The organism is Kosakonia sp. MH5 (assembly GCF_009935945.1).
In the GTDB taxonomy this organism is placed as follows: domain Bacteria; phylum Pseudomonadota; class Gammaproteobacteria; order Enterobacterales; family Enterobacteriaceae; genus Kosakonia; species Kosakonia radicincitans.
The window spans coordinates 115,344-171,209 of sequence record NZ_QODH01000004.1 but is presented as its reverse complement, the minus strand read 5'-3'; the positions used below and the strand labels follow the sequence as shown (position 1 = coordinate 171,209).

Annotated in this window: 58 protein-coding genes and 1 pseudogene (1 of these 59 cut by a window edge); 20 read left to right on the top strand and 39 right to left on the bottom strand. The window is 56.5% G+C overall.

Translation table 11 applies throughout. The annotated features are described in order from the left end of the window. Nucleotides 1-1,419, top strand: a pseudogene (locus DK872_RS13095) (molybdopterin-dependent oxidoreductase); it begins 858 nt to the left of the window's first position. On the opposite strand, the gene DK872_RS13090 reads toward DK872_RS13095, so the two are convergent. The 4 genes from DK872_RS13090 to purB are packed head-to-tail and all read right to left on the bottom strand — an operon-like array spanning nt 1,416 to nt 5,783. Next, nucleotides 1,416-2,738 carry an MmgE/PrpD family protein gene (locus tag DK872_RS13090; RefSeq protein WP_161518426.1) on the bottom strand — a complete coding sequence of 441 codons (1,323 nt, stop codon included), beginning with the start codon at nt 2,736-2,738 and terminating at the stop codon, nt 1,416-1,418. The pseudogene DK872_RS13095 and the gene DK872_RS13090 overlap by 4 nt on opposite strands. Next, nucleotides 2,735-3,880: an amidohydrolase gene (locus DK872_RS13085; RefSeq protein ID WP_161518425.1), complete on the bottom strand. Its 1,146-nt coding sequence runs from the start codon at nt 3,878-3,880 to the stop codon at nt 2,735-2,737. Before DK872_RS13085 ends, DK872_RS13090 begins: the two co-directional genes overlap by 4 nt. Before the next feature lie 11 nt (nt 3,881-3,891). Beyond that, entirely contained in the window at nt 3,892-4,419 is a 528-nt protein-coding gene (locus DK872_RS13080; protein WP_161518424.1) for a GNAT family N-acetyltransferase, read from the bottom strand. Continuing rightward, the gene (purB, locus tag DK872_RS13075) at nt 4,416-5,783 is read right to left on the bottom strand and encodes an adenylosuccinate lyase (RefSeq protein WP_090398014.1); all 1,368 of its coding nucleotides are present in this window, start codon (nt 5,781-5,783) and stop codon (nt 4,416-4,418) included. The genes DK872_RS13080 and purB overlap by 4 nt, the downstream gene beginning before the upstream one ends. Before the next feature lie 225 nt (nt 5,784-6,008). Between purB and DK872_RS13070 the strand changes: the two genes are divergently transcribed. Beyond that, complete coding sequence (locus tag DK872_RS13070; protein WP_071921906.1) at nt 6,009-7,100, top strand: iron-containing alcohol dehydrogenase family protein; 1,092 nt, start codon at nt 6,009-6,011, stop codon at nt 7,098-7,100. Here the strand turns inward: DK872_RS13070 and nikR are convergent, their stop codons facing one another. From nikR to nikA, 6 genes are read right to left on the bottom strand one after another with little or no spacing between them, the layout of a single operon-like run. After that, nucleotides 7,101-7,499, bottom strand: a complete 399-nt coding sequence (nikR, locus tag DK872_RS13065) for a nickel-responsive transcriptional regulator NikR (RefSeq protein WP_161518423.1) — start codon at nt 7,497-7,499, stop codon at nt 7,101-7,103. Beyond that, complete coding sequence (gene nikE / locus DK872_RS13060) at nt 7,487-8,272, bottom strand: nickel import ATP-binding protein NikE (protein WP_007369645.1); 786 nt, start codon at nt 8,270-8,272, stop codon at nt 7,487-7,489. The genes nikR and nikE overlap by 13 nt, the downstream gene beginning before the upstream one ends. Beyond that, nucleotides 8,269-9,033, bottom strand: a complete 765-nt coding sequence (gene nikD / locus DK872_RS13055; protein ID WP_035886694.1) for a nickel import ATP-binding protein NikD — start codon at nt 9,031-9,033, stop codon at nt 8,269-8,271. The genes nikE and nikD overlap by 4 nt, the downstream gene beginning before the upstream one ends. Beyond that, the gene (nikC, locus tag DK872_RS13050) at nt 9,033-9,866 is read right to left on the bottom strand and encodes a nickel ABC transporter permease subunit NikC (protein ID WP_007369647.1); all 834 of its coding nucleotides are present in this window, start codon (nt 9,864-9,866) and stop codon (nt 9,033-9,035) included. The genes nikD and nikC overlap by 1 nt, the downstream gene beginning before the upstream one ends. Then, nucleotides 9,866-10,807, bottom strand: coding sequence for a nickel ABC transporter permease subunit NikB (gene nikB / locus DK872_RS13045; RefSeq protein ID WP_007369648.1), 942 nt, complete (start codon nt 10,805-10,807; stop codon nt 9,866-9,868). Before nikB ends, nikC begins: the two co-directional genes overlap by 1 nt. Beyond that, a complete protein-coding gene (nikA, locus tag DK872_RS13040) occupies nt 10,804-12,372 on the bottom strand; it encodes a nickel ABC transporter substrate-binding protein (RefSeq protein ID WP_071921652.1) in 1,569 nt (522 codons plus the stop codon). Before nikA ends, nikB begins: the two co-directional genes overlap by 4 nt. Nucleotides 12,373-12,408: 36 nt before the next feature. On the opposite strand from nikA, the gene DK872_RS13035 reads away from it, so the two are divergent. Further along, a complete protein-coding gene (locus DK872_RS13035; protein ID WP_007369650.1) occupies nt 12,409-12,594 on the top strand; it encodes a hypothetical protein in 186 nt (61 codons plus the stop codon). Here DK872_RS13035 and DK872_RS13030 read toward each other — a convergent pair. Further along, complete coding sequence (locus DK872_RS13030) at nt 12,584-13,441, bottom strand: LysR family transcriptional regulator (RefSeq protein WP_007369651.1); 858 nt, start codon at nt 13,439-13,441, stop codon at nt 12,584-12,586. The two genes, DK872_RS13035 and DK872_RS13030, sit on opposite strands and share 11 nt — an antisense overlap. Nucleotides 13,442-13,539: 98 nt before the next feature. On the opposite strand from DK872_RS13030, the gene DK872_RS13025 reads away from it, so the two are divergent. From DK872_RS13025 to arnF, 8 genes are all read left to right on the top strand, one after another. After that, the gene (locus DK872_RS13025) at nt 13,540-14,046 is read left to right on the top strand and encodes a phenolic acid decarboxylase (RefSeq protein ID WP_007369652.1); all 507 of its coding nucleotides are present in this window, start codon (nt 13,540-13,542) and stop codon (nt 14,044-14,046) included. A 427-nt stretch (nt 14,047-14,473) separates the two neighbouring features. After that, on the top strand, nt 14,474-15,610 hold the full coding sequence (gene arnB / locus DK872_RS13020; RefSeq protein WP_007369654.1) for a UDP-4-amino-4-deoxy-L-arabinose aminotransferase: 1,137 nt from the start codon (nt 14,474-14,476) through the stop codon (nt 15,608-15,610). 1 nt (nt 15,611) lies between these two features. Beyond that, nucleotides 15,612-16,595: an undecaprenyl-phosphate 4-deoxy-4-formamido-L-arabinose transferase gene (arnC, locus tag DK872_RS13015; RefSeq protein ID WP_035886690.1), complete on the top strand. Its 984-nt coding sequence runs from the start codon at nt 15,612-15,614 to the stop codon at nt 16,593-16,595. Further along, complete coding sequence (gene arnA, locus DK872_RS13010) at nt 16,592-18,571, top strand: bifunctional UDP-4-amino-4-deoxy-L-arabinose formyltransferase/UDP-glucuronic acid oxidase ArnA (RefSeq protein WP_161518422.1); 1,980 nt, start codon at nt 16,592-16,594, stop codon at nt 18,569-18,571. The genes arnC and arnA overlap by 4 nt, the downstream gene beginning before the upstream one ends. A 2-nt stretch (nt 18,572-18,573) precedes the next feature. Continuing rightward, complete coding sequence (gene arnD / locus DK872_RS13005; RefSeq protein ID WP_007369657.1) at nt 18,574-19,476, top strand: 4-deoxy-4-formamido-L-arabinose-phosphoundecaprenol deformylase; 903 nt, start codon at nt 18,574-18,576, stop codon at nt 19,474-19,476. Beyond that, complete coding sequence (gene arnT, locus DK872_RS13000) at nt 19,473-21,131, top strand: lipid IV(A) 4-amino-4-deoxy-L-arabinosyltransferase (RefSeq protein ID WP_161518421.1); 1,659 nt, start codon at nt 19,473-19,475, stop codon at nt 21,129-21,131. The genes arnD and arnT overlap by 4 nt, the downstream gene beginning before the upstream one ends. Continuing rightward, nucleotides 21,128-21,466: a 4-amino-4-deoxy-L-arabinose-phosphoundecaprenol flippase subunit ArnE gene (arnE, locus tag DK872_RS12995; protein ID WP_035886685.1), complete on the top strand. Its 339-nt coding sequence runs from the start codon at nt 21,128-21,130 to the stop codon at nt 21,464-21,466. Before arnT ends, arnE begins: the two co-directional genes overlap by 4 nt. Next, a complete protein-coding gene (gene arnF, locus DK872_RS12990) occupies nt 21,463-21,864 on the top strand; it encodes a 4-amino-4-deoxy-L-arabinose-phosphoundecaprenol flippase subunit ArnF (protein ID WP_071921648.1) in 402 nt (133 codons plus the stop codon). The genes arnE and arnF overlap by 4 nt, the downstream gene beginning before the upstream one ends. Here the strand turns inward: arnF and acpT are convergent. From acpT to DK872_RS12890, 20 genes are all read right to left on the bottom strand, one after another. Beyond that, the gene (acpT, locus tag DK872_RS12985; RefSeq protein WP_071921647.1) at nt 21,818-22,405 is read right to left on the bottom strand and encodes a 4'-phosphopantetheinyl transferase AcpT; all 588 of its coding nucleotides are present in this window, start codon (nt 22,403-22,405) and stop codon (nt 21,818-21,820) included. The two genes, arnF and acpT, sit on opposite strands and share 47 nt — an antisense overlap. 2 nt (nt 22,406-22,407) lie before the next feature. Next, a complete protein-coding gene (locus DK872_RS12980; RefSeq protein WP_007369662.1) occupies nt 22,408-23,637 on the bottom strand; it encodes a beta-ketoacyl-ACP synthase in 1,230 nt (409 codons plus the stop codon). Then, nucleotides 23,634-24,365 carry a 3-ketoacyl-ACP reductase FabG2 gene (locus DK872_RS12975; RefSeq protein ID WP_161518420.1) on the bottom strand — a complete coding sequence of 244 codons (732 nt, stop codon included), beginning with the start codon at nt 24,363-24,365 and terminating at the stop codon, nt 23,634-23,636. The genes DK872_RS12980 and DK872_RS12975 overlap by 4 nt, the downstream gene beginning before the upstream one ends. Then, entirely contained in the window at nt 24,362-24,838 is a 477-nt protein-coding gene (locus DK872_RS12970) for a 3-hydroxy-fatty acyl-ACP dehydratase (protein WP_161518419.1), read from the bottom strand. The genes DK872_RS12975 and DK872_RS12970 overlap by 4 nt, the downstream gene beginning before the upstream one ends. Then, the gene (locus DK872_RS12965; protein WP_071921644.1) at nt 24,835-26,004 is read right to left on the bottom strand and encodes a beta-ketoacyl-[acyl-carrier-protein] synthase family protein; all 1,170 of its coding nucleotides are present in this window, start codon (nt 26,002-26,004) and stop codon (nt 24,835-24,837) included. Before DK872_RS12965 ends, DK872_RS12970 begins: the two co-directional genes overlap by 4 nt. Before the next feature lies 1 nt (nt 26,005). Continuing rightward, on the bottom strand, nt 26,006-26,590 hold the full coding sequence (locus DK872_RS12960) for a DUF3261 domain-containing protein (protein WP_007369666.1): 585 nt from the start codon (nt 26,588-26,590) through the stop codon (nt 26,006-26,008). Continuing rightward, nucleotides 26,587-28,908 (bottom strand): MMPL family transporter, encoded by a 2,322-nt coding sequence (locus DK872_RS12955; RefSeq protein ID WP_161518418.1) that lies wholly within the window; start codon nt 28,906-28,908, stop codon nt 26,587-26,589. The genes DK872_RS12960 and DK872_RS12955 overlap by 4 nt, the downstream gene beginning before the upstream one ends. Further along, the gene (locus DK872_RS12950; protein ID WP_007369668.1) at nt 28,877-29,482 is read right to left on the bottom strand and encodes an outer membrane lipoprotein carrier protein LolA; all 606 of its coding nucleotides are present in this window, start codon (nt 29,480-29,482) and stop codon (nt 28,877-28,879) included. The genes DK872_RS12955 and DK872_RS12950 overlap by 32 nt, the downstream gene beginning before the upstream one ends. Beyond that, a complete protein-coding gene (locus DK872_RS12945) occupies nt 29,479-29,901 on the bottom strand; it encodes a thioesterase family protein (RefSeq protein ID WP_043956231.1) in 423 nt (140 codons plus the stop codon). Before DK872_RS12945 ends, DK872_RS12950 begins: the two co-directional genes overlap by 4 nt. A 2-nt stretch (nt 29,902-29,903) precedes the next feature. Next, complete coding sequence (locus tag DK872_RS12940; RefSeq protein WP_072439560.1) at nt 29,904-31,607, bottom strand: glycosyltransferase; 1,704 nt, start codon at nt 31,605-31,607, stop codon at nt 29,904-29,906. After that, a complete protein-coding gene (locus DK872_RS12935) occupies nt 31,598-31,951 on the bottom strand; it encodes a hydroxymyristoyl-ACP dehydratase (RefSeq protein ID WP_007369671.1) in 354 nt (117 codons plus the stop codon). The genes DK872_RS12940 and DK872_RS12935 overlap by 10 nt, the downstream gene beginning before the upstream one ends. Beyond that, nucleotides 31,938-33,296, bottom strand: coding sequence for an AMP-binding protein (locus tag DK872_RS12930; protein ID WP_007369672.1), 1,359 nt, complete (start codon nt 33,294-33,296; stop codon nt 31,938-31,940). Before DK872_RS12930 ends, DK872_RS12935 begins: the two co-directional genes overlap by 14 nt. Next, the gene (locus DK872_RS12925) at nt 33,293-33,874 is read right to left on the bottom strand and encodes a hypothetical protein (RefSeq protein WP_370520905.1); all 582 of its coding nucleotides are present in this window, start codon (nt 33,872-33,874) and stop codon (nt 33,293-33,295) included. Before DK872_RS12925 ends, DK872_RS12930 begins: the two co-directional genes overlap by 4 nt. A gap of 6 nt (nt 33,875-33,880) precedes the next feature. Next, nucleotides 33,881-34,132 (bottom strand): acyl carrier protein, encoded by a 252-nt coding sequence (locus tag DK872_RS12920; protein WP_161518417.1) that lies wholly within the window; start codon nt 34,130-34,132, stop codon nt 33,881-33,883. A 12-nt stretch (nt 34,133-34,144) separates the two neighbouring features. Continuing rightward, entirely contained in the window at nt 34,145-34,402 is a 258-nt protein-coding gene (locus DK872_RS12915) for a phosphopantetheine-binding protein (RefSeq protein WP_007369675.1), read from the bottom strand. Nucleotides 34,403-34,411: 9 nt separating this feature from the next. Then, a complete protein-coding gene (locus tag DK872_RS12910; protein ID WP_139201283.1) occupies nt 34,412-35,185 on the bottom strand; it encodes a 1-acyl-sn-glycerol-3-phosphate acyltransferase in 774 nt (257 codons plus the stop codon). Beyond that, the gene (locus DK872_RS12905) at nt 35,182-35,904 is read right to left on the bottom strand and encodes a beta-ketoacyl synthase chain length factor (RefSeq protein ID WP_149288194.1); all 723 of its coding nucleotides are present in this window, start codon (nt 35,902-35,904) and stop codon (nt 35,182-35,184) included. Before DK872_RS12905 ends, DK872_RS12910 begins: the two co-directional genes overlap by 4 nt. A gap of 75 nt (nt 35,905-35,979) precedes the next feature. Continuing rightward, nucleotides 35,980-37,038 (bottom strand): methyltransferase, encoded by a 1,059-nt coding sequence (locus DK872_RS12900; protein ID WP_007369678.1) that lies wholly within the window; start codon nt 37,036-37,038, stop codon nt 35,980-35,982. 73 nt (nt 37,039-37,111) lie between these two features. Further along, complete coding sequence (locus DK872_RS12895) at nt 37,112-37,501, bottom strand: hypothetical protein (RefSeq protein WP_007369679.1); 390 nt, start codon at nt 37,499-37,501, stop codon at nt 37,112-37,114. 419 nt (nt 37,502-37,920) lie between these two features. Beyond that, complete coding sequence (locus DK872_RS12890; RefSeq protein WP_007369680.1) at nt 37,921-38,970, bottom strand: AI-2E family transporter; 1,050 nt, start codon at nt 38,968-38,970, stop codon at nt 37,921-37,923. 146 nt (nt 38,971-39,116) lie between these two features. On the opposite strand from DK872_RS12890, the gene DK872_RS12885 reads away from it, so the two are divergent. Next, nucleotides 39,117-40,313 carry an MFS transporter gene (locus DK872_RS12885; RefSeq protein WP_007369681.1) on the top strand — a complete coding sequence of 399 codons (1,197 nt, stop codon included), beginning with the start codon at nt 39,117-39,119 and terminating at the stop codon, nt 40,311-40,313. A gap of 93 nt (nt 40,314-40,406) precedes the next feature. Here the strand turns inward: DK872_RS12885 and DK872_RS12880 are convergent, their stop codons facing one another. Beyond that, nucleotides 40,407-40,964: a DcrB family lipoprotein gene (locus DK872_RS12880; RefSeq protein WP_007369682.1), complete on the bottom strand. Its 558-nt coding sequence runs from the start codon at nt 40,962-40,964 to the stop codon at nt 40,407-40,409. 72 nt (nt 40,965-41,036) lie between these two features. Further along, the gene (locus DK872_RS12875; RefSeq protein WP_007369683.1) at nt 41,037-41,702 is read right to left on the bottom strand and encodes a 7-cyano-7-deazaguanine/7-aminomethyl-7-deazaguanine transporter; all 666 of its coding nucleotides are present in this window, start codon (nt 41,700-41,702) and stop codon (nt 41,037-41,039) included. Nucleotides 41,703-41,890: 188 nt separating this feature from the next. On the opposite strand from DK872_RS12875, the gene tusA reads away from it, so the two are divergent. Next, complete coding sequence (gene tusA / locus DK872_RS12870; RefSeq protein ID WP_007369684.1) at nt 41,891-42,136, top strand: sulfurtransferase TusA; 246 nt, start codon at nt 41,891-41,893, stop codon at nt 42,134-42,136. On the opposite strand, the gene zntA is transcribed toward tusA, so the two are convergent. Beyond that, the gene (gene zntA / locus DK872_RS12865) at nt 42,133-44,349 is read right to left on the bottom strand and encodes a Zn(II)/Cd(II)/Pb(II) translocating P-type ATPase ZntA (RefSeq protein ID WP_149288196.1); all 2,217 of its coding nucleotides are present in this window, start codon (nt 44,347-44,349) and stop codon (nt 42,133-42,135) included. The genes tusA and zntA overlap by 4 nt on opposite strands. A 75-nt stretch (nt 44,350-44,424) precedes the next feature. Next, complete coding sequence (locus DK872_RS12860) at nt 44,425-45,051, bottom strand: lysoplasmalogenase (RefSeq protein ID WP_161518416.1); 627 nt, start codon at nt 45,049-45,051, stop codon at nt 44,425-44,427. 129 nt (nt 45,052-45,180) lie between these two features. Between DK872_RS12860 and DK872_RS12855 the strand changes: the two genes are divergently transcribed. Then, nucleotides 45,181-45,540, top strand: coding sequence for a DUF2500 domain-containing protein (locus DK872_RS12855; protein ID WP_007369687.1), 360 nt, complete (start codon nt 45,181-45,183; stop codon nt 45,538-45,540). A 24-nt stretch (nt 45,541-45,564) separates the two neighbouring features. Here DK872_RS12855 and DK872_RS12850 read toward each other — a convergent pair whose 3' ends face one another. Together DK872_RS12850 and rsmD are read right to left on the bottom strand one after the other, a co-directional pair. Beyond that, complete coding sequence (locus DK872_RS12850; protein ID WP_172825198.1) at nt 45,565-45,834, bottom strand: DUF1145 family protein; 270 nt, start codon at nt 45,832-45,834, stop codon at nt 45,565-45,567. Beyond that, nucleotides 45,824-46,429, bottom strand: a complete 606-nt coding sequence (gene rsmD, locus DK872_RS12845) for a 16S rRNA (guanine(966)-N(2))-methyltransferase (RefSeq protein WP_007369689.1) — start codon at nt 46,427-46,429, stop codon at nt 45,824-45,826. The genes DK872_RS12850 and rsmD overlap by 11 nt, the downstream gene beginning before the upstream one ends. Before the next feature lie 189 nt (nt 46,430-46,618). Between rsmD and ftsY the strand changes: the two genes are divergently transcribed. The 4 genes from ftsY to rpoH all read left to right on the top strand — a co-directional run bounded on the left by ftsY (nt 46,619) and on the right by rpoH (nt 50,839). Next, nucleotides 46,619-47,989 (top strand): signal recognition particle-docking protein FtsY, encoded by a 1,371-nt coding sequence (gene ftsY, locus DK872_RS12840; RefSeq protein ID WP_007369690.1) that lies wholly within the window; start codon nt 46,619-46,621, stop codon nt 47,987-47,989. Between the two features lie 2 nt (nt 47,990-47,991). Beyond that, nucleotides 47,992-48,660 (top strand): cell division ATP-binding protein FtsE, encoded by a 669-nt coding sequence (gene ftsE / locus DK872_RS12835; RefSeq protein ID WP_007369691.1) that lies wholly within the window; start codon nt 47,992-47,994, stop codon nt 48,658-48,660. Further along, a complete protein-coding gene (ftsX, locus tag DK872_RS12830; RefSeq protein WP_071921639.1) occupies nt 48,653-49,711 on the top strand; it encodes a permease-like cell division protein FtsX in 1,059 nt (352 codons plus the stop codon). The genes ftsE and ftsX overlap by 8 nt, the downstream gene beginning before the upstream one ends. Nucleotides 49,712-49,981: 270 nt before the next feature. Next, the gene (gene rpoH / locus DK872_RS12825) at nt 49,982-50,839 is read left to right on the top strand and encodes an RNA polymerase sigma factor RpoH (RefSeq protein ID WP_007369694.1); all 858 of its coding nucleotides are present in this window, start codon (nt 49,982-49,984) and stop codon (nt 50,837-50,839) included. Nucleotides 50,840-50,893: 54 nt separating this feature from the next. On the opposite strand, the gene DK872_RS12820 is transcribed toward rpoH, so the two are convergent. After that, nucleotides 50,894-52,387 carry a PLP-dependent aminotransferase family protein gene (locus tag DK872_RS12820; RefSeq protein ID WP_072439568.1) on the bottom strand — a complete coding sequence of 498 codons (1,494 nt, stop codon included), beginning with the start codon at nt 52,385-52,387 and terminating at the stop codon, nt 50,894-50,896. 103 nt (nt 52,388-52,490) lie between these two features. Between DK872_RS12820 and DK872_RS12815 the strand changes: the two genes are divergently transcribed. Both DK872_RS12815 and DK872_RS12810 read left to right on the top strand, forming a co-directional pair. Beyond that, the gene (locus DK872_RS12815; RefSeq protein ID WP_144134494.1) at nt 52,491-53,756 is read left to right on the top strand and encodes a 4-aminobutyrate--2-oxoglutarate transaminase; all 1,266 of its coding nucleotides are present in this window, start codon (nt 52,491-52,493) and stop codon (nt 53,754-53,756) included. A 241-nt stretch (nt 53,757-53,997) separates the two neighbouring features. Further along, entirely contained in the window at nt 53,998-55,101 is a 1,104-nt protein-coding gene (locus tag DK872_RS12810) for a branched-chain amino acid ABC transporter substrate-binding protein (protein ID WP_007369697.1), read from the top strand. 181 nt (nt 55,102-55,282) lie between these two features. On the opposite strand, the gene panM is transcribed toward DK872_RS12810, so the two are convergent. Continuing rightward, nucleotides 55,283-55,666, bottom strand: coding sequence for an aspartate 1-decarboxylase autocleavage activator PanM (panM, locus tag DK872_RS12805; RefSeq protein ID WP_007369698.1), 384 nt, complete (start codon nt 55,664-55,666; stop codon nt 55,283-55,285). Nucleotides 55,667-55,866 lie beyond the last annotated feature (200 nt).

Below are 55,866 nucleotides of genomic sequence, written 5' to 3'. Positions count from 1 at the left end.
GCTGCATGGGCAGAAGCCATTTGCGGCGTACCGGCGGAAAAGATTGTCGCGCTGGCACGGCGTCTGCACGGAAAACGGGTGCTGGTGACGGTCGCCCACTCCCTGCAACGGGCGCAATACGGCGAGCAGCCGGTATGGCTGGGCCTGGTGCTGGCCGCCGCCCTGGGGCAACCCGGTCTGCCCGGCGGCGGATACGCCTATGCGCTGGGGGCGCTGGGGCATTACGGTAAAGCGTTTAACCGCGTCTCGTTTCCTGCACTACCGCAGGGCGCCAACGGCGTGGAGGATCTTATTCCGGTGGCGCGCATTGCCGATATGCTGCTCAATCCCGGCGAGCCGTTCGACTTCAACGGCGTGCGTCGCCGTTATCCACACATTAAATTAGCGTGGTGGGCGGGCGGTAATCCGTTCCATCACCATCAGGATCTGGCGCGGCTGCGCCATGCGTTTTGCCAGTTGGATACCTTAATCGTTCATGAGCACAGCCTGACGGCCACGGCCCGCCATGCGGATCTGATTTTGCCCGCCACCATGACGCTGGAGCGTGAAGATATCGGCGGCGCACCGACCGATCGCTATCTGTTCGCCATGCACCCGGTGGCGCAGCCGTGGGGACATGCGCGGGATGACTTTGCTATTTTCCGCGATATTGCCGCCCGTCTGGGGCGTGAAGAGGCGTTTACCGAAGGCCGGACGGTGCGCGAGTGGTTACAACATCTGTACGGTCAGATGCAGGAGAAACTGACGCAGGAAGGGGTCTCCACGCCCGCGTTTGACGATTTCTGGCGGGAAGGCATATTGCAACTGCCGCAGGTGGACGACGGCGGGCGGCTGATGCGCCGCTTCCGCGCCGATCCTGATGCGCATCCGCTACCGACGCCGGACGGGAAAATCCAGATCTACTCGGCGACCATTGCCAGTTTTAATTATCCGGATTGCCCCGGTCTGCCGGTGTGGCTGACGCCGGACGAGCAGCCCGACGCGCAGCATCCGCTTTGGTTGATCGCCAATCAACCCGCCACCCGCCTGCACAGCCAGCTTGATTACGGGCGACACAGCGCACAGCACAAAAAGCAGGGTAAAGAGGTGTGTACGATGCACCCGATAGACGCCGCCGCGCGTGGTATTGATGAGGGCGCGATTGTGATGCTGCATAACACGCGCGGTGCGGTACTGGCCGCGGTGCGGATTGCCGACGATATTATGCCCGGCGTCGTCCAGCTTCCGACAGGCGCCTGGTACGATCCCGTCGACCCGCTGGCGCAGCGTCCACTGTGCCGCCACGGCAACCCCAACGTGTTAACGCGCGATATCGGCACTTCATCATTAGGTCAGGGGTGCAGCGGACAGATCACCGTGGTGCAGGTTTCCCTCTTTACCGGCGATGTCGGCGAAGTGCAGGCCTTTGCGCCGCTCTAAACCAGCAGCAGCGCCTGTAATGCCGGTAACGCCTGCGCGTTTTCCAGACGCGTTAGCACGAGCCAGTGTTCGCGGGTGGTATCATCCACCTGCGGCAGGCAGCGCCGCAGCTTCTCCGTTAAATCCACTCCCTGCGCCAGTAACTGCTGGCGCGTGGCGTGCGCGGTAAACTGCGCGCCGGAGCGGGTGGTTAAAGTCAGGCGATGAAAACGCGCTGACGGGTTAAGGGCATCGGGCGGAGCGCTGTTATCCGGTGTACGGATGATGCGGGCCGCCAGCCCGGCGGTGCGGGTTTTCACTGTACCGGGCCCGAAGCTGCCGAGCGGTAAATCCTTTTCCAGCAAGCATTCTGCAATCACATGTTCCAGGCTGAAACGGGCTTCAACACCGTTCGTGGGTGCGCGAATAAACGCCGCCACATCGCCGCCGGGCGGAAAGGCCACCGCAATCTGTTCCACCTCAGCAAATAACTGTTCGACGGAAAATCCCGCCGCCAGCCACTGCGCTCGCAGATCCAGCGCGGCCAGCGCCGCGCCGTGGGTGCCGCTGCAGGTCGGCCAGGGTTTGAATTCCAGCCCCGGCGTGATAATGCGCCAGGGCGCGCCCCAGCCTGCGGTCAGTTTTGCCGGATCGGCCGTCGCCGGGCTATAGGCGGCGAGAAAACCTGCCAGCGCGCCGTTGGTTTTCGCTTCCACGCCATGCTGTGTCAACTGCACGGCGGTCACCGCCGCTCTTGCTGCCAGCCCGGCGTGCAGCGGTTTGATATCAGCGCCGAACTGCACACGCAGCCCGGCGGCCTGGCTTGCGGCAATCGCGAGGATATTTGCCGTCTGCGCTGCGCTGGCGTTAATCAGCCGTGCGCAGGCGGCGGCTGCAGCCAGCGCGCCCAGCGTGCCGGTATTGTGAAACCCCTGCACATAATGGCCGCTGCCCACTGCCAGCCCGAGGCGACCCGCCATCTCGACCCCCAGCACAAATGCATCGAGAAAACGTGACCCCTCCGTTATATCGTCTGCCGCCGACAACGCCAGCAGCGCCGGGAGGATAACCGTTCCGACGTGGCCGCGAAAATCCGGATGAAAATCATCAAAATCCAGCGCATGCCCGCTGTAGCCCAGACGCAATGCGCGTGACTGGGCATCCTGCCCCGGCCAAATCTTGCGTAACGCCAGCAGCGTGGTGTCGGGCAGCGTGCCGTTCACCAGCGGCAGCGCGACGGCAAAGAAATCGAGTACGCCGCGTCGCGCCTGCTCCCGCGCGTTATCGTCGGGTTGCGCGTCAACAATCAGCCGCGCAACGGCCTGGGTCAGTTCGCTCATTCGGCCGCCTTTTTTAGCGCCTGCACGGCCAGGTTTGCCAACCATTGCGACGTCGGGAACAGCGCCGCGTCATCAACGCGGAATTGCGGGTGGTGCAGGGCATAAGGGCCGCCGGAACCGATCATGATGAACGCGCCGGGCAGATGCTGTTGGTAAAACGCGAAGTCTTCGCCGATCGGGTTGGCGGCAATACGCCGGGCGTCAAAACCGCTCTGGCGTCCGGTTTCCAGCGCCAGATCAACCCACGTTTCGCTGTTGACCACCGACGGCGGTCCGGGCTGCCAGTCGAGAGCGATTTGCGCGTTAAACGCCGTGCCCAACCCGGAGAGTACATCGCGCAGGCGCTGCTCGATTTGCTCGCGCACCTTCTGACTAAAGGTACGCACAGTACCTTCCAGCCAGGCGCTGTCGGGGATTACGTTCCAGGTGCTGCCGCTGTGAACCTGGGTAATCGACAGCACGGCATTTTCCTCTGAGGGAACATTGCGGCTGATTAAGGTTTGCAGCGTGGTGATAAGCTGCCCGGCAATCACCACCGGATCATTGCCTTCGTGCGGCCGCGCGGCGTGGCTGCCGGTGCCGGTAATATCAATGCGGAAACGGTCAACCCCGGCGGTCAGCGCCCCGGCTTTGCTGCCCATTACCCCGACCGGCAGCGCCGGATCGTTGTGAATACCAAAAATGGCCGTTGCGCCATCCAGCGCGCCGGCGGCAATTACTGCTGGCGCACCCTGGCCCGTCTCTTCCGCCGGTTGAAACAGAATGCGCACCCGGCCCGGGAGTTCGGCTTCCTGCGCTTTTAACAAAATGGCTGCGCCGAGCGCGCTGGCGCTGTGGAAGTCGTGGCCGCAGGCATGCATCACGCCGGGATGTTCAGAGCTGAATGGCACACCGGATTTTTCGTCAATCGGCAGCGCATCGATGTCGGCACGTAGCACCACCAGCGGGCCAGGCTGCTGGCCGCCCAGTTCAACGACCAGCCCGGTGGCTAAATCCAGCGGCAGAATATGAATCCGGTGTTTTTCCAGCGCGGCGCGCAGGCGGGCGGTGGTGGCGAACTCCTGGTTAGAGAGTTCAGGGAATCGGTGTAATTCATGGCGAAAGTCGGTCAGCCAGCCGGATAATGCAGCGATATCAGTCATAGGGTTACTCATCAGGGAGATTGACGCGCCAGCCACGCGCTGTGGGCGGCGCTATCAAGGATTTTCTTCATAAACAATGTGATATGGCCTTTGCCCAGATCCGCTTCATGGGAAGGCTCAAAACCATACTGCTGATAAAACGGGATCAGCCACGGATGGCTGATGGCGGTGCCCAGTGATACCGCCGGGGCGCGAAGCTGCTCGCGCAGAATATGCGTTTCCACCCAGTCGTAGATTTGCCGCCCGCGCTGCTCGCCGCGATAGCGTGGATGCGCGCCAAACCAGCCGATATGCGGCAGACCAAATGGCCCCGGCAGCGGCCCCCACGGGTAGCGCAGGGTGATCGAGGCGGCCAGATCGTCATCGACAAACAGCCCCCAGACGCCGTGCTGTTGCAGGTGTTGCGTCACCTGCGCCTTGCTGGTGGTGGCAGCATCAAAATGGATCCCCAGCTCTTTCACCTGCGCGTAGGCTTCCAGCATCAACGCCAGGTAGATCTCGCTGTCGGCAGCGGTAAGCTGGCGGTAGTGTTCGCTCATTGCGGCTCCAGTAATGCGGAGCGATCGGCGGCGCGCAGGACGTCATTCACTTTTTCCACCGCGCTGCCAAGGTAACGCGCCGGATCAAGCCACGCATCAAGATCGGCTCCGCTGATCGCCGCTGCGATTTCCGGCTGCTCCGCCAGCATGCTTTTAAAATCACGACCAGTCTCAAAAGCGGCCATCGCGCAGGTGTAAACCAGGTGATGTGCTGTCTGTTTGCCGAGGGTTTTGCCCGCTTCAAACATCACGCGTTCAGAGAGCAGCAGCCCGGCCTGAATATCCAGGTTAGTACGCATTTTCGCTTCGTTGACCGTCAGGCCGCTGAGAATGCCCTGCGCATTTTGCAGTTGCGCCGAAAGGTAGAGGCAGATTTCCGGCAGCGCCAGCCACTCGGCCCGCCAGCTCATGGCGTCGCGTTCGTGCTCAACGTGCATCGATTCAAAAATCAACCCGGCGCTGTGGCGCACCGGCGCGGTCAGGCTTGCCAGCCCTTCAATCGCGGCCGGGTTGCGTTTATGCGGCATGGTGGTGGAGCCGATTTTCCCGGCGCTGAACGGCTCTTCAACTTCGCCGATTTCGGTGCGCATCAGGTTATAGAGTTCATTGCCAATTTTGCCGAGCGAGCCGCTGATCAGTACCGCCAGCGAGGCGAATTCACTCAGGCGATCGCGCGCCGATTGCCAGCCGATATTCGGGCTTGCCAGCCCCAGTAGCGCCAGTGCGCGGCGTTCCACTTCCGGCCCTTTATCGCCCAGCGCTGCATTGGTGCCGATCGCGCCGTTGATATTGCCGGTCAGCACGCGCGGGCTGATTTCATCAATGCGCGTCAGGTGACGCAGAAATTCATCCAGCCAGACGGCGACCTTAAAACCGAACGTGGTGGGCAATGCCTGCATGCCGTGGGTGCGGCCGACCATCAGCGTGCGCTGATGCCGTTCAGCAAGCTGACGCAGCGCGCGTGCCACCCCCACCGTATCGCGGCGGATAATGGTCAGCGCATCGCGCAGTTGCAGGATCGTGCCGGTATCGACAATATCCTGCGTCGTCGCGCCGTAGTGCAGATACTCGCCCGCCGGACCAATCTGCTGTTGCAGCGCCGTCAGGGTCGGCATAAACGAGTGTTTCATTTGCGCGGCCAGCGTGGCGATATCGCTCAGTTGCAGCGCCTGCGGTTGCGCACGCTCGGCGATCTCCTGCGCCGCCTGCGCGGGAATAACGCCCAGTTCGCCCTGAGCGCGGGCCAGCGCCACTTCCACGGCGGCCTGCTGGCGAAGACGGTTTTCCTCCGACCAGATGGAGCGCATTTCCGGCGTGGCGAAGTTATTGCCGATAATCAGAAAATCGATGGGATGCGATGACATAGACGCTGTTACCTGTCGGTGAAAAATGAAAAAGAAGCATGGTTAAATTTATTTTCTGCTCAGCATCTTCACGGATGAATATATCGGCGGCAAGGTATTTGTCGCTATAGCTAATATTGTTCTATCGATATGAAAATACAGGAAATGGCAAAGATTGTTTTTTATTTTTATTTTTGTAGCATGAGGGAATAACGGCTGTTAATCCCTCTCAATATGGACAATCTCATGCTTGCAATAAAAACGCCGCACACCTGGTTTCATCACGCAGGTATTCGTCATGATGCAGGGGAATATATTGCGCCGCTGACGCAAAATATTTTAATTATTACCAGCGCGCAGGCCTGGGCGCGGGTGAATCCGGCGCTGGAAAACAGTTTGCGCAACAGCGGCATCGCATGGCAGACGGAGATCATGACCGGTTACTGTACCGATGAACGCGTGGCGCACTACGTTAAACGGGCGCACAAACTGGGCGTGCAGTATATCGTTGGCGTTGGCGGCGGGCGCGTGCTGGATACCGCCAAAGCGGTGGCGGATGCCCTTGACGGCGGCGCATCGATCACCATTCCGACTGTGGCATCAACCTGCGCGGCCTGGTCGCCGCTGTCGGTGTTTTACACCGAAGAGGGTGGGCAGATACGCAGCCAGCCATTAAAAACATTGCCGCGGCTGGTGCTGGTAGACAGTGAAATTATTGCGCAAAGCGATGTGCGTTATTTAAAAGCGGGCATCGTTGATGCGCTAGCGAAATGGTATGAATTCCGCCCCTATTTACAACACGCGCCGGATAACTTATCGCTGCAATTAAAAGTACAGACTGCGCGGTTGGCGGTGGATATTTATGAAAAACACGGTCAGCAGGCGTTGCGGGATAATCAGGCGCAGCGGGTCAGCGATGCGCTTATCAGCGTTATTGACGCCAATATTGCCGTTGCCGGTATGGCCAACAGTATTCGTGGTGAAATCCCCACGCCCGGCGTGGCGCACGCGATTCATAACCGTCTGACCTATGAACCGGCGCTGCGCGACTGGCTGCACGGCGAACGCGTTGGCTACAGCCTGCTGGTACAGTCGTTTCTGGAGAATGACAGCGACACGCCGGATGCCACACTGCTGGCGCTGCTGCGCCAGTACGATGCGCCGCTGACGCTGGCGCCGTTAAAGGAGATCCGCCTGGCGGTGATTCAGGCGGTGGCGCGCAGTATCAGTTTCCCGAAGGCGGCGGCCGATCACCTGCCGTTTTCCCTCGATCCGGCACGTATTGAGCGCGCGCTGCGCCAGACGGAGCAGTTTTTCACTCCGCGCTACGCCGTGTAATTATTCTTCTGTCAGGCACTGCAAATGGCCGTGGCGCACGCCGCGCTGGGCAATCACATCGTCGGCGAAATGCTGCATATCGCCCATTTTGCCTTTCAGCACGGCGATCTCCAGACAGTCGTCGTGACTGATATGCACATGCAACGTGGCGACAGAAAGCTCGTGATGGTGATGCTGTGTGGCGACAAGGCGGCTCGCCAGATCGCGCTTTTCATGCTCGTAAACGTAGGAGAGTACGGCATAGCCCTGCTGCTCGCTGTTCTGTGTCGATTCCTGCGTCAGCGCGCTGCGCAGAATATCGCGCAGCGCCTCCGAGCGGTTGTTGTAGCCGCGCTGCTCGCTCAGGTTATCCAGCGTTTCCAGCAGATCATCGTCAAGGGTAATGGTTACGCGTTGCATGGCGCTCTTCTTTGTCGTGGTGAAGGGAAGGCGGGTAGCACCGCCTGTTGTAATGCCTGGCCTGCGGTGGAGGTAAAGCGCAGCGGCGCGGCGACCTCCACGGTTTCAACAATACTGCCGTTTTCCATCACCATCACCCGCTGGCAAAAACGCTCAACCAGCCGCAGGTCGTGGGTGATAAACAGGCACGCCTGGCCAGTACGCTGTTGCAGGCGCTTCAGCAGATTAATCATCCCGGCTTGCAGCACGCCATCAAGGCTGGAGACCGCTTCGTCGAGGATCAATAACCCCGGCTCTACCGCCAGCGCCCGCGCGAGGCAGACGCGCTGAAGCTGGCCGCCGCTAAGCTGCGGCGGGCGCTTATGCTGCAACGCTTCGTCCAGCTCGACATCTTGCAGTAACTGCGCGATACGCGCCTGCTGCTCCGCTCTGTTAAGCGCCAGCAAATGGCGCAGCGGCTCGCGCAGGATCTCGCGTACCGTCTGACGCGGATTCACCGCGCTGAGCGGATCCTGAAACACCATCTGAATATCGCGGCGAAACGCTTTACGTGTACGGGCATTCAGCCGGGAAAGCGGCGCGCCCTGCCAGAAAATTTCGCCTGCGTGCGGCGCTTCCAGCCCGACCAGCAGCCGTGCCAGCGTACTTTTACCGCAACCGCTGCGCCCGAGCAGCGCCACGGTTTCGCCGCGCTTAAGTTGCAGGGAGAGCTGTTGCAACACTGGCTGTTGCTGGTAGCGATGGGATAACCCATTAACCTCAAGAATATTCATTGCGTCAGCTCCATGCCATACAGCGCCAGATGCGCCGCCACTAACTGCCGGGTGACAGGATGCTGCGGCGCCGTAAACAGCGCTGTCACCGGGCCGTGTTCGATAATTCGCCCGTTATCCATCACCGCTACGTCATCGGCCAGACGGGCAACCACGCCCATATCGTGCGTCACCAGCAGCATACCGGGCTGGCGCTGTTGTACGATTTCATCAAGCAGATCGAGGATGTGCGCCTGCGCTACGGCGTCAAGATCGGTGGTGGGTTCGTCGGCGATGATAAACGGCGCATCGCTGAGCAGCGCCATGGCAATCATCATGCGTTGTAACATGCCGCCGCTCATCTCAAAGGGATAACAGGCCAGCACGCGCTGCGGTGATTCAAGCCCGACGCTGCGTAGCGCGGCAATGAATGTCGCGTCATCGGCGGGTTTGCCAAGCGCATGGCAAGTTTCCCGCGCATGCGCGGCCATCGTGCGTAGTGGGTTAAAGGCGCTGCGCGGGTTTTGCATCACCGTGGCGACGGTGATGCCACGCAAGGCCTGCGGGATGACGGGCTGTGCATCCAGCCGCAACTGGCCGCTTACCTGCCGCACACCGGCAGGTAACACGCCGAGCGCTGCCGCGCAGGTCAGTGATTTACCGCTGCCGCTGCCGCCAACCAGCGCCAGTACGCGCCCGCGTTGCAGCGTCAGCGAAACCTCCTGTACCAGCGGCCTTTCGGCATGCAGGGTGAGACTCTCCAGAGACAGTTGTCCAGGCATCAGTGTGCGTGCTCCGTAACCAGATGAGGATCGAGGTGGTCGCGCAGGGCGTCGCCCAGCAGGTTAAACGCCATCACGCTGATAAACAGCGCCAGCCCCGGCCACAGCATTTGCAGGGGCTGCGTCCAGATAAACTGCCGCGCATCGTTGATCATCACGCCCCATTCCGGCGTGGGCGCGGTCACGCCAAGCCCAAGAAATGACATGCCTGCCACATGCAGCATCATATGACCGATATCCAGCGTCGCCAGCACCAGTAACGAGGGGACTACCGCGCCCGCAAGATGGTCGCGAAACAGCGGCAGGTAGCCTGCACCGCTTAAGCGCGCCGCCAGTACATACTCCCGGCTGCGCAGGGAGATCGCCAGGCTGCGTACCATGCGCGCGTACCATGCCCAGTGGGAAAGGGCGATGGCGATAATCACATTGGTCAGCCCGGTGCCGAGCACGCCGACCATAAAAAACGACAGGATCGATGTGGGAAAGGTCATGAAAATATCCGCCACGCGCATAATCGCCTGATCGACGCGCCCGCCCAGCAATCCGGCACAGCCGCCCGCCGCAAGCCCCAACGCCAGCACCAGCAGCAGGCAAATCATCACCGCGCCGAGCGATACGCGAGTGGCGGCCAGCAGCCGGGAGAAAATATCGCGCCCGAGGTGGTCAGTGCCGAGCCAGTGCTGGCTGTCGGGCGGCAGCAGGCGCGAAGGCAGATCAACCGCCTGCGGATCGAACGGCACCCACCACTGACAGGTCAGCGCAATCACCAGCAGCAGGAGCAGGATCAGCATCGCTCCACGTACCGGCCAGCGCGCGGTAAGAAAAAAGTGCATCAGTGCGCTCCTTCATGATGGCGAATGCGGGGATCCAGCGCTGCGCTCAGCAGATCCACCACCAGGTTGCACAGAACAAACACCACCACCATCACCAGCGTAAAGCACTGGATCACCGGGTAGTCGCGGTTAAAAATCGCCGACACCGCATAGCGGCCAATACCGGGCCAGGCGAAGATGTTTTCGATGATCATCGTGCCGCCAATCAGCTCGCCAATATGCATGCCCAGCGCGGTGATCACCGGCAAACCGGCGTTACGCAAGATATGCCCGCGCTCGGTCTGCTTTTCGTTTAAGCCACGCAGCCGCGCCCAGGTGACATGGCGCTGGCCCGCCGCTTCCAGCATGCTGGCGCGCAGCAGACGGGCGTTGATCGAAAGCGACATCAGCGCAATCGACACCGCAGGCAAAATCAGGTGCTGCCAGCCGCCGTAACCCAGCGCAGGTAGCCATTGCAGGTGTACCGAGAAGAACATCACCAGTAAAAAAGCGAGCCAGAAGTTGGGCATCGACACGCCGAGAAAGGCAATTGCGCGCACGATAAAGTCCGGCAGACCGTCGCGGTGGCGAGCAGCCCAGATTCCAAGCGGCACCGAGATGAGCAAAATCAGCGCCAGCGCTGCACCCGCCAGTAGTAATGTGGCGGGCAGAAAGTGCAGCACGTCATCCAGCACCGGGCGCTGGGTGGCGTAGGAGATACCGAAGTCGAGGTGCAGCGCGCGCCACAGCCAGTGGAGATATTGCGCGGCCAGCGGTTGGTCGAGGCCAAGCTGCGCTCGCGTGGCAGCAATCATCTCCGGCGTTGGCGGCAGGCTGGAAAGGCGTAAATAGTCCATTGCCGGATCGCCCGTGCCGAGGCGCAGCAGCAGGAAAATTACCACTGATGCGGCGAGGATCATCGGGATCAGGATAAGCAGACGACGGAGTAAATAGCGGCTCATTGCGCCGCCTCCGGTGCAATCTGATCGAAGGGGATCTCAGAAGCAATCGGCGCGAACGGAATCACACCCAGTTCTGGTTTTGCTACCACCATCGTTGATACATAGCTGATCGGCAGATAAACCGCGTCGTTGTGCAGACGAGTGAGAATATCGCGGTACAACGCCTGACGAGCGTGCTCATCGCGGGTGGTCAGCACTTCGCCGATCTCGCGATCGATGATTGCTTTATCCGCCAGGCCGCGTTGCGCTTGGTAATCAGCATGGGACGGTACACGCATGGAACTCATAAAGGCGTGCGGATCGTACGGCGCGCCCCAGCTTCGGTTGAAAATCATACCGAAACGGCCATCGCGCTGACGGGCGTAAATACTGCTCTCCTCTTCCCCCACCAGCGCCACCTCGACGCCCACCTGGCGCAGGTTGGCCTGGATTATCTCCGCCATCGATTTGCTCAGCGCGTCGGTGCCGATAAACGCCAGTTCGATATGCAGCGGCTGACCGGCTTTTTCACGGATGGTTTTCCCGGCGGGCAGCGTCCAGCCAGCGTTTTCCAGCAATGCCCGCGCCCGATTCGGCGAGTAGCTGCGGGGTTGTAGCCCAACACTGGCGTAAGGCACCGTTGGCGCAAATAGCGTATCGGCAACCTGCTGCGTGCCGTAGAGCGCGCCATCAATCAGCGTTTTTTTATCCACCGCGTAGTTCAGCGCTTCACGTACCGCCTGCTCGCTGGTGGGCGCACGCGTGGAGTTAAGTGCCAGCATCACCGTTTCTACCGGTGCAGAAAGCTGCGTGCGCCAGGCCGGGTTATGGCTGAAGCGGGCAAAGGTATCCAGTGTCAGCAGCCCTTCGTTGCCGTAAAGCAGGTCGATGTCACCGGTTTCGAACGCCACCGCGCGGCTGGTGGCATCGGGGATCACTTTGATAACAACTTTGCCGATGGCCGGTTTTTCGCCCCAGTAACGTTCGTTACGCACCATGACGTCGTATTGATTGAGCCGGGATTCCTGCAACACCCACGGTCCGGTGCCGATCGGCGCGATAATGCCGTTCATGGTTTGCTGGTTTTTAAACTGCGACGGGGCGATAAAGCGAAACGGGCGGGGCAGGGAGAGTTCTTGCAAAAACGGATAGTAGGCGCTTTTCAGGGTGATTTGTAACTGGCTGGGGCTCAGGGCTTTGACGTCAGTTATCTGGTTTACCAGCTCCAGCCAGGCATGGCGCTGGCGGTTCTCCAGTACCGCGCGGAAGTTCTCTGCGGCGGCCTGGGCGTTAAACGGCTCGCCGTTGGAGAACAGCACGCCGTCGCGCAGGGTAAACACCCAGGTTTTGCCATCCTCCGAGTGCGTCCAGTGAGTGGCCAGCCAGGGTTTTACGCTGCCGTCAGCCTGATATTTGACCAGCGGTTCATACACCATGCTCTGGGCGAACATCTGGTTCGGCGTATAAAGGTGCGGGTTGAGCGGGCCGACATTCACCGGCCAGGCGGTGGTCAATGTGGGTAGCGCCGCCCAGGCGGCAAAAGAGGCGCATAACAGCAGCGCGGAGGCGTGGCGAAAGAAGGACACGTTGAATTCCCTGACGAAAGTCGGTAGCGAGAAGGTATGACGATTTTATTTATTCATCATACTTATGGCCTGTCCTGGATCAAAAACCATGTGAATCACAAGGATTTATCTCCCGGCGCGCGGCGCATAAGATGGCTGGCGGCGTTGAGCGCGCAGACCGCGCTGATTGTGGTCAGATTTCGCCCGGTGGCGAATAATGTGCGTGCAGGTGCTATGCCTTAAATAGCTGTAACAGCATCTCAACTTGTTCATCCAGCGGCGCGAGATCTTTTTTTACGATCAGATGCAGCGGCGTGGCGCGTCGCGCGCCGTGGCTGAGCGGCAGAACTTTCAGCACGCCGTTTGTCAGCAAGGGCTGAATGCGCTCTTCCGGCAGCCAGCCATAGCCGACCTGGTACTGCACCGCTTCTATCGCCGCATCGATGGTGGAAAAAGTCCACGACTCCTGCGCGCTCTGGTTTTGCCGGGCATCGCTCTCGGCAATGCGGATTAACGGCCACTCGGCCAGCATCTCTTCGCTCACCTGTTGCGCCGCGCCCAGCGGGTGATCGCGATGCGCGACGGCGACAAAATCGATATTCATCAGCCATTCGCCGCGCCCGGTGGTGTCCTGGCGGCGAGTCAGCACCATCACATCCGCCTGCGCATACACCGGCAGCTCGTTAGAGGCGTTTTCCAGCACCTCGGTCAAGCGCACCTGGGTTTGCGGATAGCGCTGCTGGAACTGGCGCAGGATGGCGAACAGGCGCGCGCGGGGAAAGATGTTATCCACTACCAGATCCAGCCGGGTGCGCATGCCGTTACGCAGCGTTGCCGCGCGGGTTTCGACCCAGTCGAAGGCTTTGAGCAGCGGTTTCACTTGGTTGAGCAGCAGTTCGCCCGCGGGTGTCAGCACCGCGCGACGCCCTTCCTGGACCAGCAAGGCAACGCCCAGCCTCTCCTGCAATAGCGCCAGGTTGTAGCTCACGGATGACTGGCTGCGGTGCGTTTCGTCGGCGGCTTTGGCAAAGCTGCCCAGTTCCACCACTTTTTGCAGCAGCGTCCATTGTTCCAGCGTGGTCTTGTGCATAACTCATCTAAAAATTGAATGAATGTGATGCAAATATAGCGTTATTCATTGGATTTTTACGAGCGTAGGATCACCTTATCGAACAGAGGAGATGAAAAATGAGCACCTTTGATAAACATGATTTGAGCGGTTTTATCGGCAAACATCTGGTTTATACCTACGATAATGGCTGGAATTACGAGATCTACGTGAAAAACGGCGAAACCCTTGATTACCGTATTCATAGCGGCATCGTGGCGAACCGTTGGGTGAAAAACCAGCATGCGTATATTGTTCGCGTGGGGGAAAGTATTTATAAAATTTCCTGGACTGAACCGACCGGCACAGATGTCAGCCTGATTGTGAACCTCGGCGACCGCCTGTTCCACGGCACTATCTTCTTCCCGCGCTGGGTGATCAACAACCCGGAAAAAACCGTCTGCTTCCAGAACGATCACATTCCGCTGATGGAGTCTTACCGCGCGGCAGGCCCGGCTTATCCGACCGAAGTGATCGACGAATTCGCCACCATTACGTTTGTGCGCGATTGCGGCGCGAATAACGATAGCGTGATTGACTGCGCTGCCAGCGAATTACCGGCTAATTTTCCGCAGAATTTATCCTGATTTCTTATTCAGAAAATACATTTAAACAGTAACGATAGAAATAATTAATTGCATAACAATATTAATTTTTTCCGCTTTTGTTGATGTACTGTTTAAATAACAAAGAAAACGCCTTTGTATACAACGCAGAGGCGTTAATTGTTTCATTTTTTTGACAATTGTCACAGCTTAATTTTCTATTCCATCAATTTAACGCTTTGTAAAATAAATATTTTTTATAATTGTTAAATTTGTCACTTCTCAGCTTTCTTAATCTTGTCCTAATATTCCTTTGGTAACATCTATCGACCAACTGTGAATGATGATTAATGCATAAAAAAATGCAGTCATTATATTGTGGTTTAACATTCATCCGCCATTTTACTCACTAGCCGCAAAGTGTCTTTGTGGCGGTCTGTTTATGCGTCTTTGACGCCAAGGAAAAATGATGAGTGATTTTTTACCGTTCTCGCGCCCGTCAATGGGAGATGAAGAGTTCGCAGCCATTCAGCAAGTGCTCTCTTCCGGCTGGATCACGACAGGTCCGAAAAATCAGGCGCTGGAAGAGGCTTTTTGCACGCTGACCGGTAACCGTCATGCGATTGCGGTGAGTTCTGCGACAGGCGGAATGCACGTCACGCTGATGGCGCTGGGGATTGGTGCGGGTGATGAAGTGATCACCCCGTCGATGACCTGGGTTTCCACTCTCAACATGATCGTCCTGCTCGGCGCGACGCCGGTGATGATCGATGTCGATCGCGATACGCTGATGGTCACCCCTGAAGCGGTTGAAGCGGCGATTACTCCACGAACCAAAGCCATTATTCCCGTCCATTACGCAGGCGCGCCTGCTGATATTGATGCCATTCGCGCCATTGGCGAGAAGCACGGTATTCCGGTGATTGAAGATGCGGCACACGCGGCCGGAACTTACTACAAAGGTCAGCATGTGGGTTCGCGCGGTACGGCGATTTTTTCCTTCCACGCCATTAAAAACATGACCTCCGCTGAAGGCGGGTTAGTAGTGACGGATGACGAACAACTGGCCAACCGTATTCGCAGCCTGAAATTCCACGGGCTTGGCGTGGATGCCTACGATCGGCAGACCCACGGCCGCGCGCCGCAGGCGGAAGTGATCTCCCCTGGCTTTAAATACAACCTGGCCGATATCAACGCCGCCATTGCGCTGGTGCAGCTTGGCAAGTTGCCAGCGGCCAATGCCCGCCGCCAGGAGATTGCTCAACGCTATTTGCAGGAACTGGCTGATACCCCGTTCCAGCCGCTGGCGCTGCCGTCATGGCCGCATCAGCACGCCTGGCATCTGTTTATTATTCGCGTTGATGAACAACGTTGCGGTATTTCCCGCGACGCACTGATGGAAACCCTGAAAGCGCAGGGCATTGGCACTGGCCTGCATTTTCGCGCGGCACATACGCAGAAGTACTACCGCGAACGCTTCCCGATTGTTTTACCCAATACGGAGTGGAACAGCGCACGTATCTGTTCCCTGCCGCTTTTCCCGGATATGACCCATGACGACTCAACCCGCGTCATTGATGCGCTCAAAAACATTGCAGGGCGCTGATATGTTTACCTTACCCCTTGTCGAAAAAGTTTCCGTGGTTATCCCGGTTTACAACGAGCAAGAGAGCCTGCCGGAACTGATTCGCCGCACTACGGCGAGCTGCAACCTGCTGGGCATTGATTACGAAATTCTGCTGGTCGATGACGGCAGCAGCGACGACTCCGCGCAGATGTTAACCGCCGCGGCTGAAGAGCCAGGCAGCCGTGTTGTTGCTGTGTTACTGAACCGCAATTATGGCCAGCACTCGGCAATTATGGCCGGTTTCAGCCATGTCACCGGCGATCTGATCATCACGCTGGATGCCGATCTGCAAAACCCGCCGGAAGAGATCCCGCGTCTGGTGGCGAAAGCCAATGAAGGTTATGACGTGGTCGGCACCGTACGCCAGCACCGCCAGGACAGCCTGTTCCGCAAAATGGCGTCACGCACCATCAACCGCCTGATCCAGCGCACCACCGGTAAAGCAATGGGCGATTACGGCTGCATGCTGCGCGCTTACCGCCGCCATATTGTCGATGCCATGTTGCATTGCCACGAGCGCAGTACCTTTATCCCAATCCTCGCCAACACCTTTGCCCGCCGGGCGGTTGAGATCCCGGTGCAGCACGCCGAACGTGAGTTCGGTGATTCGAAATACAGCTTCATGCGACTGATCAATCTGATGTACGACCTGGTGACCTGCCTGACCACCACGCCGCTGCGCTTGCTGAGCGTCTTCGGCAGCGTGATTGCCCTGGCGGGCTTCTCGCTGGCGGTACTGCTGGTGGTGCTGCGTCTGGCGTTTGGCCCGCAGTGGGCGGGGGAAGGGGTGTTCATGCTCTTCGCCATCCTGTTCACCTTTATCGGCGCGCAGTTTATCGGCATGGGGCTGCTTGGGGAGTATATCGGCCGTATCTACAACGATGTGCGCGCTCGTCCCCGCTACTTTATTCAACGTGTTGTCCGTCAAGAATCTGATGATTCGCAAGAGGAAAAAAAACAATGAAAGCCGTAGTTTTTGCTTACCACGATATGGGATGTGTTGGTACACAGGCGTTACTGGATGCCGGATTTGAGATTGCGGCGATTTTTACTCACCCTGACAACGCGAACGAAAACCACTTTTTTGGCTCCGTGGCACGCATTGCCGCTGAGCGCGGCATTCCGGTCTACGCACCGGAGGATGTTAACCACCCGCTGTGGGTGGACCGTATTCGCGACCTCAACGCGGATGTGATTTTCTCGTTCTACTACCGTAACTTGCTGTGCGAAAACATCCTCAACACTGCGCGTTTTGGCGCGTTCAACCTGCATGGCTCTCTGCTGCCGGCTTACCGTGGTCGCGCACCGCTGAACTGGGTGCTGGTGAATGGTGAAACGGAAACCGGCGTTACCCTGCATCGCATGGTCGCGCGGGCCGATGCGGGCGCGATTATCGCGCAGCAGCGCGTGGCGATTGAAGAAAATGATGAAGCCCTCTCGCTGCACCGTAAGCTCTCCGAGGCGGCAAAAGCGATGCTGAGCAGCGTGCTGCCCGACATCAAAGCGCAGCGCTTTAGCGAAACCGCGCAGGACGAAAGCAAAGCCAGCTATGTTGGTCGCCGCACGCCGGAAGATGGCCGTCTTGACTGGGAAAAACCGGCGCAGACGCTGCAAAACCTGGTGCGTGCTGTTTCCGATCCGTGGCCGGGCGCTTACAGCTTTGCCGGTACTCATAAATTTATCGTCTGGAAATCCCGCGTACGTACCGATCTCAGCCCGGCCCGCGCAGGTACCGTGTTGTCTGTTGCGCCGCTGGTTGTCGCCTGTGGTGAAGGCGCGCTGGAAATTTTGACCGGCCAGGCCGACAACGGCGTTTATATGCAGGGCGCGCAACTGGCGCAGTCGCTGGGGCTGGTCGCTGGCGCATTGCTGACCAGCAAACCGGTGGTGGCGGTTAAACGCCGTACCCGCGTGTTGATCCTTGGCGTGAACGGCTTTATCGGCAACCATCTGACCGAGCGTCTGCTGCGTGATGATAATTACGAGATCTACGGCCTGGATATCGGATCGGATGCGATCAGCCGTTTCCTCGATTGCCCGCGTTTCCACTTCGTCGAAGGCGATATCAGCATTCACTCCGAGTGGATCGAGTATCACATCAAAAAATGCGACGTGGTGCTGCCGCTGGTGGCGATCGCCACGCCGATCGAATACACCCGCAATCCGCTGCGCGTGTTCGAGCTGGATTTCGAAGAGAACCTGAAAATCATCCGTGACTGCGTGAAATACAATAAACGCATCATTTTCCCGTCGACGTCGGAAGTGTACGGCATGTGTACCGACAAGAATTTCGACGAAGACAATTCGAACCTGGTGGTCGGCCCGATCAACAAACAGCGCTGGATTTACTCGGTATCGAAGCAACTGCTCGACCGCGTGATCTGGGCATATGGCGACAAGCACGGTCTGAAATTCACCCTGTTCCGTCCGTTTAACTGGATGGGGCCGCGCCTGGATAACCTGAACGCCGCGCGCATCGGTAGCTCCCGCGCTATCACCCAGCTGATCCTCAACCTGGTGGAAGGTTCGCCGATCAAACTGATCGAAGGCGGTAAACAAAAACGTTGCTTCACCGATATCAGCGACGGTATTGAAGCGCTGTTCCGCATTATCGAAAACAAAGATGGTCGCTGCGACGGCGAGATCATCAACATCGGTAACCCGGATAACGAAGCGAGCATCAAAGAGCTGGCCGAAATGCTGCTGGCGAGCTTTGAGAAACACCCGCTGCGCGATCGTTTCCCGCCGTTCGCCGGTTTCCGCGAAGTGGAAAGCAGCAGCTATTACGGCAAAGGCTACCAGGATGTCGAGCACCGCAAACCGAGCATCCGTAACGCTAAACGCTGCCTGCACTGGGAACCGACCGTCGATATGCGCCAGACCATTGACGAGACGCTGGATTTCTTCCTGCGCACTGTCGAACTGACGGATGAGAAATAAGCATGAAATATGTCGGCTTACGCATTGATGTCGATACCTTTCGCGGCACGCGTGATGGCGTACCGCGCCTGCTGGAGCTGTTAAAAAAGCACCATATTCAGGCGAGCTTTTTCTTTAGCGTCGGGCCGGACAACATGGGGCGCCATATCTGGCGCCTGCTTAAGCCGAAGTTTCTGTGGAAGATGCTGCGCTCGCGCGCGGCATCGCTCTACGGCTGGGATATTCTGCTGGCCGGAACGGCCTGGCCGGGACGGTTAATTGGCGAAGGGAATGCGGAGATTATTCGCCAGACCGCGCAGGGCCACGAAGTCGGGCTGCACGCCTGGGATCACCACGGCTGGCAGCGCTGGAGCGGCGTATGGGATCAAAAGCGTTTAGAGGCGGAGATCGAACGCGGCCTGCTGGCGCTGGAAGTGATTATTGGTCGTTCGGTGACCTGTTCGGCCGTCGCGGGCTGGCGCGCCGATCAGCGGATAGTGAAAGCGAAGTCTGCGTTCGACTTCCGTTATAACAGCGATTGTCGCGGTACGCAGCCGTTTCGCCCGCAACTGACGGCCAACACCTGTGCTGCTCCGCAGATCCCGGTGACCTTGCCGACCTGGGATGAAGTGGTCGGCACCACGGTGAGCGCCGCTGAATACAATCGTTATATTCTCGACTGTATCCACAGTGATAACGGGACGCCGGTTTATACCATTCATGCTGAAGTGGAAGGGATCATCGGCGCGGATGGATTTGATGAATTACTGACAATGGCGACCCGCGAGCAAATCGTCTTTTGCCCGTTGAGCCAGCTATTGCCGGATGATGTTGCCACGTTGCCGGTGGGCAAAGTCGTGCGCGGAGAAGTGGTCGGCCGGGAAGGCTGGCTGGGTTGCCAACAACTGTTGAGTTCAGGGTCATGAAATCCCGTTATTTTACGCTGGCGCTGTTCGCGCTATTTGCCCTCTACTATCTCATTCCCATTGAATATCGTTTGCTCTGGCAGCCTGATGAAACCCGCTATGCGGAAATCAGCCGGGAGATGCTGCACAGCGGCGACTGGGTAGTGCCGCATTTCCTCGGCCTGCGCTATTTCGAAAAACCAATTGCCGGTTACTGGATCAACAATATTGGCCAGTGGCTGTTTGGTCACAATAACTTCGCGGTTCGTTTCGGTGCCATTTTTTCGATTGCACTGTCGGCGCTGCTGGTCGGCGGGCTGGCGTGGAAGATGTGGCGCGACAAACGGATTGCGGTGCTCTCCGGTGTGATATTCCTGACGGCGTTTTTGGTTTACGGCATTGGCACTTATGCGGTGCTCGACCCGATGATCACGCTGTGGATGACGCTGGCGATGTTCAGCTTCTGGCTTGCGTCGCAGGCTTCCACGCTGCGCGGTAAGTTTGGCGGTTATGTACTGCTGGGCGTTGCCTGCGGCATGGGGGTGATGACCAAAGGGTTCCTCGCGCTGGCGGTGCCGGTGATCGGTGTTCTGCCGTGGGTGATTGTGCAGAAACGCTGGAAAGAGGTGCTGCTCTGGGGCTGGCTGGCGGTGATCTGTTGCGTCGTGACTGTGCTGCCCTGGGGGATGGCGATTGCTGCCCGCGAGCCGGATTTCTGGCGCTACTTCTTCTGGGTGGAGCATATCCAGCGTTTTGCCCAGCAGGACGCGCAGCACAAAGCACCGTTCTGGTATTACATTCCGTTTCTGGTTGCCGGTTCGCTGCCGTGGCTCGCGCTGTTACCTGGCGCGCTGAAAACGGGCTGGCTGGCGCGTAAAGAGGGGCTGCGCGAAGCTTTCTATCTGCTGGGTTGGGTGGTGATGCCGCTGATTTTCTTCAGCATCGCGAAGGGGAAATTGCCGACCTATATTCTGCCGTGTTTCGGACCACTGGCGATCCTGATGGCGCGCTATGCGGTGGCGGTAGCCAAAGAGCATGGCCGGGCGCTGCGCATTAACGCCTGGATCAACATTGCTTTTGGTTTGATCGGTACGGTTGCCGCGCTGGTGGTGTCGCCGTGGGGCTTTTTGAAGCACCCGGTATGGATGCCGATCGAAGTGTATAAAGCGGCGCTGGCAGCATTTGCCTTTTTCTGCTGGTTGCTGGTCGGGTTGTTTACGTTGCGCGCCAGTCACGAGCGCTGGTCGTACGCCGCGCTGTGTCCGCTGGGGATTGCACTGCTGGTGGGCATTGTTATCCCGGACAAAGTGATGGATTCCAAACAGCCGCAATTTTTAATTAACTTCGTCAACGACTCGCTGACCCCCAGCCGCTATGTGCTGGCCGATAACGTCGGGGTTGCCGCTGGTCTGGCGTGGGAGCTGAAGCGCAAAGATATTATTCTCTTCGGTACTGAGGGTGAGCTTACCTACGGGATGGCGTATCCTGACGGGCAGGGCCGCTTTGTCAGTGAGGATGGTTTTACTGACTGGCTGGCACAACATCGTCAGCAAGGCGTGATATCGCTGGTATTGCACCAGTCTAAACCGGATGATTTCACCCGTTTGCCGATCCCGAAACCTGATAACGTCTATGTGCAGGGGCGTATGGTCTTTATTCAGTACTATCCACAATGACAAGCTGGATCTGGCTCCTCCTCGCCAGCCTGTTGAGCTGCGTAGGGCAATTGTGCCAGAAACAGGCGACACGCCCCGCGCCGCCGGGGCATCGTGGCAGGCATCTCGGTCTGTGGCTGGGGCTGGCGCTGGCATCGCTGGGCGCCGGTATGGCGCTGTGGCTGCTGGTGCTCCAGCGTATTCCGGTCGGCGTGGCGTATCCGATGCTGAGCCTCAATTTTGTCTGGGTTACGCTGGCCGCGCGGTTTATCTGGCATGAGCGAGTTACCGTGCGTCATGCGGTGGGAGTTGCGTTGATCATTGCCGGTATTGTGCTGCTGGGGAGTACACGATGAGAGGCATGGTATGGGCGCTGGCAAGCGTGCTGCTGGTCAGCATCGCGCAGTTGCTGCTGCGTTACGCGATGATTTCACTGCCGCCGGTGAGCCTTTCGTGGGAGTTTGTATCAGTGCTGCTTCAGCCGCAGAAAGGAACGCTGGCGCTGATTGTCGGGCTGTGCGGCTACCTGGCGTCGATGGGGTGCTGGTATTTTGCGCTGCACCGTTTGCCGCTGAGCAAAGCTTATGCCCTGCTCAGCGTGAGTTACATTCTGGTGTGGGCCGCCGCCATCTGGTTGCCCGGCTGGCATGAACCCTTCTCTCTGCGCGGCGGGCTTGGCGTGCTGCTGATTGTCGCCGGTGTGCTGGTTATTTTTCTGCCTGGGCGCGCTCGATCTGGTCGGCAGAGATCGTAAAAGGTGTGGTCGTGCAGACGGCAAAGCTCAGTTCCTGACCTTGATAATGGCTCAGATGCAGATTCCGGGGGTGACAGCTATCAACGCTTACAATATCCCAGGCGCTGCCACCGCGTTGTTTGATGATGGCTTCCTTTCGTGTCCAGATGCGCCAGAAAGCATCCAGTTGTTGTTCCGGATGCTCCTGTTCGATTTCACGGTGTTCCGCCTGGCTAAAAACGGCATTCGCCAGGCTACGCCAGTTGCTGCGAGGACGAATCACTTCAATATCGCAGCCGACTTCCCCTTCATCGCTAACCAGCAGGGCAATGTGATCACCGCTGTGGCTCAGGCTAAACCAGAAGGGAAAATCGGCGGGAAACCCCGGCTTTCCCTGTTCGCCATAGATTATCTCCGGCAGCGGGGAGATCACGCGGCTCAGCAAAATTCGCCCGGCAAGCCAGCTGTTGTGGCGAGTGCCTGTCGGTGCTTGCAATTGTAACGCGGGCGGGATCGTACCCGCGCACAGTTCAGAGATCGTACCCAGCGCAACACGATACATTGTTACGCCCAGCGTTTGATGATGATTGACGTGTTTATCCCGCCAAACGCAAAGTTATTGCTCTGCAGGAATTCACAATCAATATGCCTTGCTTCCCCACGGATATAATCCAGTTCGCCGCAATTTTCATCTGGCGTATTCAGGTTTAACGTCGGCGCAAACCAGCCTTCACGCATCATTTGCAGGCTCATCCAGGCTTCCAGGGCACCGCAGGCACCCAGCGTATGGCCGAAGTAACTTTTTAATGAGGAGATCGGCACTGTGTTACCGAAGATGGCCGCAGTGGCCTGGCTTTCAGCGATATCACCCCGATCGGTAGCCGTACCGTGTGCGGAAATATAGCCAATATCCTGCGCGCTAAGTCCGGCGATTTTGAGTGCCTGTTCCATGCAGATTTGCATGGTTTCCCGCTGGGGTTGGGTGATGTGTGCGGCATCGCAGTTGGTGGCAAAGCCGACGATTTCGCCATAGATGGTGGCACCGCGCGCCTTCGCATGTTCCAGCTCCTCCAGAATCAGGGTGCCTGCACCTTCACCAATCACCAGGCCATCACGGCGGGTATCAAAAGGCGACGGCGTGGTTTTCGGCTCATCATTGCGCTGGCTGGTGGCAAATAGCGTATCAAACACGGCGGCTTCCGACGGACATAGCTCTTCCGCACCGCCTGCGACCATCACATCCTGATAACCGTGGCGAATGGCTTCCCAGGCGTAACCTATTGCCTGGCTGCCTGAAGTGCAGGCGCTGGACGTGGGAATAACCCGACCGCGCAAGCCGAAGAACAGACCAGTGTTGACGGCGGTGGTGTGCGGCATCATTTGCACATAGGTGGTGCCCGTAATGTTGTTGGTGTGCTTTTCCGTCAGCATTGTCGCAAACTCACTCACCGGGCCTGTGCTACCGGTCGATGAGCCATAAGCAATACCGGTACTGCCATTGGTCAGCACCGGGTCGTCGATTAACCCGGCCTGCTCCAGTGCCAGCTCGCTGGCGCGCGTGGAGAGCAGGGATACACGGCCCATCGCACGGATGCGTTTGCGGGTGTAATGATCCGGCAGAACGAAGTCGTCAATCGGCGCCCCCAGCAGGGTATGCAGCCCATCGTAAATCTGCCATTCCGGCATTTTTCGTACGGCATTCTCATAAGCCAGTAAGCGCTTCGCGACATCCTGCCAGCTCTGACCAAAGGCGGTGACGCCGCCCATACCGGTAATGACTACGCGACGCGTCATAGCATCCCCCCATTAATGGAAATCACCTGACGGGTGACATACCCCGCAATATCGGACATTAAATAACTGGCCAGTCCGGCGACTTCTTGCGTCTGGCCCATACGCTTCATGGGAATCATGCTCATCGCTTCTTTCAGCGCCGCCTCTTCCATGTCGATCATCCCGGTATCAATCAGGCCCGGCGCAATGCAGTTGACAGTGATTTTGCGTTTCGCCAGTTCAATCGCCAGCGCCTTGGTTGCGCCAATGATCCCTGCTTTTGCCGCACTGTAGTTGACCTGGCCACGGTTGCCCATCACGCCGGAGACCGACGAAAGCGTAATAATACGTCCGCCATTGCGGGCGCCAATCATCGGCATGATGCAGGGCTGAATTACATTGTAAAAACTGTCGAGATTGGTATGGATAACCGCATCCCAGTCCTCTTCGCTCAGCGCCGGAAAGGCTGCATCGCGCGCGATTCCGGCATTGCTGACCACTCCGTACCACGCGCCGTAGCGGGCGATTTCGCTCTCCAGCACGTCACGGCATTGCTCGCGGTTGCCCACATCGAAGCTGAGCAGTCGCGCGCTTCCTCCAGTCTGTTCAATCGCGTGCAGCGTTTGCTGCGCACCTTGTTCATCGCGATGATAATGCACGCCAATCGTAAAGCCATCTGCGGCAAGTTGTTGGGCGATGGCGCGGCCGATGCCTTTGCTGGCGCCGGTGACCAATACAGAACGATTCATGCCGTTTTCCCTTGAGTAAAAAGTGACGTTAACTCTTCCTTTGTCGGCTGGAAGGTATTGACCCGGCCCGAAGCCAGCGTGGCGGCCTGTGCCTGAATGGTACAGTCGAAGCTGCCGAAACGTTCATCCTGCATCAGCAATCTGACGTGGATATCCAGCACGGCATTCGCAGGAAATGAGCCCGTCGTACAGGTTAACTCTCTGGCACCCAGTACCATACCGAGAGCAATGTTTTCCGCACCGCGTTGCTGGCGATGCCAACCCGACCAGACGCCAATAGTTTGCGCCATCAGTTCCAGCGCATACCAGCCAGGCAAGTTGCCTGCGGCATCAATAAACGGCGCAAGAACACCATTCTTATCGACGCCCACGCGGCAGTGGGCGCTATCAGCTTCGACGGCAATAACCTCAGCCAGCAGGATCATTGGTGCGTCGTGAGGTAAATAGGCACCCGGGGTAAGGTAATGGCTCATGGCACTCTCCCTAGCAAAATGCTGGCATTGTTTCCGCCGAAGGCGAAGGAGTTAGATAAAATCACCGGGCGCGAAAGTGGCTGTGGTTGGCTCAGCAGGCCGCACTCCGGTAAGGTTGTATCTCTCGGAGACTGGCTGAAATTCTGTGGTGGCAATGGAAGATCGCGCAGCAGAATCAGTGCGCTTAGTGCCGCTTCGGTGATACCGGCCGCGCCAAGGGTATGGCCGGTTAGATGTTTGGTGGAACTGCAAGGTGTACGGTTGCCAAACCGCGTATGTACAACCTGCGATTCAATTTGATCGTTAAGGATCGTGGCAGTGCCATGCAGATTGATATAACCCACGTCGTCTGGCGTCAGGCTGGCCTGGGCTAGCGCCATATTTATTGCGCGGATCGCGCCTTCTCCTTGCGGATGTGGCGCAGAAATATGCCAGGCGTCACTGGACTCCCCGCAGCCAAGCAGTGCCAGCGCCTGCGGTTCGCGGGTTAATACCATCAGCGCAGCGGCTTCACCAATGGTGATGCCGCAACGGTCGCGGCCAAACGGCTGGCATAATGTCGGGGAGAAGGATTCAAGACTGTTAAAGCCATTGACCGGCATCCGGCTGAGTGTATCCGCGCCGCCAACGATGGCGACATCAGCAAGTCCCGCATTAATCAGGCGCTGACCATTAATGATTGCTCTGGCGCTGGATGAACAGGCGGTGGAAACGGTAAATGCCGGGCCATTGAGCGCCAGCCAGTGGCTTAAAAAGCGCGAAGGATCGCCAAGTTCCTGCTGCGGGTAGCGCCATGCCAGACTCTCTTCGCCGTTATGCAGGTAATGAACGTGTTTATCCCCTTCGTCGAGACCCGATGTGCTGGTGCCCAATACGACGGCCACGCGATCGCGACCATAGCGGGAAATCGCCTCATCTACTGTCGGTTGGATCTGCTCCAGCGCGGCCAGTAAAAGCTGGTTGTTGCGGCTGCGATGCGCCTGCCACGCCTCAGGAATCGACGGAAGTGCGGCATCCACACCGCCGAGCATCACTTCTTCATAGCCCTGTAACCAGCCTTTACGGGGGATCATCCCCGGCGCAACGCCACGGCTCATGTTGGCAGCAATGTCATCACACGTGTGGCCCAGCGCATTAATCATGCCGATGGCGGAAATGTAGATCATCTCAGTCACCCAGATATTGAATGGTGATGTGGTATTTAAAAACATGCTGCTCAATGCTAATCGGTTCGCGCTTGCCCTTGCGCTGTAAATAAGTGATTTCCGTCACCAGCTTCCCGCGCGCATTGCGCAGCTCGCGTTTGTCACCTGTGTCAGTTAGCGTCCAGCCTTTTGGGAGCTGCTGCTGCCAGACAGCGATAGGCCAGTGGCTGATCATCACGTCGGCCAGGACCTGGTTTGCCGGTGGTAATTGCGGTACGACGATGGATTGCTCGGTATGAATGCCACGCTCGTCATACGTCACGAGAAACAGACGAATGCCCACGGAAGAGAGCCCGGCAAGCGTAATTTTTTTATCGTCTGCAGTCATCATCACCAGCAGGGACTGTGTTTGCCCGTTAAAGCTGCCGGTGAGTAGCTGCTGGGAATTGACCGCCGGAGTAATGCCCGGCGCAGGCAAGGTAATACGTGTGCCCGGTTCCAGCCATGCTTGCGGGCGGGCGCTGTCGGAGGAGCGCGTTGTGTGACTGCATCCGGTGAGCAGCAGGGCAGTGGCCAGTGCCACGCCAGTCCAGAGGGTGCGGATCATCGTTTTCTCTCTTTTTTACCCGGCATTGCGAGCGGTGAAAGCAAAAAGGCGGTAAAGATGCCGCTTACCAGCACAATACCGAAACTGCTAATCGCCTGAGTAGCGCTGAAGACCAGCATACCCAGAGTGAGAAGTGTCGTGGCCATCGCCAGCGCGATCGCCAGCAGGGATGTGAGTGGCGTGCCGCGAGGATTACTAAAAAATAGCGTGTAGTTAATTCCAATCCCCAGCACCAGTACCAACGCCAGCAGGGAGAACAGGTTGAGCGAATGGCCACTGAGCGACAACGCGGCCAGCCCACATCCGAGCGACAGAATTGAGGGCACCAGGCTGATAAGCCCTTTTTTCCAGCCCAGGCGGAGTACTGCACCGGCCGCAATGACCGCCAGCGCGACAAAGAGCAGCCCGGTCAGGACCAGACGGTAGAACGCGAAAAGCGTATCGAAAGCACTTTTCCGATCCACCCATGCGATGCCCGCTTTAGCCTCTGCCAATGTGCTTAGCGCTGCGCTGTCTTTTACGCCATCAATGGGAACCAGTACGCCGCTTTGCCCGTCAGGCAGGGTCAGCCATAGCAAACGCCAGCCTTCACTGGCCGGACTGGCCAGCCACTCCTCGACCGTGACCGTCATTGGGCTGAGATCGGGTGTAACCGCCTGCAATCCAGCATTCTGCAAGGTTTGTGCAACGGTAGGGGTCGCATTTTTGAGTAACCTTAGATCCTGTTGCTGGCGCGCAAGCGAATTGACGGGAACGTAACGAAAACCTGAAATTGTCCCCTTCTCCCGGGCATGTTCCAGTTGCGGAATAAAGGACTCCAGCCGTTCCAGCGTTTGCTGAGGCGTCTGGCCGTAGATGACAAACCATTTCTGGTCGACGCTCTGTCCGGTCAGCGAAGTAATGGCCTTCTCCTGGGTAAGAATATCCTGCGGCAATGCCTGCAACTGGCTGATATCGTCATTGATACGCAATGTCGCCAGCCCGGCAAGCGAGAGCAGCGCGAGCAGCACCGGTAATCCCACTGACAGTTTTTTATTGCGCCGCCAGGCGGCCAGCCAGCGCAGTAACAAGGTCATTGCCGGAACGGGGCGCACCGGCAAACCACGGCACAGCCAGGGGTGCCAGAAAATAACGGTCAGGCAGGAGGCGCTAAGACCGGTGGCGGCGAAAATTGCCATCTGGCGAATGCCAGGGAACGGCGCCAACATCATGATCAGATACGCCACAACTGTCGTTACCAGCGCCAGCAGCAACGCATTGCGCACTTTGGTAAGGCTTTGCCATGGCGACGCGTCTGCGCCGTGCACCATGCGTTCGGTCAGATAGTAGAGCGTATAATCCGCAGAGATACCGATGATGCTCATGCTCATCACCAGCGTCATCAGGTGCAATTCGCCGAATATCAATAGTGTGACTACCGTTCCTGCCAGCGCGCCAATAGCGATAGAAATCAGGCATAACATCAGTGGGCGCAGAGAGCGGAACACGGCAACAATCAGCAGCATCACGCCGACGATCGTCGCGATCCCCAGCGTCGAAATATCGCGTTTTGCCTGCTGGCTTGCGTAATCGCTATAGAATACGGTGCCGCGAGACAGCAGTTGCGCCTGCGGGAAGTGCGTCTTCAACCGCTTTTCCAGCGAGCCGAGCGTGGTCACAAACTGGTGCGTTTGCTGCATATCAAAGGAGGAGCCTGCCAGCTCGCCATGGAGCAGATACCAGTAATTGCCTTCATTGTCCTGTGTGACTAACCACCCATCCATCAGCCGCAGTCGCTGCGTATTTTGCGCCATTGCCAATTGCGCACCGCGCATCAACATCAACGGATCGTTTTGTAGCTCTTTACCTGATACACCGGAAAAGGCCGAGTAGAGCTGAGTCAGCACCCATTGCGCCTGCGCCTCGCCGCCGTTTTGTAGACGTGCGCGGGTTGCGCTGTCGAGCAACGCGTTACGGTGCTGCCAAAAAAATGCTCCCCACGCTTGCTGACTCTCTGCATCCATCGCGCCTTTCAGATGATTAACGGCCTGCGATTGACGCAACAGCGTCAGCCAGTATTGCGCCGCTTCGGGGCTGGCTTGTTTACCGGGGCTGACCAGCCAGACCAGCTGTTTATCGAGGCGCTGCATAAAACCGTCATTCAATGCCGTGGGCAGCGCGCCCATAGTCTGTGTTGGTAGCATTGCCAGCACGCTGCTGTTCATTCGCGCTTTGGGAAGCAGTACCAGCAATATGCCCAGCAGAACCAGACATACGGCACTCCAGAGCAGTGCCGGGCGCGGGGAGTTAGTGTGTGGCAAAACGTTGGCGTTCGTCATCGGTCAGCGTCGTGGGCGTGAGTCGGTGTTGGGAGAAAGCGATATCGGTGAGATCGCCCTGTTTATCATTCAGGCGAATGCTGTCGAGATACTGCTCCCCGGCCAGGTCGATGGAGGCGAAAATTTTATCCAGCGGCGTGGTGATCGGCGTCAGCTTCAATGTCCAGCGACCTGTCCCTGCATCTTTAAAATCGATGCGGAAGTTCTGCTCAAGTACCCTGCGATCGGCCTGAAACAGCGCCCGCAGAAGATGGTTAAACTGGAACATTTGCGGATTGTTCTGCGCGGTGATCACCTGTGGTGGCTGACCGTTAATGATTTGCACCATCCGCGAGTCATCCAGCATCAGCGCCATCGGGAACGGCGTGGTTTGATCCCATAATAATCCCTGCTCCCGGGCGATCAGCATCTCGCCCTGCGATCGCAACGGCTGCGGCAGATCTTTGATGGTTCGGGTTTGGGTAAAATGCGCACGTACTACGGGTTGCTGGGTAAAGCGCTGCTGCAACTCCTCCAGCGTCACTGCATTGCCGAATGGGGCGAAAAACAGCACCAGCAGAGGCCAGTATTTCATGGTGTTACTCCCATACGTTCAAACAGAATGGCCGGGCTGACAAAGCACATTTCCCTGCTTTTCTCCTCAACCGCCACCTGAATGGTGTAACCGGTGGTGGTGCGTTTGCCGCTGGCGGCGTCGAAGATTTCGTAAGCGATTTTCAGGCGATTTTCGAACTCTTCGATTCGGGCGCGCACGCGGAAATGCTGTTCAAATGTCAGTACATCGCGGTATTTCACCCGCGTATCCACGACCGGCCACAAATAGCCCGAGGCTTTCATCTGGCGGTAGCCGTAATCAAATTGATTCAGTAGCGCCTCGCGCGCTATTTCAAAGTAACGAAAATAGTTTCCATGCCACACAACGCCCATCATATCGACGTCATGAAAGGGAACGCTCAGCGCAACCTCGGCGGTAAAACGGGGATCGTTTAACACCTTTACTCCTTATCCATGGCTTGCGGTACGTGGTCGGGCAACCGCCAGAAATCAAAAAAGTTAAACCAGTCGAGTGGTGATTGCAGGGCGTAGTGCTCAAGGCGTGAAGCATAGTTATCGACGGCAGCACGCAGCGCCGCTTGCCGGGTTGCGCGTGGCATGGGCAGTGGATCGGCAAAGTGTTCGCAATGCAGACGTAATTTGCCGTTCTGACGCAGGGCAAACATTAACAGCACAGGGCAACGCAGCGCCGCCGCCAGAATAAACGGCCCCTGTGGGAAGGGTGCGGCGTGGCCCATAAAAGTGCTCCAGCATACCCGCCAGTCGCCACCGCGCTGTGGATTAACGGCAATACGATCGCCGACAATAGCCACCCATTCGCCTTTATCGAGCTTATCTTTCAGCAGCATGGCGGTGTCCGGGCCGATATGCGTTACCGGGATCAGGTGCACTCCGGCTTCGGGAGCCATCTCCTGCATGATCTGTTTAAAGCGTTGTGCGTTCTCATGGAACACCAGCGCATTGATCACTTTGCTGTTATGTAGCTGCGCCAACGCACGACAGGCTTCGACGTCGCCCAAATGTGACGCCAGCAACAGCTTGCCTTTGTTATCGTCCAGCTCCATCGCTGCTTCAGTGCCGGGTGCAAATTCAACGTCGCGACCTAACTGGAGCTCGCCGCGCCAGCCTGCCACTTTATCCAGCATGGCTTCGGCAAAACGCAGAAAGTGGCGATAGCTGCTGAGTTTTGCTGGTGCTGTTAGTCCACGCAGCGCCAGGGTGGTGGATACGCGCGCCAGCCAGAGCTGCGATGACCGACGTGCGTTACCCGCGCTAATCCAATAGACGGCAACAACCGGATAGAGCAACAGTGAGAATGCGCGTCGTCCAAGTACTCTCCAGACCAGCAGCATAAAGCGCATTCCCCATAATCCTTTCCTCTCCTGCTGCTGAGCCCAGTGCGAACCGGAGCGGCGAAACAGTAACGAAGGAATGCGCGGCAGCATGCCGAAGAAGAGTCGGGTATGCATCAGCGAAATGCGGACATTGTCTTTAAGCGCGTCAAAATGAGAGAGTCCGTCCTGCGGATAAGTCACGCGTGTCGGGACAAAGTAGCTGGGCGTTCCCTGCCAGTAGAGGCGAACCATCACTTCAGTGTCGAAATCCATACGCTTGCCCAGCGTAACGCGTTCCGCAAGATGTAGTGTTGAGGCGATGGGGTAGACGCGAAAACCGCACATGCTGTCTTTCAATTGCAAAGACAGCGTTTCTATCCATACCCACACGTGCGTGACCCAACGGCCATAACGCCGCGAACGGGGAATGGAGTCATCATAAATAGGCTGGCCGGAAATCAGCGCTTGCGGGTGCTGTCTGGCCAGCTCCAGCAGTTTGGGAATGTCTTCAATCGCATGCTGCCCGTCGGCATCCACCTGTATAGCGTGGGTAAAACCCGCGCGGGCAGCGTGTTGTAAACCACGAATCACCGCCTCGCCTTTACCGGCGTTTTGCGCCAGACGCGTCAGAGTCAGTGTTTCATGCTCTTTGGCCAGCGTTTCCAGTACCTGACGTGTCGCATCATCGCTACCATCATCGACGATAAAGCAGTGCAGACCTGTCGGTTGCAGACGTTCAATCACGCGCGCCATCATTGCGCCGTGGTTATAGCAAGGAATGACCACACACGGGTTAAATGTCACTGACATAAGCGAATCTTCCCGCTGCTACAGGTATGGCGTTCTTCGCCCACATGGCGCTGGTAGCTAAAGCTCAGTTGCTGCTTCTGTTCCTGCCAGTCGAGTATCAGCGTGACTCTATTTCCCGGCAGTAGCGGTGCCTGAAATTTGACGTTTTGAATACTGTGGAAACGGTAGCCGGGCGCGAGCATCAGCGCCACATAATGCATCACCCAGTCGAGCTGTGCCACGCCGGGTAGCAGCGGCTGAACCGCGAAATGACCGCGGAACCAGAACAGATCCTTCTCCAATTGGATGTCGATTTCTGCGTGAGCGGGCGACACCTGGCGGCGTTCAACTTCATGAGGTTTCATGAAATAACTCCTGTAGTTGCGCATAAACACGCTTGTTCATACTGTTGACGGGAATTTCCTCCAGGATGCGCCAGTAGCGCGGCACTGCCACCGGCTCCAGCCACGGAATCAGCGCCCTTCGCCAGGCGAGTTCCATTGCTTTGCTGTCGCAATTAAGCCACTGGCGGCGTGCTTCTTCTTCCAGCACCAGTAGCACTCCAACGCCCTGACGCCCGCCACGGGAGATGGGGAGTGCTGCCGCTTCCCGAATCCCCTCAAGCGCAAGTACACGTTTTTCTATTTCGCTGAGTGAGATGCGCTTTTCTTCGATTTTAACGACGCGCCCACGACGCCCGGCGATGTGGAACGTCCCGCTGCCATCGAGGATCAGGATATCGTCAAGCAACAGACCGTCCGGTTCGTGAATAATCGGTGAATGCGCGCGAAATGCGTCGCCTTCCGGCACAATCGTGACGCCCGGGAAAGGTTGCCACGGGATCATATCCTGCTGGCGGTGCCGCCAGGCCAGAATTCCCGTTTCCGTGCTGCCATAAATCTCGTCCGGTTGAATACCGCACCAGGCGGCGGTCTCCTGAACATCTGACCATGGCAGCATGCCGCCAGCCGAGAGAATGATGGTTACCGGCGGCGGCGTTAGCCTGGGATCAAGGCGTTTTAAGAAGGCGGGACTGCTGATAAACGCATAGCGATGATGGCTTTCCAGCGCGGCCAATTGCTCGGCGTAATAGAGCATTGCGGCATGTAGCTGCAGCCCGAGCGACATGGGCAGGAAGATGCGGAATGTCAGCCCGTATAAATGTTGTGGCACGACCGACGCGACGACACGACAGCCCGCCAGCTTGTCACCAAAACGCGCGGCCAGGATCGTCGCTTCGCGATCGAGGCAGGCTACAGGTTTGATGACACGGCGCGGTTGTCCGGTCGAGCCTGAAGTAAACAGCTCGATAAATGCCCCTTCACGAAGTGGCGGAAATGCGTATGTTTGCGCTGTGTGTATCGTGTTTGCCTTCACCACCGAATGTGGGCCATCCCAGCGTAAAGCGTGATCGCTCAGGACGCCCTGAAAGAGTGATTTTTGCTCAGCCAGCAGCGATTCCCGGCAGTGTCCGGGGATCACCGGGATTTTTCCGGCATGCAGCGTGCCCAGTAGCGCAACGATAAACAGGTAGCTGTTTTCAAAGCACAGCGCCCAGCGTTCCTCATCGTGCTTCTGTAGCCATACCATAAGCTGAGCGACATCGTGGCGCAGGTCTTCCAGCGTCCACGTCCTGTCGCCAAGCCAGGCGACAGGCGTGTCATTGGCCCGCGAATAGCTTAGCCAGGCGGTGAAGGGAAGAGTCTTCATTGCATCTCTCGTTTAATCAACTGGCGGCGTATCAGCCATTCACCGGCCATCAGTAAACCCATCAGTAGGTAGGAGATCATGCCATTCCAGAGCGTCCACAGACGCATATCGCCATACAGCGCCGTAAACAGCGCGATCCCACCGTTCAACATGAAAAAAACACACCAGACTTGCGTGACGCGGCGGGTATAGCGTACGGCTGACTCAGGAAGATCAGGTGTGCGCAGGCGCGCCAGACGCTCAACCAGCGGCATTTTGCTCCACAGTGAACAGCCAAATACCAACAACATGATGAGGCTGACGGTCACCGGGTAATAGAGCAAGAGCTGATGCGTTTTTAGCAGCCAGCTTGTTGCGCACAACGCGATACCGGTCAGCGCCACGCTGCGCGTAACAAAGCGCATCGGCGCCAGTGCTTGTCGGGCTTGCCGCAAACGGAAAAGCAGCATGACGGCCATCAAAGGGAGCAACCAGTGCAGACTGTTATGCGCAAGGCCGAACCAGACCACAAAGGGCCAGCAGAGCATCAATAACGCGGCGATCAGCTTCAGTCCCGTTTCCAGACGAGATCCAGACACGGTGGCTTATTCTTCGCGCAGAAGACGTTCTACGGCATCGACAACATCCTGTACGGTGCGCACGGCTTTGAACTCTTCCGGTTTGATTTTCTTACCGGTCTTTTTCTGTAGATGCACAATCATGTCGACGGCATCAATGCTGTCGAGCTCCAGATCTTCGTACAGACGGGCATCGGGAGAGATATCCTGCGGGTCGATTTCAAACAGCTTGATAAGAAGTGCAGAAACTTCCTGATAAATTTCGTTTTTCTCGGTCATAGCGAATCCGTTTTATGCGCGTTGGGACTGGATAAAAGATGCCAGCGTGGCGACAGAGTAGAAATGCTGGCGCATCTCTTCGCTTTCCGCTGAAAGTACCACCGCGTATTGATTTTTGATCGCCAGACCCAGTTCGAGCGCATCGATGGAGTCCAGTCCCAGCCCATCGCCGAAGAGCGCACTCTCGGTTTCGATGTCATCGGCGCTGAGTTCATCCAGATTCAATGTGCTGATAATAAGATTTTTAATTTCAAGATAGAGCTGTTGCATCATCCGTTCCTAAAAAAGTGCAAAACCTGATGTTAATTGACGCAGAAGATGCCGGTTAAGCTGTCTTGCCGCCAGCGCCGGTTCTTGCGATTCCGCATCATAAAATTGTTTTATTGCCACGCGTTCCCGCACTTTAACGGTAAAGAGCGGCTTGCGTGGTGGGACGTCATACCATCGGCTGTGTTTGTCCAGCAGATGTTCACTACAGTGGATAACCACGATGCGTAAATCACAACCGCAGCGCACGGCGATGTTTGCGGCGCCACGTTGCAGTGTCATTTTTTCGCCGGGCCGTGTACGCGTGCCTTCCGGGAAAATTAATATGGTTTCGCCTTGTCGAAGACGTTGTTCGCAGGCGGACAACAGTGTGTCTGCCTGGCTGTTGATCAAATAATCCGCTGCCTTAATGACACCGCTAACGAAGGGGTTGTTGAGCAGCGCGCTTTTGACCAGGCAGTCAGTTTCCGGCATCACAGAGGCCAGTAAAACGTAATCGATCAATGTCGGGTGATTCGCAATGACCAGACAACCGCGTTCGCTGCGCAGGGCTTCAATTCCCTCAATACGATAATCCAGCGCGCCAGTAAACTTTGCAGTGTTTAAAAACAGGCGGAAACTGGCGGCAATGCTGCGGCGCGCCAACATACGCCGCTTTGCTTTGTTACGCACAACGACGATCAGCAGATTAAACCAGACTAACGACAGCAGCAGACCACCGATGCCGAACAGCGCAAAGCACAGCCCGGTCATGAGTAAGCGCCACAGCCAGTTGAGACGGCTCATGCGCGGCTCCAGCGCCAGTTAAGACGCTCTCCGGTAATGCTGAAAGCAGATTCATTACGCAGATAATGCTGTAAAAACTGCACGCTTTGCGGCAATCGGGGTTCGCCATTCCCTTCTGCCACTTCGCTGACGCACTGAAAGGCGTCACCTGCTTCGATAACCAGTGCAACGGCATAGGCCCAGGTGGGCATATCCGGAGGCAATTCTGGATGATAAAATGCCGGCAGATTGCCGTCGAAATCCACCATCAACACGCGTTTATAGCCAGCCTGCAGGAAGCAAATCGTTTCACACAGCCCCTGCTGGAAAGTGTCGAGCCCGGCTGAAACGGAGGATGAAACAATTGGCTGTTCCATGGCGATGGTGAGATTACCCACTGCGGAGTTATGCACTGACATGGCAAAATCGGTAGGAGAGATATCCAGTCCGCTCGCCAGCGCTTGCAGGATGCGATAGTTGCGTTCCAGTTCACCGTGACGGCTGCTAAACACGACGGCATCCACCGCATGCTGACGCATTAGCGTCATACCGCATTCGACAGCCAGACGACTGCCAGAACTGAGGCGGCGCGCGGTCATCATCGGCAGCGCGGCCAGTTTCGCCTGCGGTAGTGCAGGATCGATGGCGCCACCACTCAGCGACCATTGTTGCCACTGTGTTGTTTCGCTCAAACCCGGTGCTCTGGCCAGCCAATCCGTAATATTCAGTGCAAATTTCATCAACGCGTATCCGCGAAAAACGGTTTTTCCATTGATGCCCGTCAGGCATCACGGCGGCACAGTTGCCGCTCTGTCTTATTTTTTATGACATATCAATAACGTATGCCCAACCCCGAGATTATCGAGGCGTTTTTCAATGCTGAATCCGGCCATTTCCAGATAGCGCAGAAAATTCTCTGCACTGTAAAAACGGCTGTTACCGTTCGCCATACAGGTGAAATACAGCGAGGTTGCATTCAGGCTGAATGCGGCAGCATCAAATTTTTGCGCATCCCAGAACAGTTCCATGATACACAGTCTGGCACCCGGCTTCATGACGCCAGCTATTTTATTTAACATCCCAACAATCTGTTCGGGAGAAAAGCAATCCAGGAATTGACTCATCCACCAGATATCAGCTTCACTGGGTAGTGGTGCTTCGCTAAGCATATCGACCGGATGGAAATGAATCCGTGCGGAAAGGCCTGCGGCATCAACATTTTTCTGTGCCAGTGCAATTTGTTCAGGCAAATCTAATAAGGTTACTGTGACATTTGCATCATATTTGCAGCAAGTCATCGCCCATTTCCCGGTATTGCCGCCAACATCGTACAGCCTTACAGGCTGGCTGGCGAATATATGTGGCAGCGCCGCTGTAAATGCCGCATCGGAATAATAATGATCAAAAGCGAACCAGCTATCCCGGGCCGGGTTTGGTAATTGCGATAAAGCCGGATAAATCGTTGGCCACTCGCCAAATACGCGCAGCCCTGCGGGTTTTCCGTGTCTTAAGGCGTCTTCAAGGAAATAAAGTCCCTGATAGCAAACGTCCTGGGAAAAATCCATATTCACGCGCGTCATCGGATCATGAAGCAGGAAATGTCCAACCTTCGCGATATAAAAACGATCTTCACTCTGGGTGATAATTCGCCCGCTAAGTGCCATGTCGAGCAACACGCTGGCGGCATACTCATCTGCCTCGCAACCTTCGACAACTTCATCGAGAGTGGCGCCCCGCTTTCCTTGTTTATCCAGAAATTCCAGCAGTCCAAATCTCCGCAAACAGACCGCGGTCTGAAATAACATTGGGGCAAAAGCAATACGCTGCGCTTCAGCTATCGCTTCCAGCGCGCTGAAGGGATCCTGTTCATACATGGTGTGCATAACCTTAATTAAGAGCACATTGATTATCGGACCGTTCCCGGTCCGACTTTAGGCAGAATGATAATTAAAGCGCAGCGCCTGTGGACAAATTCAGCTGAATATCTTTGTCGAGGTTGTTAACCCAGCGGTTGTAATTCTTATGAATTTTACCGTCTGAGGCTTTCAGGTTCAGGCTATTTTCGTAGTTAATTGAATAGCTGCTTGCCGAGTAGTTAACGCGAATTTCTGCAACATGGTCGCGACTTTGCAGGCGGCCTTTGATTACGCCAGGGCCTGCATCGGTCATGATCCACTGGCGTTGTTGACCCGCTTTCAGAATCGCAGCACGAACCTGCGCCTGAGAATGGCCCGCACTGACCGGAGTGGTAATATTATGAATGCTGGTTGTACGCGCGCAGCCTGTCAGCGCACCTACGACAGCAATCGCAGTCAGTAATTGAACAATCTTTTTCATGAGAACTCCGTATCAAATAAATATAAGATTGGTGACACATTTAATATCGTAAGCTAAGGCGAAATAATGATGTTGTTCTGAAGGTAAATGATACTGCCTTGATTTTTATGATGGAATCATATGGCTTTTACAGAACGAGCATAAAATACCATTATGTTTTGCGCAACGGTAGCTTTTATTAAGGCATGAGAACCCAAATGGTTAGTTGAACCGATGACTGCTGAGTTTCTTGATTAATAATTGGCTATTTAATTACGTTATATATTTGTTATGTTTATTATCTCATCTTAAGGTAAATTTTGCGATTTATCTGATGCGGGATTTAAAAATAAAAGCGCCCATAAGAATATGGGCGCTTTTATTTTATCAAGATTAACAACTGAGACTACAGATATAAAAATTCCCCGTTGGTAGGCATTTTACCCGGGCAGGCGGCTTTTCGGTCTGCCTGGCCCCAGCAAAATCGCCAGTTTGCTGCCACCGGTGGTGGTTTCCATCCAGATCTTACAGACACTGGTCAGCGGTACTGACAGGAGCATACCGATCGGTCCGAGCAGCCATCCCCAAATCAACAATGACAGGAACACCACCAGCGTGGACATCCCGAGACGGTGGCCCATCATGCGCGGTTCAAGAATGTTGCCAATCACCATATGTACTACCAGGAACAGCGCGCCAACCAGCAAGCATTCGTAAGCGCCATTGAACAGCAACGCCTGAATCATCGGTGGGATCGCGGAGAGCACCGAGCCGATATTCGGTACATAGTTGAGCAGAAAAGCCAGCACGCCCCACATTAACGCAAACTGAATATCCAGCAACACCAACCCCAGCCAGACAATCAGGCCGGTCCAGACGCTGAGCAGCGTTTTCAGCGCCAGATAGTGAGAGACGCCTTTTAACGCGCGGTGCAGCCCGGCAATATGCACCTGCGGGTTGGTAAGGGCAAAACGCATTTTGTAGGGAACGTGGCGTACTTCAAACAGCATAAACACCACGGTCATCACCAGTAGCACAATGCTGGCCATCGCGTTCGATAGCTGAGTCGCCATGGACGTTGCGAAAGTCATTAACCGCTCGGAGTCCATGCGTTGCAGTATGCGCTCTGGCGACATATGCAGCCGGAGGAAGGGCATAGCATCCTGCAACTGGAGAAATTTGCGCGTGAATTCGCGATTGTATTTCGGCAGCAGGGTCATAAAGTCATTCACCGATGCGGCAAGCACCGCGAGCAGTGCGGTGAGGAAAATCAGCATCACCAGCACCACAATTGCAATGGCGACCGGGCGTTTCAGGCCGCGGCGAATAAACCAGCTCACCAGTGGGTTAAGGACGATGGCGAAAAAGAGCGCCAGCAGCAGTTGCACAATAATGTCAGCGGCGGCGTGGATCCCGGCGAGGATCACCACCAGTGCTGCCAGTTTTAACAGAATATGAAGACCTGCCTGGTCCGGTTGAGGTTGTGTCATTCGGCATTCCTTTTGTCATCACGCCCGTTAAGTGTAGTGCCCCGTAACGTCTTCGCCCGACAGAGATATTCTTAAAGTGGGTGCTGATTTCTGCGCCCTGACGTGATAATAGTGAAACACTGTTGTGAATCTCTGGGTCAAACTTCATGCCTGAAAATGCCGCTGAACCGGCGCTTAGCGGATTGCGCCTCAATCTGCGGATTTTGTCCGTCGTTATTTTTAACTTTGCCAGTTATCTCACCATTGGACTGCCGCTGGCGGTGCTGCCTGGCTATGTCCATGATGTGATGGGTTATAGCGCCTTCTGGGCCGGGTTAGTGATTAGCCTGCAATATTTCGCCACGCTGCTCAGCCGACCGCATGCCGGGCGCTATGCCGATTTATTGGGGCCGAAAAAGGTCGTTATCTTTGGTCTGTGCGGTGCCTTTCTTAGCGGTCTCAGTTACTTGCTGGCGGCAATGGGCAGCAGCCCTGGCATATTAAGCCTGGTGTTGTTGGGCCTCGGGCGTGTGATTTTGGGTATCGGCCAGAGCTTTGCCGGGACCGGCGCGACGCTGTGGGGCGTGGGCGTTGTCGGTTCCATTCATATTGGTCGCGTGATCTCGTGGAATGGCATTGCCAGCTACGGCGCAATGGCGGTGGGTGCGCCGCTCGGCGTACTCTGTTACCGCTATGGTGGGTTACAGGGTTTGTCTTTAGCCATTATGGGCATTGCGTTGCTGGCGATTGTGCTGGCATTACCGCGGGCGAGTGTGAAGGCCAGCAAAGGCAAACCACTGCCGTTTCGCGCTGTGCTGGGGCGCGTCTTGCCGTACGGCATGGCACTGGCGCTGGGTTCGGCAGGGTTTGGCGTGATAGCGACCTTCATCACGCTCTATTACGCGGCCAAAGGCTGGGACGGCGCGGCATTTGCCTTGACGCTGTTCAGCTGTGCGTTTGTTGGCACCCGTTTGCTGATACCGAATGGCATCAACCGTTTTGGCGGCCTGAATGTATCGATGATCTGTTTTGTGGTCGAAACGCTCGGTCTGGTACTGGTGGGGCTGGCGGTAGATCCATGGATGGCAAAACTCGGTGTGTTTCTTGCCGGCGCCGGTTTCTCGCTGGTGTTCCCGGCGCTGGGCGTCGTAGCCGTGAAAGCGGTGCCGCAGAATAACCAGGGTTCCGCGCTGGCGACCTATACGGTGTTTATGGATTTATCGCTGGGTATTACCGGTCCGCTGGCAGGGTTGCTGATGGCATGGGCGGGCGTGTCGTCGATTTATCTGGCGGCGGCAGGGCTGGTGGCAATCGCCTTGTTGTTAGCCTGGCGATTAAAACAAAAGCCGGTGTCGGTGGGATGATTGCCCGCTAGCGCTCTGTTTATCGGGCCGACAGTGCCATTCGGCAATAAAAAAGGGAACCCGCAGGTTCCCTTTTTACCACTCGCAGCGTGATTATTTCACCACGATGGTATTGATGATGTTTTCTGCGGCGGTTTGCGCCTGCTGCTGGTTATCTGCCGGCAGCGTGACCTGCAAGGTCAGCAGTTTATTGTCGACTTTCCCCAGCACCACGGAAGACCAGGCTGTCTGACCTTTGGCCGAGATAATGCTGTCGAGTTGTTGCAGCGTCTGGCCTTTGATCTCAATCGCTTTATTGGTCACAACCTGCAACTGCGGGTCGCGGACACGTTGTTGATCTTCCAGACGTTTCGCCAGCGCCGCTAAATCTTCCTGCGTATTGTCGCCAACGATAACGATCACCGCTTTCTGGCCGGTGGCGTCGGAGTAAACGTGCATATTATTAGACTGGGTGCCCAGCTTGCCGCTCTGATCGGTCATATCCGCCGGCAGCGAAAAGCTGAGCTTGCCGTCAAGCAGCGTTACCGGCTGGCCTGTTGCATTGCTTTCAGCTGAAGCGGCCTGAACCGGCTTCTTGCTGTCGCTGTTATCACAGGCAGCCAGCCCGACGACCAGCAGGCCAATACCGACATATTTAACCAGATTGCGCATTGACTTCTTCCTTTCAATAAACAGCCATAACGGCTCAGCGCTCCATCTTATCACATCTGCTTAGCGGTACTCTTAACTGGCCTGCAACGCGTTAATTTCAGATTTGTCTGCCAGCCTTTTCAGTAACATATTCAATAACACACCGTACATCGGCAGGAAGAAGGCGATGCTGATAAGTACTTTAAAGCTGTAATCCACCAGCGCGATTTCCGTCCAGTGCTGCGCCATAAACGCATCCGGACTGCGCCAGAAAGCAATAAAGAAGAACGCAACGGTGTCGCTGGCGTTACCGAATACGGTGGAGGCTGCAGGCGCAAGCCACCAGCGGCGATTCTGACGCAGGCGGTTAAACACATGCACGTCGAGAATTTGCCCCAGCGCATAGGCCATAAAGCTGGCGCTGGCGATACGGGCGACAAACAGGTTGAAATGCGCGAGTGCGCCAAAACCCTGCCAGCTTCCCATATAGAACAGCGAAGAGATCACGTAAGAGGCCAGCAGCGCAGGCACCATCACGGCGAAAATAATGCGTCTTGCCAGCGGCGCGCCGAAAATGCGCACGGTTAAATCTGTCGCGAGGAAAATAAACGGGAAACTGAATGCGCCCCAGGTGGTCTGGAAACCAAAAATGGCGACCGGCAGCTGCACCAGATAGTTACTGGAGATAATCACCAGCAGATGAAAAAGCGAAAGCCAGACCAGCGCTTTCATGCGCTGTGAGGATGAAAATTGCGTCATATTGTGACCTTTTTGGTAAATGGGGTGAGGGAACCCAGTACTTTTTTGTGCTCTGCCACGCAGAGCCGCCGCATGATACTGCAACTATTGCCGGATGCAATGGTTAATTTTAACGCAATCGTTAACCTTGCTTGCGTCACAAAAAAGGCAGCGTAAACTAATGCGGTTTTTTCCCTTGCGAGATGAAGATGACCGATTTCTTTTCCACTGCTGACCATACGCTGGATGCGCAGGGTTTACGTTGCCCGGAGCCGGTAATGATGGTGCGCAAAACCGTGCGCAATATGCAGGTTGGCGAAACATTGCTGATTATCGCCGACGATCCGGCAACCACCCGCGATATTCCCGGCTTTTGTCGTTTTATGGAGCACGAGCTGGTTGCCGGGCAAACCGAATCACTGCCGTATCGGTACGTGGTGCGTAAAAGCCACTAATCTTTGCTGCGTAACAGGCGCAACGCATTGGCTGTCACCAGCACCGTTGCGCCGGTATCCGCCAGCACTGCCAGCCACAGCCCGGTCATTCCCAGCAACGTCGTCAGCAGAAAGATAGCTTTCAAACCCAGCGCCATGGCGATGTTCTGGCGAATATTGCTGTGCGTCGCACGCGCCAGGCGGATCATCTGCCCAATGCCGATCAGACGGTTATGCGTTAATGCCGCGTCCGCCGTTTCCAGCGCCACATCGGTGCCGCTACCCATCGCAATCCCAATGGTTGAGGCTTTCATGGCGGGCGCATCGTTGATGCCATCGCCTACCATCGCCAGCGGTGAACGCTGATTCAGCGCCTGTACCGCCTGCACTTTATCTTCCGGCAACAGACCGGCGCGGAAATCCAGCCCCAGCTCCCCGGCGATCGCTGCCGCCGCGCGCGGGTTATCTCCGGTCAGGATCACCCCCTGAACGCCCAGCGCATGCAGCGCGGCAACCGCTTCTTTGGCGTCATCACGCAGCGTATCCTGCAACGCCAGCGTGCCAATCGCTTCGCCATCGCGCTCAACCACAATCACCGTCTGGCCGAGGCTCTCCTGCTGATGAATGTGTGCTAACAGGTTCCCCAGCGTATCTTGCGGCAGTTTATCCGGTGCACTGATGCGAATATATTGCCCGTCAATCTGTGCTTCGATCCCTTTTCCGGCCAGTGTTCTCTGCGCTTGCGCCGTCGGAATCGGCAACTGGCGGCGCTGTGCTTCCTGTACAACAGCCTGCGCCAACGGGTGAGTGGAACCCTGTTCAACGGCGGCGCTGAGCGCCAGCAGTTCCGCTTCGTCGATCCCTGCCAGCGGCGTGACCGCGACAACCTGCGGTTTGCCAATGGTCAGCGTGCCGGTTTTATCAAATGCGACCTGGCGGATGCGACCAAGTTGCTCCAGCGCCGCGCCACCTTTGATTAACGCGCCACGCCGTGCAGCTACTGCCAGCCCGGAAGTAATCGCGGCTGGCGTAGAGATCACCAGCGCGCACGGGCAACCGATCAACAGCAATGCCAGCCCTTTGTAGATCCACGGTAACCACGGCGCAGCGAACAGCAGCGGCGGCACAACCGCGACCAGCAGCGCTACTGCCATAATCGCCGGTGTATAGATGCGGCTAAAGCGATCGATAAAGCGCTCAATTGGCGCGCGACGCTCTTCGGCCTCTTCAATCAGCTTGAGGATACGGTCGATAGCGTTTTCGCCGGGCTTCGATACCACTTCCAGCGTCACCAGCCGATCGATGCTGGTGGCACCGGCCGGTACTGATTCGCCGCAAGTGCGTTCCACCGGCACCGATTCGCCGGTCAGGGCACTTTCATCAAAACTGGCAAATGCCGACACCAGCTTGCCGTCGGCGGGTAAACGCCCACCCGCCGGAACTTCAATGGTGTCGCCTGGCTGTAACTCGCTGGCGGCGACCGTCTGGCGCTCACCGTTACGCAAGCGGATGGCGGTATCCGGTTTTAGCGCCATCAGTGCGCTTACGCCGCGGCGTGCGCGGCTGGCAGCCCAGCCTTCAAGGCGTTCGCCAATCAGAAACAGCAGCAATACCATCGCTGCTTCCGCCGTTGCGCCAATAAACAGGGCGCCAATCGCCGCCACGCTCATTAACGTTTCGATAGCAAACCAGCTACCGCTTTTGATTAAGCGCAGCGCCTGGCGGGCAATCGGCCACAGGCCGACCAGCGTGGTGGCGACAAAAGCCGCCTGGCCAAAGGGATGGTTGAACTGCTCCAGCGCCCAACTGAGCGCCATCATTACCATCAGGACAATCAACGGCAGGTTTTCCCGCAGCCGCGAAGGTGCTGGCTCGGGCGTGCTGTTCTCGCTGCGCAACTGGTAGCCAGCCTGCTGAACTGCCTGCTCGACGCGTTCGCGCACATCGCCGTTGGCCACAACGATCAGTTTTTCTGTCGCAAAAGTCACCTGAACCTGGCCAATGCCTTCAACCTGGCGGACAGCATTTTCCACTTTGCGGGCGCAGGCGGCGCAGTCCATACCAGACACCAGCCAGCTATAGCGTTCGCCTTCCGCGCTCAGCGCCGGTTTCGCCTTGCTTTCGCAGGCACCATCAGCGCAGCAGGATTGCGGTTTCTCCGGCAACGGGCGCAGTTTTATTGCCGCAAACTGTGGGGCTTTTTTCGTGTCGGCGGGCGAAGTGGGGGTCGGCATAGCATCCTCCGGTGAATGATAATTTTCTCATTAACCGGAGGATACACTCTGGAGTCGACTCCAGAGTCAAGCCTTTTAAATATACAGCGAACGGACGATCAGAAAATGTCCGGCGAAGTAGCAGGCCAAAGCGATGGCGTTATCGGCACGGAAGCGTTTACGGTAGTGGCTCCCCAACCAGACGATATTGCCGAGCAGCAGCAACGCCGCACCGACAAACGCCGACAGCGCAGGGCTGGTAGGGCGGAAGAACCACAGTTCGCCTGCCAGCCAGACCATCACCAGCGTCATGGCGATAAAGGCACATACGGCCATGCGCAGCTCTTCGAGGCGCGTCCAGATCACCGCCAACAGCAACGCGCCAATAACCAGCAGCACCACCGGCAACGGCCAGAAAAAGGAGAGTGTCATCTGGCTGGCGAAGTAAATGGTGTAAAGCAGATGGGCGAGGAAAAAAGCGCCGATGGCGTAGAGCATTTTTTGTCGCGGCAGCAAGGTTAGCGCATCACCAACCAGCGAGGCGCAGAGGCCAGCCAGCACCAGATAACTGATGGCGTCGAACATTGGCGCTTGCCAGGCCAGCAACAGCAGGAGCAGTAGGGTGACGGGTTTAAAAACCCAGCGCTGCCAGGTCGGGCCGCGATAAGACGCATCGACATACAACCAGCCGGACAAACAGACAGCGATAAATGACCACAGCATAATTAAGTCCCTGTATCTGTTATTGTTGCGTAAATCTCTCCTGTTCAGTGTAGTGGCGGAAAAAGGAGGATGACAATGCTATTTCACCCGCGATAAGCTCAATTCCGCTTTTTCTGACAGGGCGCCGTCATGAGTAAACCACCGCTTTTTTTCATTCTTGTCATTGGCTTGATCGTCGTACTCGCTTCTTTTCGCTATGTTCAACAGCGGCGGGAAAAGGCGGATAACGATGCGGCTCCGCTACAGCAAAAAAACGTGGTGGTGAGCAGTAAGCGGGAAAAACCGCTCAATGATCGCCGTACGCGCCAGCAGCAGGAGATCCCGGCGGGCAGCGCCATGCGTTATGAAGCGCGTTTCAAACCGCAAAGTGGTGGGCTGGAGATGGTTTTTCGCGTTGATGCGCAGCAATATCATGCATTGACGGTCGGCGACAAAGGCGTGCTGAGCTATAAAGGGTCACGTTTTGTCGGCTTTGAACAAGCCCGGTAAGCGAGATGCCTCCGGGCTATAACGTTACTTCTTCGCTTTTAGTTTTTTCTGCCAAATCAATAGCTCAAACACGCCAAACAGGAAAATGCGGATCTGCTCAGCTTTGCTCATTTGCGGGCCCTCTTTCGGCAACGCGGTTTTCAGCATTGTCGCCTGTAAGGCATGCATGAAAACGGTAAAGACCAGCGCGACGTTGACGAAAATGTTCAACGGGCGCGGAAACGGCTGGATCAGATTCCAGAGCAGAAAGGCCCAGACGCAAAGCATCAGCAGGCGTCCCAGATTAATCAGCAGCGGCATGCTTCTCTCCTTGTGGTGCTTCGCGGTGATATAAACGATACGCGACCTGGCCCGCGACTTTCTCCCGGTGCAGAAGCCAGTGCGCTGGCACCGGCGGTAAGCCATTTTCGACTTCACTTTCGATATAAATTAATGCGTCATCGGCGAGCCAGCCGTTGTTTTCCAGCAGGCGCACGGTCTCTTCCAGCATCCCCTTACGAAACGGCGGGTCGATAAAGGCAATGGTGTACGGCGTGCCCTGGCCTGCTAAATAGGCCAGCGTATTGGTATTCACCACTTTGGCGTTGACGGCTTTCAGCGTCGCCAGATTTTGCTGTAACTGCTGTGCGACGCTGCGCTCCATCTCCAGCAGGGTCGCACTGGCGGCGTAGCGCGAGAGCGCTTCCAGCCCTAATGCGCCACTTCCGGCAAAGCAATCAAGACAGTGCGCATCAACCATGGATGGCGCCAGCCAGTTGAATAAGGTTTCCCGCACGCGATCGGTGGTTGGGCGCAGGCCGGGGCTATCCGGAACCGGTAATTTGCGGCCCCGCCACTGCCCGCCAATAATGCGTATCTGGCCGCTGGCGGCACGGTTAGGTTTCTTCATGGTTTTCGCTTTGCTCATCATTTCGGCCTGCTATTCTAGCGGTCTGACGAAGGACGTTAAACCCTAATCCTCAGGCCGTGATGCGAGTTGAGGAAAGTGTTAGACTATCCGACTAATTAACAAATGTTTTCAGTCCCTGTCATGTAAGACGGGCTGCGCCATGAATCAACAGCGGGAGTGTAGTCGCCAATGGCAAATGAGAAGAAACGTGGCTTTTTTTCCTGGCTCGGCTTTGGGCAGAAAGAACAGGCCGAAGAGGCGCAAACCGAATCACAGCAGGTAACTGAGCAGCCGGTCGAAGAGACACCGGCAACTGAACCTGCCGCCGACAGCGAAAAATTTGCCGAAGAGGTTGTTGAGGTCAGCGAACAGCTGGCGCACGAAGAGGCGCAGCCGGAGCCTGTCGTCGAAGAGCAGGCGCTTCAGGTTGAACACGAAGAACTGCCGCTGCCGGAAGAGGTCGCAGAGCAGGAGATCGGCGCGGAAGAGTGGCAGACGGAAGCTGAACCGCTGGTGGAAGAAGATGCGCCGCTGAGCGATGAAGAGCTGGACGCACAGGCGCTGGCCGCTGAAGCCGCGGAAGAAGCGGTGATGGTTGTGCCGCCAGAGGACGCAGCGCAGGAGCAGGAGAAACCGACAAAAGAGGGTTTCTTCGCGCGTCTGAAACGCAGTTTGCTGAAAACAAAAGAAAATCTGGGTTCCGGATTTATCAGTCTGTTTCGCGGTAAAAAAATCGATGATGATCTGTTTGAAGAGCTGGAAGAGCAGCTACTGATTGCGGATGTTGGCGTTGAGACCACGCGCAGAATCATCACCAACCTGACGGAAGGCGCAAGCCGTAAGCAGCTTCGCGATGCAGAAGCACTTTATGGTTTGCTGAAAGAGGAAATGAGCGACATCCTCGCGAAGGTTGATGAGCCGCTGAATATTGAAGGCAAAACACCGTTTGTGATTTTGATGGTTGGCGTTAACGGCGTGGGTAAAACCACCACCATCGGTAAGCTGGCGCGTCAGTTCGAGCAGCAGGGCAAATCGGTGATGCTGGCGGCGGGCGACACCTTCCGCGCGGCCGCGGTTGAGCAGTTGCAGGTTTGGGGCCAGCGCAACAATATTCCGGTGATTGCCCAGCATACCGGCGCGGATTCCGCTTCGGTCATTTTTGACGCCATTCAGGCGGCGAAAGCGCGCAATATTGATGTGTTGATTGCCGATACCGCCGGGCGTTTGCAGAACAAATCGCATTTGATGGAAGAGCTGAAGAAAATTGTCCGCGTCATGAAAAAGCTGGACGAAGACGCTCCCCATGAAGTGATGCTGACGATTGATGCCAGCACCGGGCAAAATGCGATAAGCCAGGCCAAACTGTTCCACGAAGCTGTTGGTCTTACCGGCATCACGCTGACCAAACTCGACGGCACCGCCAAAGGCGGCGTGATTTTCTCGGTGGCGGATCAGTTCGGTATTCCGATCCGCTACATTGGTGTCGGCGAACGTATCGAAGATCTGCGTCCGTTTAACGCGGGCGATTTTATTGAGGCGCTTTTTGCCCGAGAGGATTAACAATGATTCGCTTTGAACATGTCAGCAAAGCCTATCTCGGTGGGAGACAAGCGTTGCAGGGGGTGACATTCCACCTGCAACCAGGCGAGATGGCCTTTCTGACCGGGCACTCCGGCGCGGGGAAAAGTACCCTGCTGAAGCTTATCTGCGGGATTGAGCGGCCAAGCACCGGGAAAATCCTGTTCAGCGGCCACGACATTAGCCGTCTGAAGAACCGTGAAGTGCCGTTTTTACGTCGCCAGATCGGCATGATCTTTCAGGATCACCACTTGCTGATGGATCGCACGGTGTATGACAACGTGGCGATTCCGCTGATCATCGCTGGCGCGAGCGGTGATGACATTCGTCGTCGTGTGTCGGCGGCGCTGGATAAGGTCGGGCTGCTTGATAAAGCGAAAAGCTTCCCGATTCAGCTTTCCGGCGGTGAACAGCAGCGCGTCGGCATTGCCCGCGCGGTAGTGAATAAACCGGCAGTGCTGCTGGCAGATGAACCGACCGGTAACCTGGACGACGCGTTGTCGGAAGGGATTTTACGTCTGTTCGAAGAGTTTAACCGCGTTGGGGTTACGGTACTGATGGCGACTCACGACCTGGGGCTGATTTCCCGGCGTTCGTATCGCATGCTGACCCTGAGCGATGGCCATTTGCATGGAGGCCCGGCGGGTGAATAAGCGCGACGCATTAAATCATATCCGGCAGTTTGGCAGCCGGCTTGACCGTTTCCGTAAATCCGCCGCCGGCTCCGGCGAGGGTAATCGCACGACTCCACGCCGTGGTAAAGCGACGAACAAACCGCCATCACGTAAAACCAATGTGTTTAACGAGCAGGTTCGCTACGCCTGGCACGGCGCGTTACAGGATCTGAAAAGCAAACCGCTGGCAACGTTCCTGACGGTGATGGTGATTGCCATCTCGCTGACGCTGCCGAGCGTTTGCTATATGGTCTACAAAAACGTCAACCAGGCGGCGTCGCAGTACTATCCGTCGCCGCAGATCACCGTCTATTTCGACAAAACGCTGGATGATAACGCCGCACAGCAGGTGGTCGCCCAGCTCCAGTCCGAACAGGGCGTGGAGAAGGTGAATTATCTTTCTCGCGAAGATGCGCTTGGCGAGTTCCGTAACTGGTCCGGGTTTGGCGGTGCGCTGGATATGCTGGAAGAGAACCCGCTGCCCGCCGTGGCGGTAGTGGTTCCTAAACTGGATTTTCAGAGCACGGATTCACTGAACACGCTGCGCGATCGCATCTCTCATCTCCAGGGCATTGATGAAGTGCGTATGGACGATAGCTGGTTTGCGCGTCTGGCGTCGCTGACCGGGCTGGTCGGGCGCGTGTCGGCGATGATAGGCCTACTGATGGTTGCGGCCGTCTTCCTGGTTATCGGCAACAGCGTGCGGCTGAGTATTTTTGCCCGCCGCGACACCATCAACGTGCAGAAATTGATCGGCGCAACGGACGGTTTTATCCTGCGTCCGTTCCTGTATGGCGGCGCGCTGCTCGGCTTCTCCGGCGCGTTTTTATCGCTGATCCTGTCGGAAATTCTGGTGATGCGGCTCTCCTCGGCCGTTACCGAAGTGGCGAAAGTGTTTGGCACTCAGTTCGAGCTAAGCGGCTTGTCTTTTGACGAGTGCTTATTGCTGCTGCTGGTCTGTTCGATGATCGGCTGGATAGCCGCCTGGCTGGCGACGGTGCAACATTTACGTCACTTTACTCCCGATTAAAAAAACTCTGGTATACTCTTTCCCTGCAATGAAGTATTCCCGTAGCAGGGAAAGCGTATCGCCCCTTTCTGATGTTTTCCTTGCACCGGCTTTTTCATCCAGATGTCACAATTTGTGCGTAATTTATACACAAGGCGACATGGAACTTGTGGATAAAATCACTGTCTGATAAAAGTGTGAATGCTAATCTCGTTGCTCATAAGGACTGGCATGTTTGTTGCCTGATGGGGACAGACCGCCGCCAGTGGAAAGTAAATTGAGAGGATTTGAATGACCAAAGAAATGCAAACTTTAGCTTTAGCCCCTGTTGGTAACCTGGAATCTTACGTCCGGGCCGCTAACGCATGGCCGATGTTGACGGCTGATGAAGAGCGGGCGCTGGCTGAAAAGCTGCATTACCAGGGCGATCTGGAAGCAGCGAAAAAGCTGATTCTGTCTCACCTGCGCTTTGTTGTTCATATTGCTCGTAATTACTCGGGCTATGGTCTGCCGCAGGCGGATCTTATCCAGGAAGGTAATATCGGCCTGATGAAAGCTGTGCGTCGCTTCAACCCGGAAGTGGGTGTGCGACTGGTTTCCTTCGCCGTGCACTGGATCAAAGCTGAGATCCACGAGTATGTGCTGCGCAACTGGCGTATCGTGAAAGTGGCAACTACCAAAGCACAGCGCAAACTGTTCTTTAATCTGCGTAAAGCGAAACAGCGTCTGGGTTGGTTTAACCAGGACGAAGTCGAAATGGTGGCCCGTGAACTGGGCGTGACCAGCAAAGACGTGCGCGAAATGGAATCGCGTATGGCGGCGCAGGACATGACGTTTGATATGTCCCCGGACGATGACGCCCAGGACAGCCAGCCGATGGCTCCGGTGCTCTATTTGCAGGATAAATCGTCGAACTTTGCCGATGGCATTGAAGACGACAACTGGGAAGAACAGGCTGCGAACAAGCTGACCGACGCGATGAAAGGGCTGGACGAACGCAGCCAGCAGATCATCCGCGCCCGCTGGCTGGACGAAGAGAACAAGTCTACGCTGCAGGAGCTGGCTGACCGTTATGGTGTTTCCGCCGAACGTGTACGACAGCTGGAAAAGAACGCGATGAAAAAACTGCGCGCCGCTATCGAAGCGTAAGCGTATGCAGTGAACAAGCCGGGTCGGCGCAAGCCTCGCCCGGCTTTTTGTTTTTTAACGCGCTGCGTTTTTGCTTCCCGGCGCTTCGCGTATCAGTTCTGCAAGCTCGGCAAACACTGGCTCCATCTCTTCTTCCTCCATCGCCGCAAATCCCATCAACAGGCCGCGCGCGGGCGTGTCGCCACTGTAATAACGCGAAAGTGGCCGTACCAGAATGCCTCGCGCGTTAGCCGTTTGCGCCAGCGCGACATCATCGCAGGCAGCAGGCAACGACAGCACCAGATGCAGCCCGGCATTATCGTTAAACTCGCTAAGCGCCTCTTTGCCAAGATAATCGGTGATAAGCTGCGCCAGCCGCGCTCGGCGCCGGGCGTACAGCAATCGCATCCGGCGAATATGCGCCGTGTAATGCCCCTCGCGGATAAACTGCGCCAGCGCTTCCTGATCCAGCAAACGTCCGCCGCGATAGAGCTCGGCATGCGCGGTTTTAAGCGCCTGCATTAGCGGGCGCGGCAACACCAGATAACCGAGCCGCAACCCAGGGTAGAGCGTTTTACTGAACGTACCGGTATAAATCACCGGCGCATCGTCCACCAGCCCCTGCAGGGCGGGAATGGGCTGGCCCGAGAAGCGAAATTCGCTGTCGTAATCATCCTCAATAATCCAGCTCCCGGTTTGCCGCGCCAGCGCTAATAGCCGCTGGCGGCGTTCCAGACTCATCACGCAGCCCAGCGGATACTGGTGCGAGGGCGTGACGAAAATCAGTTTCGGCGGCGCATCGCCCGGCTCCGGCGGATTCATCCCGGATCTGTCAACTTCGATGGCCTGCAAGTTAACGCCATTTACTGCCAGCACATTACGAATTCCCCAGTAGGCGGGCTCCTCAATCCACGCCAGATCGCCAGGATTACACAGCATGCGCGATACCAGATCGATGGCCTGATGAATGCCTTCCGTAATCAGGATCTGCTCCGCGCTACAGCGAACCGAGCGCGTGACCCGCAAATACTCCACCAGAGCCTGCTGCAGCGCGATGCTGCCGCCAGCGTTGCTATAAGAAAGCTGTATTGCCTGCGGTTTTCGACTTACGCGAGACTGTATTTTTCGCAACAGCGCATGCGGGAAAGCGTTGATATCCGGGACGCCAGGCAGAAACGCGCCCCACTGGCGCGCGCTGGCATTGCTGTGGCTCAGCAGATGCTGACCGCGGGCGGAAAGCTGTGAAGGCAGGCTGGCGCTGAGTTTTTCACCAGGCGTCAGCGGCGCGGAAAGCAGGCTATCCGGGACGGTACCGGCCACAAAGGTGCCGCTGCCGGTACGGGAAACGACATACCCTTCGGCCAGTAGCTGCTCATACACCGTCAGCACCGTATTGCGCGACAGATTCAGTTGCGCGGCTAAATCGCGGCTCGGCGGCAGTCGGCTTTGTGTCGGCAGGCTACCGTCGAGTATCGACAGGCGAATCGCGTTATATAATTTCTTATGCAGCTTGCCTTCGTGCTGCTCGTCCAGACGCAGCTGCAGCAAGTCAGAGACGAGTGAGCGCAATTGGATCCCTCAATTATTCAAAACTGGTACTCGATTATAGAACCACTTATGTCATGTTTTCACAACAGACGCAGCAACAACGAACACAGACGAGGGTAATCAGGTGAAGAATAACGAACTACATCAGCGCCGTTTACAGGCGACGCCGCGCGGTATTGGAGTGATGTGCGGGTTTTATGCGGAAAAAGCAGAAAATGCCACATTATGGGATGTCGAAGGCAACGAAGTCATCGACTTCGCTGCCGGGATCGCGGTGCTCAATACCGGGCATCGTCACCCGAAAGTAATGGCTGCGGTGGAAAAGCAGTTGCAGGCATTTACGCACACCGCTTACCAAATCGTTCCTTACGAAAGCTATGTTTCGCTGGCGGAACGTATTAACGAACGCGTGCCCGTTGATGGCCCGGCGAAAACGGCGTTTTTCTCAACCGGCGCGGAAGCGGTGGAGAACGCGGTGAAAATTGCCCGCGCTTACACCAAACGCCCTGGCGTGATTACCTTCGGCGGCGGTTTTCATGGCCGTACGTTTATGACCATGGCGCTGACCGGGAAGGTTGCCCCGTACAAAATCGGGTTTGGTCCGTTCCCCGGCTCGATTTACCACGCACAATATCCGAATGCGCTGCATGGCGTCAGTACCGAAGATGCGCTGAAAAGTCTCGAACGCATCTTTAAAGCGGATATCGCGCCGGATCAGGTTGCGGCCATCCTGCTGGAGCCGGTTCAGGGCGAAGGCGGCTTTAACGTGGCGCCAGCGGATTTCATGAACGCGCTGCGCAAACTGTGTGACAACCACGGCATTCTTTTGATTGTTGATGAAGTGCAGAGCGGCTTTGCCCGTACCGGCAAATTGTTCGCGACCGAGTATTACGACGTTAAACCGGATCTGATCACCATGGCGAAAAGCCTGGCGGGCGGGTTGCCGCTATCGGCGGTGGCAGGGCGTGCAGAGGTGATGGATGCGCCTGCGCCTGGCGGGCTGGGCGGCACTTACGCTGGTAACCCGCTGGCGGTGGCCGCAGCACACGCGGTGCTGGATGTGATTGACGAAGAGAACCTCTGTGAACGCGCTAACCATCTGGGCAAACATCTGGTGGAAGTGCTGACGCAGGCAAAAGCGCAGTGCCCGTACATCGCGGATATCCGCTCGCAGGGCTCGATGGTGGCTGTGGAATTTAACGATCCCAGTACCGGTGCGCCATCGCCTGAATTTACCAAACAGGTACAGGACAAGGCGCTGGCGGCAGGTGTGCTGCTGCTGAGCTGCGGTGTCTACGGCAACGTGATCCGTTTCCTCTATCCGTTAACCATTCCGGAAGTTCAGTTCCGCAAAGCGCTGGATATTATCCACCAGTCGCTGACCCGCTAAGTATTCAGCCGCCTTATGGGCGGCTTTTTTACAGCGTGTCATCACTCTGTCGCATAACCTTCAAAATTGTTATTCCATATTCTGAAAAATGGGGTATGTTTTAGCAGAGTATGCTGCTAAGGCACCGGCAGAATGGCTAATAACTACTATCATATTCTTTGCTTATGATGGTAATCAAAATAATGTGCCACACAACAACATCACAACAAATGCAATAACCATAACAATGGGGAAACTCAGGATGAAAATGAAGGGCAAAGCGTTACTGGCAGGATGTATTGCGTTAGCAATGAGCAACGTGGCATTCGCCAAAGATATTAAAGTTGCCGTTGTCGGTGCGATGTCCGGTCCGGTTGCGCAGTATGGCGACCAGGAATTTACCGGCGCTGAGCAGGCTATCGCAGACATCAACGCGAAGGGCGGCATCAAAGGCGACAAACTGGTAGCGGTAAAATATGACGATGCGTGTGACCCAAAACAAGCGGTTGCAGTAGCCAACAAAGTGGTCAACGACGGCATCAAATATGTTATCGGTCACCTGTGCTCCTCTTCTACTCAGCCTGCGTCTGATATCTATGAAGACGAAGGTATTCTGATGATCACGCCTGCGGCGACAGCGCCGGAGCTGACCGCGCGCGGTTACAAACTGACGCTGCGCACGACTGGCCTGGATTCCGATCAGGGCCCGACCGCTGCGAAATACATTCTGGATAAAGTGAAACCGCAGCGCATCGCGGTCATCCACGACAAACAGCAGTATGGTGAAGGTCTGGCGCGTGCGGTGCAGGACGGCCTGAAAAAAGGCGGCGCCAACGTGGTGTTCTTTGACGGTATCACCGCTGGTGAGAAAGATTTCTCCACGCTGGTGGCGCGTCTGAAGAAAGAGAACATCGATTTCGTCTACTACGGCGGCTATCACCCGGAAATGGGGCAGATCCTGCGTCAGTCACGCGCAGCTGGCCTGAAAACCCAGTTTATGGGGCCGGAAGGCGTAGCGAACGTCTCCCTGTCTAACATCGCGGGCGATTCAGCAGAAGGCATGCTGGTGACGAAGCCGAAGAACTACGATCAGATCCCGGCGAACAAACCGATTGTTGATGCTATCAAAGCGAAGAAACAGGATCCGAGCGGCGCATTCGTGTGGACCACCTACGCAGCCGTGCAGTCTCTGGCGGCAGGTCTGAACCAGACTGCGGAACCGGACGCGATTGCCACTTACCTGAAAGGGCACACTGTTGATACCGTGATGGGGCCGCTGTCATGGGATCAGAAGGGCGATCTGAAAGGCTTTGAGTTTGGTGTGTTTACCTGGCACGCGAACGGTACGGCGACTGACGCTAAGTAATTTTATGAACTGACCGTCGCCTTTCGCGCCACAGATGCGTTGGCTGCATTCACTCACCCCGGTCACTTACTTCAGTAAGCTTCCGGGGATGAGCGAACTTGCCGGCTTCCTGCGACACGAAATTCCTGGTCAGAAGATCGTTATTTTCTATGCCGGGTAAGCAAACGCTACCCGGAATTTTTTATCGTTTTTCCCAGCCATTTTCCTGCGCGGTAAAGCCCAACGTCTGAGCGAACGCCGCCATCACACTGCGATCTTCGACACCAATATCAGCAATCCACCAACTGGTGATGCTGGGGTTATCACGAATCACTTCTTCAACGAGGTACTGCCCAACGCCGCGACGGCGAGTGATATCGCGCACGCGCAGCGAATCCAGCGCACCTTCGGTGCCGCGCAGGGTGACGCGCACGGCAGCCAGCAGGCGATCGTTAAAGCGGGCCGCATAAATGCGGTGGTCATCATCCACTTCAAGGGAAGCAGGAGAGTATTCCGGCCAGACTTTCGCTAAATCAATATGATCCTGCTCGGTAAAGGTTACCAGTCGGATGATAGTCAATTTCATGTACAGCTTGTCCAAAACGCAAAAGATAGTGTGAGTGTAATCAATTTCATCGACCGGAGAGGGGTAGTTTTTTATTTTTCATTCGGCAGGTGAATAATTTTGCCGCAGACGTTCAGCCAGTGTGAAACATTAGAGATCGAAAAGCAGGCAGCATTTTAACCTGATTGGTAGTGATTTATTCCGCTTTATGTACCATTATT

Coding starts and splice junctions, on each gene's coding strand:
- DK872_RS13090 (WP_161518426.1), bottom strand. CDS start 2,738: ATGAGCGAACTGACCCAGGCCGTTGCGCGGCTGATTGTTGACGCGCAA.
- DK872_RS13085 (WP_161518425.1), bottom strand. CDS start 3,880: ATGACTGATATCGCTGCATTATCCGGCTGGCTGACCGACTTTCGCCAT.
- DK872_RS13080 (WP_161518424.1), bottom strand. CDS start 4,419: ATGAGCGAACACTACCGCCAGCTTACCGCTGCCGACAGCGAGATCTAC.
- purB (WP_090398014.1), bottom strand. CDS start 5,783: ATGTCATCGCATCCCATCGATTTTCTGATTATCGGCAATAACTTCGCC.
- DK872_RS13070 (WP_071921906.1), top strand. CDS start 6,009: ATGCTTGCAATAAAAACGCCGCACACCTGGTTTCATCACGCAGGTATT.
- nikR (WP_161518423.1), bottom strand. CDS start 7,499: ATGCAACGCGTAACCATTACCCTTGACGATGATCTGCTGGAAACGCTG.
- nikE (WP_007369645.1), bottom strand. CDS start 8,272: ATGAATATTCTTGAGGTTAATGGGTTATCCCATCGCTACCAGCAACAG.
- nikD (WP_035886694.1), bottom strand. CDS start 9,033: ATGCCTGGACAACTGTCTCTGGAGAGTCTCACCCTGCATGCCGAAAGG.
- nikC (WP_007369647.1), bottom strand. CDS start 9,866: ATGCACTTTTTTCTTACCGCGCGCTGGCCGGTACGTGGAGCGATGCTG.
- nikB (WP_007369648.1), bottom strand. CDS start 10,807: ATGAGCCGCTATTTACTCCGTCGTCTGCTTATCCTGATCCCGATGATC.
- DK872_RS13035 (WP_007369650.1), top strand. CDS start 12,409: ATGACGATTTTATTTATTCATCATACTTATGGCCTGTCCTGGATCAAA.
- DK872_RS13030 (WP_007369651.1), bottom strand. CDS start 13,441: ATGCACAAGACCACGCTGGAACAATGGACGCTGCTGCAAAAAGTGGTG.
- DK872_RS13025 (WP_007369652.1), top strand. CDS start 13,540: ATGAGCACCTTTGATAAACATGATTTGAGCGGTTTTATCGGCAAACAT.
- arnB (WP_007369654.1), top strand. CDS start 14,474: ATGAGTGATTTTTTACCGTTCTCGCGCCCGTCAATGGGAGATGAAGAG.
- arnC (WP_035886690.1), top strand. CDS start 15,612: ATGTTTACCTTACCCCTTGTCGAAAAAGTTTCCGTGGTTATCCCGGTT.
- arnA (WP_161518422.1), top strand. CDS start 16,592: ATGAAAGCCGTAGTTTTTGCTTACCACGATATGGGATGTGTTGGTACA.
- arnD (WP_007369657.1), top strand. CDS start 18,574: ATGAAATATGTCGGCTTACGCATTGATGTCGATACCTTTCGCGGCACG.
- arnT (WP_161518421.1), top strand. CDS start 19,473: ATGAAATCCCGTTATTTTACGCTGGCGCTGTTCGCGCTATTTGCCCTC.
- arnE (WP_035886685.1), top strand. CDS start 21,128: ATGACAAGCTGGATCTGGCTCCTCCTCGCCAGCCTGTTGAGCTGCGTA.
- arnF (WP_071921648.1), top strand. CDS start 21,463: ATGAGAGGCATGGTATGGGCGCTGGCAAGCGTGCTGCTGGTCAGCATC.
- acpT (WP_071921647.1), bottom strand. CDS start 22,405: ATGTATCGTGTTGCGCTGGGTACGATCTCTGAACTGTGCGCGGGTACG.
- DK872_RS12980 (WP_007369662.1), bottom strand. CDS start 23,637: ATGACGCGTCGCGTAGTCATTACCGGTATGGGCGGCGTCACCGCCTTT.
- DK872_RS12975 (WP_161518420.1), bottom strand. CDS start 24,365: ATGAATCGTTCTGTATTGGTCACCGGCGCCAGCAAAGGCATCGGCCGC.
- DK872_RS12970 (WP_161518419.1), bottom strand. CDS start 24,838: ATGAGCCATTACCTTACCCCGGGTGCCTATTTACCTCACGACGCACCA.
- DK872_RS12965 (WP_071921644.1), bottom strand. CDS start 26,004: ATGATCTACATTTCCGCCATCGGCATGATTAATGCGCTGGGCCACACG.
- DK872_RS12960 (WP_007369666.1), bottom strand. CDS start 26,590: ATGATCCGCACCCTCTGGACTGGCGTGGCACTGGCCACTGCCCTGCTG.
- DK872_RS12955 (WP_161518418.1), bottom strand. CDS start 28,908: ATGACGAACGCCAACGTTTTGCCACACACTAACTCCCCGCGCCCGGCA.
- DK872_RS12950 (WP_007369668.1), bottom strand. CDS start 29,482: ATGAAATACTGGCCTCTGCTGGTGCTGTTTTTCGCCCCATTCGGCAAT.
- DK872_RS12940 (WP_072439560.1), bottom strand. CDS start 31,607: ATGTCAGTGACATTTAACCCGTGTGTGGTCATTCCTTGCTATAACCAC.
- DK872_RS12935 (WP_007369671.1), bottom strand. CDS start 31,951: ATGAAACCTCATGAAGTTGAACGCCGCCAGGTGTCGCCCGCTCACGCA.
- DK872_RS12930 (WP_007369672.1), bottom strand. CDS start 33,296: ATGAAGACTCTTCCCTTCACCGCCTGGCTAAGCTATTCGCGGGCCAAT.
- DK872_RS12920 (WP_161518417.1), bottom strand. CDS start 34,132: ATGACCGAGAAAAACGAAATTTATCAGGAAGTTTCTGCACTTCTTATC.
- DK872_RS12915 (WP_007369675.1), bottom strand. CDS start 34,402: ATGCAACAGCTCTATCTTGAAATTAAAAATCTTATTATCAGCACATTG.
- DK872_RS12910 (WP_139201283.1), bottom strand. CDS start 35,185: ATGAGCCGTCTCAACTGGCTGTGGCGCTTACTCATGACCGGGCTGTGC.
- DK872_RS12905 (WP_149288194.1), bottom strand. CDS start 35,904: ATGAAATTTGCACTGAATATTACGGATTGGCTGGCCAGAGCACCGGGT.
- DK872_RS12900 (WP_007369678.1), bottom strand. CDS start 37,038: ATGTATGAACAGGATCCCTTCAGCGCGCTGGAAGCGATAGCTGAAGCG.
- DK872_RS12895 (WP_007369679.1), bottom strand. CDS start 37,501: ATGAAAAAGATTGTTCAATTACTGACTGCGATTGCTGTCGTAGGTGCG.
- DK872_RS12890 (WP_007369680.1), bottom strand. CDS start 38,970: ATGACACAACCTCAACCGGACCAGGCAGGTCTTCATATTCTGTTAAAA.
- DK872_RS12885 (WP_007369681.1), top strand. CDS start 39,117: ATGCCTGAAAATGCCGCTGAACCGGCGCTTAGCGGATTGCGCCTCAAT.
- DK872_RS12880 (WP_007369682.1), bottom strand. CDS start 40,964: ATGCGCAATCTGGTTAAATATGTCGGTATTGGCCTGCTGGTCGTCGGG.
- DK872_RS12875 (WP_007369683.1), bottom strand. CDS start 41,702: ATGACGCAATTTTCATCCTCACAGCGCATGAAAGCGCTGGTCTGGCTT.
- tusA (WP_007369684.1), top strand. CDS start 41,891: ATGACCGATTTCTTTTCCACTGCTGACCATACGCTGGATGCGCAGGGT.
- zntA (WP_149288196.1), bottom strand. CDS start 44,349: ATGCCGACCCCCACTTCGCCCGCCGACACGAAAAAAGCCCCACAGTTT.
- DK872_RS12860 (WP_161518416.1), bottom strand. CDS start 45,051: ATGCTGTGGTCATTTATCGCTGTCTGTTTGTCCGGCTGGTTGTATGTC.
- DK872_RS12855 (WP_007369687.1), top strand. CDS start 45,181: ATGAGTAAACCACCGCTTTTTTTCATTCTTGTCATTGGCTTGATCGTC.
- rsmD (WP_007369689.1), bottom strand. CDS start 46,429: ATGAAGAAACCTAACCGTGCCGCCAGCGGCCAGATACGCATTATTGGC.
- ftsY (WP_007369690.1), top strand. CDS start 46,619: ATGGCAAATGAGAAGAAACGTGGCTTTTTTTCCTGGCTCGGCTTTGGG.
- ftsE (WP_007369691.1), top strand. CDS start 47,992: ATGATTCGCTTTGAACATGTCAGCAAAGCCTATCTCGGTGGGAGACAA.
- rpoH (WP_007369694.1), top strand. CDS start 49,982: ATGACCAAAGAAATGCAAACTTTAGCTTTAGCCCCTGTTGGTAACCTG.
- DK872_RS12810 (WP_007369697.1), top strand. CDS start 53,998: ATGAAAATGAAGGGCAAAGCGTTACTGGCAGGATGTATTGCGTTAGCA.
- panM (WP_007369698.1), bottom strand. CDS start 55,666: ATGAAATTGACTATCATCCGACTGGTAACCTTTACCGAGCAGGATCAT.